Source organism: Halomonas sp. NCCP-2165 (genome assembly GCF_023708045.1).
Taxonomy (GTDB): domain Bacteria; phylum Pseudomonadota; class Gammaproteobacteria; order Pseudomonadales; family Halomonadaceae; genus Bisbaumannia; species Bisbaumannia pacifica.
On sequence record NZ_BRCY01000006.1, the window covers coordinates 1 to 57,671 of the forward strand.

General features: G+C 65.2%; 45 protein-coding genes and 1 pseudogene. 35 read left to right on the plus strand and 11 right to left on the minus strand.

Annotation, left to right across the window (positions count from 1 at the left end; genetic code table 11):
- Positions 1-378: 378 nt before the first annotated feature.
- From NFU04_RS04630 to NFU04_RS04645, 5 genes are all read left to right on the plus strand, one after another.
- Positions 379-1,191 (plus strand): hypothetical protein, encoded by an 813-nt coding sequence (locus tag NFU04_RS04630; RefSeq protein ID WP_251308333.1) that lies wholly within the window; start codon positions 379-381, stop codon positions 1,189-1,191.
- Positions 1,192-1,298: 107 nt separating this feature from the next.
- Entirely contained in the window at positions 1,299-2,546 is a 1,248-nt protein-coding gene (locus NFU04_RS04635) for a hypothetical protein (protein ID WP_251308334.1), read from the plus strand.
- A gap of 104 nt (positions 2,547-2,650) precedes the next feature.
- Positions 2,651-2,839, plus strand: a complete 189-nt coding sequence (locus tag NFU04_RS16345) for a GDCCVxC domain-containing (seleno)protein (RefSeq protein WP_285835114.1) — start codon at positions 2,651-2,653, stop codon at positions 2,837-2,839.
- A gap of 21 nt (positions 2,840-2,860) precedes the next feature.
- Complete coding sequence (merF, locus tag NFU04_RS04640; protein ID WP_251308335.1) at positions 2,861-3,076, plus strand: mercury resistance system transport protein MerF; 216 nt, start codon at positions 2,861-2,863, stop codon at positions 3,074-3,076.
- A 133-nt stretch (positions 3,077-3,209) separates the two neighbouring features.
- Complete coding sequence (locus tag NFU04_RS04645; protein WP_251308336.1) at positions 3,210-3,617, plus strand: OsmC family protein; 408 nt, start codon at positions 3,210-3,212, stop codon at positions 3,615-3,617.
- A 182-nt stretch (positions 3,618-3,799) separates the two neighbouring features.
- Here the strand turns inward: NFU04_RS04645 and NFU04_RS04650 are convergent, their stop codons facing one another.
- Positions 3,800-4,708 carry a LysR family transcriptional regulator gene (locus NFU04_RS04650; RefSeq protein ID WP_251308337.1) on the minus strand — a complete coding sequence of 303 codons (909 nt, stop codon included), beginning with the start codon at positions 4,706-4,708 and terminating at the stop codon, positions 3,800-3,802.
- A 169-nt stretch (positions 4,709-4,877) separates the two neighbouring features.
- Here NFU04_RS04650 and NFU04_RS04655 point away from each other — a divergent pair, with 169 nt between their 5' ends.
- The 13 genes from NFU04_RS04655 (at position 4,878) to NFU04_RS04715 (ending at position 20,931) form a co-directional block, all read left to right on the plus strand.
- Complete coding sequence (locus NFU04_RS04655) at positions 4,878-5,987, plus strand: S-(hydroxymethyl)glutathione dehydrogenase/class III alcohol dehydrogenase (RefSeq protein WP_146801520.1); 1,110 nt, start codon at positions 4,878-4,880, stop codon at positions 5,985-5,987.
- 54 nt (positions 5,988-6,041) lie between these two features.
- Entirely contained in the window at positions 6,042-6,899 is an 858-nt protein-coding gene (gene fghA, locus NFU04_RS04660; protein WP_251308338.1) for an S-formylglutathione hydrolase, read from the plus strand.
- A 613-nt stretch (positions 6,900-7,512) separates the two neighbouring features.
- Positions 7,513-8,634, plus strand: coding sequence for a choline metabolism transcriptional regulator GbdR (gbdR, locus tag NFU04_RS04665; protein WP_251308339.1), 1,122 nt, complete (start codon positions 7,513-7,515; stop codon positions 8,632-8,634).
- Between the two features lie 96 nt (positions 8,635-8,730).
- Positions 8,731-9,435 (plus strand): monofunctional biosynthetic peptidoglycan transglycosylase, encoded by a 705-nt coding sequence (gene mtgA / locus NFU04_RS04670; RefSeq protein ID WP_251308340.1) that lies wholly within the window; start codon positions 8,731-8,733, stop codon positions 9,433-9,435.
- A 250-nt stretch (positions 9,436-9,685) separates the two neighbouring features.
- Entirely contained in the window at positions 9,686-10,663 is a 978-nt protein-coding gene (locus NFU04_RS04675) for a dipeptidase (RefSeq protein ID WP_251308341.1), read from the plus strand.
- Positions 10,664-10,715: 52 nt separating this feature from the next.
- Entirely contained in the window at positions 10,716-11,261 is a 546-nt protein-coding gene (locus tag NFU04_RS04680; RefSeq protein ID WP_251308342.1) for a DUF5943 domain-containing protein, read from the plus strand.
- A 25-nt stretch (positions 11,262-11,286) separates the two neighbouring features.
- On the plus strand, positions 11,287-13,359 hold the full coding sequence (gene dgcA, locus NFU04_RS04685) for a dimethylglycine demethylation protein DgcA (protein WP_251308343.1): 2,073 nt from the start codon (positions 11,287-11,289) through the stop codon (positions 13,357-13,359).
- Between the two features lie 119 nt (positions 13,360-13,478).
- Positions 13,479-15,452: a (Fe-S)-binding protein gene (locus NFU04_RS04690; protein ID WP_251308344.1), complete on the plus strand. Its 1,974-nt coding sequence runs from the start codon at positions 13,479-13,481 to the stop codon at positions 15,450-15,452.
- Positions 15,452-16,744 (plus strand): electron transfer flavoprotein subunit alpha, encoded by a 1,293-nt coding sequence (gene etfA, locus NFU04_RS04695; protein ID WP_251308345.1) that lies wholly within the window; start codon positions 15,452-15,454, stop codon positions 16,742-16,744. Before NFU04_RS04690 ends, etfA begins: the two co-directional genes overlap by 1 nt.
- Positions 16,734-17,540 (plus strand): electron transfer flavoprotein subunit beta, encoded by an 807-nt coding sequence (gene etfB, locus NFU04_RS04700; protein ID WP_251308346.1) that lies wholly within the window; start codon positions 16,734-16,736, stop codon positions 17,538-17,540. Before etfA ends, etfB begins: the two co-directional genes overlap by 11 nt.
- A gap of 198 nt (positions 17,541-17,738) precedes the next feature.
- On the plus strand, positions 17,739-18,128 hold the full coding sequence (locus tag NFU04_RS04705; protein WP_251308347.1) for a DUF4168 domain-containing protein: 390 nt from the start codon (positions 17,739-17,741) through the stop codon (positions 18,126-18,128).
- 168 nt (positions 18,129-18,296) lie between these two features.
- Positions 18,297-20,207: a DUF294 nucleotidyltransferase-like domain-containing protein gene (locus tag NFU04_RS04710; protein ID WP_251308348.1), complete on the plus strand. Its 1,911-nt coding sequence runs from the start codon at positions 18,297-18,299 to the stop codon at positions 20,205-20,207.
- A gap of 1 nt (position 20,208) precedes the next feature.
- Positions 20,209-20,931: a 3'-5' exonuclease gene (locus tag NFU04_RS04715; protein ID WP_459382066.1), complete on the plus strand. Its 723-nt coding sequence runs from the start codon at positions 20,209-20,211 to the stop codon at positions 20,929-20,931.
- Positions 20,932-21,240: 309 nt separating this feature from the next.
- On the opposite strand, the gene NFU04_RS04720 is transcribed toward NFU04_RS04715, so the two are convergent.
- The 3 genes from NFU04_RS04720 to NFU04_RS04730 form a co-directional block, all read right to left on the minus strand.
- Complete coding sequence (locus NFU04_RS04720; protein WP_251308349.1) at positions 21,241-22,911, minus strand: BCCT family transporter; 1,671 nt, start codon at positions 22,909-22,911, stop codon at positions 21,241-21,243.
- Between the two features lie 30 nt (positions 22,912-22,941).
- On the minus strand, positions 22,942-23,358 hold the full coding sequence (locus NFU04_RS04725) for a universal stress protein (RefSeq protein ID WP_251308350.1): 417 nt from the start codon (positions 23,356-23,358) through the stop codon (positions 22,942-22,944).
- Between the two features lie 144 nt (positions 23,359-23,502).
- Positions 23,503-25,074 carry a BCCT family transporter gene (locus tag NFU04_RS04730; protein ID WP_251308351.1) on the minus strand — a complete coding sequence of 524 codons (1,572 nt, stop codon included), beginning with the start codon at positions 25,072-25,074 and terminating at the stop codon, positions 23,503-23,505.
- 281 nt (positions 25,075-25,355) lie between these two features.
- Here NFU04_RS04730 and NFU04_RS04735 point away from each other — a divergent pair, with 281 nt between their 5' ends.
- The 7 genes from NFU04_RS04735 to NFU04_RS04765 all read left to right on the plus strand — a co-directional run bounded on the left by NFU04_RS04735 (position 25,356) and on the right by NFU04_RS04765 (position 35,264).
- The gene (locus NFU04_RS04735; protein ID WP_251308352.1) at positions 25,356-27,074 is read left to right on the plus strand and encodes an NADH-ubiquinone oxidoreductase-F iron-sulfur binding region domain-containing protein; all 1,719 of its coding nucleotides are present in this window, start codon (positions 25,356-25,358) and stop codon (positions 27,072-27,074) included.
- 11 nt (positions 27,075-27,085) lie between these two features.
- Positions 27,086-29,935, plus strand: coding sequence for a formate dehydrogenase subunit alpha (gene fdhF, locus NFU04_RS04740; protein ID WP_251308353.1), 2,850 nt, complete (start codon positions 27,086-27,088; stop codon positions 29,933-29,935).
- 66 nt (positions 29,936-30,001) lie between these two features.
- On the plus strand, positions 30,002-30,241 hold the full coding sequence (locus NFU04_RS04745; RefSeq protein ID WP_251308354.1) for a hypothetical protein: 240 nt from the start codon (positions 30,002-30,004) through the stop codon (positions 30,239-30,241).
- Between the two features lie 461 nt (positions 30,242-30,702).
- Complete coding sequence (locus NFU04_RS04750; protein WP_251308355.1) at positions 30,703-31,827, plus strand: ABC transporter ATP-binding protein; 1,125 nt, start codon at positions 30,703-30,705, stop codon at positions 31,825-31,827.
- A gap of 127 nt (positions 31,828-31,954) precedes the next feature.
- Positions 31,955-33,073: an extracellular solute-binding protein gene (locus NFU04_RS04755; RefSeq protein ID WP_251308356.1), complete on the plus strand. Its 1,119-nt coding sequence runs from the start codon at positions 31,955-31,957 to the stop codon at positions 33,071-33,073.
- Positions 33,074-33,154: 81 nt separating this feature from the next.
- Entirely contained in the window at positions 33,155-34,408 is a 1,254-nt protein-coding gene (locus NFU04_RS04760; RefSeq protein WP_309296778.1) for an ABC transporter permease, read from the plus strand.
- A 4-nt stretch (positions 34,409-34,412) separates the two neighbouring features.
- Entirely contained in the window at positions 34,413-35,264 is an 852-nt protein-coding gene (locus NFU04_RS04765) for an ABC transporter permease (protein ID WP_251308357.1), read from the plus strand.
- A gap of 136 nt (positions 35,265-35,400) precedes the next feature.
- Here NFU04_RS04765 and NFU04_RS04770 read toward each other — a convergent pair whose 3' ends face one another.
- Entirely contained in the window at positions 35,401-36,687 is a 1,287-nt protein-coding gene (locus NFU04_RS04770) for an aromatic ring-hydroxylating oxygenase subunit alpha (RefSeq protein ID WP_251308358.1), read from the minus strand.
- A gap of 329 nt (positions 36,688-37,016) precedes the next feature.
- Between NFU04_RS04770 and NFU04_RS04775 the strand changes: the two genes are divergently transcribed.
- From NFU04_RS04775 to proX, 3 genes and pseudogenes are all read left to right on the plus strand, one after another.
- The gene (locus NFU04_RS04775; RefSeq protein WP_251308359.1) at positions 37,017-38,123 is read left to right on the plus strand and encodes a hybrid-cluster NAD(P)-dependent oxidoreductase; all 1,107 of its coding nucleotides are present in this window, start codon (positions 37,017-37,019) and stop codon (positions 38,121-38,123) included.
- Positions 38,124-38,145: 22 nt separating this feature from the next.
- Positions 38,146-38,310 (plus strand): annotated as a pseudogene (locus NFU04_RS04780) (2Fe-2S iron-sulfur cluster-binding protein); the annotation flags it as partial.
- Positions 38,311-38,537: 227 nt separating this feature from the next.
- Positions 38,538-39,548: a glycine betaine/L-proline ABC transporter substrate-binding protein ProX gene (proX, locus tag NFU04_RS04785; RefSeq protein ID WP_251308360.1), complete on the plus strand. Its 1,011-nt coding sequence runs from the start codon at positions 38,538-38,540 to the stop codon at positions 39,546-39,548.
- 71 nt (positions 39,549-39,619) lie between these two features.
- Here the strand turns inward: proX and NFU04_RS04790 are convergent, their stop codons facing one another.
- Positions 39,620-41,656, minus strand: coding sequence for an NADH:flavin oxidoreductase (locus tag NFU04_RS04790; protein ID WP_251308361.1), 2,037 nt, complete (start codon positions 41,654-41,656; stop codon positions 39,620-39,622).
- 127 nt (positions 41,657-41,783) lie between these two features.
- Here NFU04_RS04790 and NFU04_RS04795 point away from each other — a divergent pair, with 127 nt between their 5' ends.
- Entirely contained in the window at positions 41,784-42,572 is a 789-nt protein-coding gene (locus NFU04_RS04795; protein WP_251308362.1) for a pyrroline-5-carboxylate reductase family protein, read from the plus strand.
- Positions 42,573-42,600: 28 nt separating this feature from the next.
- Here the strand turns inward: NFU04_RS04795 and NFU04_RS04800 are convergent, their stop codons facing one another.
- The 5 genes from NFU04_RS04800 to NFU04_RS04820 form a co-directional block, all read right to left on the minus strand.
- The gene (locus NFU04_RS04800) at positions 42,601-43,281 is read right to left on the minus strand and encodes a TetR/AcrR family transcriptional regulator (RefSeq protein ID WP_251308363.1); all 681 of its coding nucleotides are present in this window, start codon (positions 43,279-43,281) and stop codon (positions 42,601-42,603) included.
- Between the two features lie 105 nt (positions 43,282-43,386).
- Entirely contained in the window at positions 43,387-45,003 is a 1,617-nt protein-coding gene (locus tag NFU04_RS04805) for a BCCT family transporter (protein WP_251308471.1), read from the minus strand.
- Between the two features lie 344 nt (positions 45,004-45,347).
- Positions 45,348-46,904: a BCCT family transporter gene (locus NFU04_RS04810; RefSeq protein ID WP_285835117.1), complete on the minus strand. Its 1,557-nt coding sequence runs from the start codon at positions 46,902-46,904 to the stop codon at positions 45,348-45,350.
- Between the two features lie 400 nt (positions 46,905-47,304).
- Positions 47,305-48,441, minus strand: a complete 1,137-nt coding sequence (locus tag NFU04_RS04815; RefSeq protein ID WP_251308365.1) for a PQQ-dependent sugar dehydrogenase — start codon at positions 48,439-48,441, stop codon at positions 47,305-47,307.
- Between the two features lie 31 nt (positions 48,442-48,472).
- Positions 48,473-49,357, minus strand: a complete 885-nt coding sequence (locus tag NFU04_RS04820) for an AEC family transporter (protein WP_251308366.1) — start codon at positions 49,355-49,357, stop codon at positions 48,473-48,475.
- A gap of 214 nt (positions 49,358-49,571) precedes the next feature.
- Between NFU04_RS04820 and glyA the strand changes: the two genes are divergently transcribed.
- The 6 genes from glyA (at position 49,572) to purU (ending at position 57,295) form a co-directional block, all read left to right on the plus strand.
- Positions 49,572-50,882 carry a serine hydroxymethyltransferase gene (gene glyA / locus NFU04_RS04825; RefSeq protein WP_251308367.1) on the plus strand — a complete coding sequence of 437 codons (1,311 nt, stop codon included), beginning with the start codon at positions 49,572-49,574 and terminating at the stop codon, positions 50,880-50,882.
- Between the two features lie 47 nt (positions 50,883-50,929).
- Positions 50,930-52,180 (plus strand): sarcosine oxidase subunit beta family protein, encoded by a 1,251-nt coding sequence (locus tag NFU04_RS04830; protein ID WP_146801552.1) that lies wholly within the window; start codon positions 50,930-50,932, stop codon positions 52,178-52,180.
- Positions 52,181-52,192: 12 nt separating this feature from the next.
- Positions 52,193-52,534 carry a sarcosine oxidase subunit delta gene (locus NFU04_RS04835; RefSeq protein WP_251308368.1) on the plus strand — a complete coding sequence of 114 codons (342 nt, stop codon included), beginning with the start codon at positions 52,193-52,195 and terminating at the stop codon, positions 52,532-52,534.
- Positions 52,531-55,581, plus strand: a complete 3,051-nt coding sequence (locus tag NFU04_RS04840; protein WP_251308369.1) for a sarcosine oxidase subunit alpha — start codon at positions 52,531-52,533, stop codon at positions 55,579-55,581. The genes NFU04_RS04835 and NFU04_RS04840 overlap by 4 nt, the downstream gene beginning before the upstream one ends.
- Positions 55,574-56,209: a sarcosine oxidase subunit gamma gene (locus NFU04_RS04845; RefSeq protein ID WP_251308370.1), complete on the plus strand. Its 636-nt coding sequence runs from the start codon at positions 55,574-55,576 to the stop codon at positions 56,207-56,209. Before NFU04_RS04840 ends, NFU04_RS04845 begins: the two co-directional genes overlap by 8 nt.
- A 219-nt stretch (positions 56,210-56,428) precedes the next feature.
- Positions 56,429-57,295 carry a formyltetrahydrofolate deformylase gene (gene purU, locus NFU04_RS04850; RefSeq protein WP_251308371.1) on the plus strand — a complete coding sequence of 289 codons (867 nt, stop codon included), beginning with the start codon at positions 56,429-56,431 and terminating at the stop codon, positions 57,293-57,295.
- The last annotated feature ends 376 nt before the right edge of the window (positions 57,296-57,671 follow it).

Consider the following 57,671-nt stretch of genomic DNA (forward strand, 5'->3'; position numbering starts at 1 on the left):
CCCCAACCTTTGCATCCCCCACCACCCTTGCTTACTCTGAATTACTAAGGCCGCTGAGAGGGTCAGGGACGACAACACGCACGCAGGGACTACCGCATGGATGGCGGCCGCCATCATAAGACGCAGGGTAGGGGCGGTAGCGTGCCTTGAGCCCTCGCCACCTCAGCAGCTAGCCACCGAGTATGATTGAAATCGGCAAAAGCAGCAGGCGCACGAATTCTGCTTATGACGCCAATCTATAATTAATTTATTTGAAAATCAGTGGGTTGTAGTCAATCGGCAGGCTGCATTTGTCGGACGAACGTGCCGGCACGTTGATCCAATCATAGAGCGCGCCGTCTAATACCTGTTAGGGTTGTATCAATCTACGGAGATTAAATGAGTACACAAAAAATCGAGCCAAATAAAGTAACTAAACCTATTCAGTTGGTTGCAGCTTGGCTTGTGGGGTTGATATTGGTAAATGGTGCTTTCTTGGGGACGGCTATAGGTATTGGTGAGCCGACTTGGCTAAAAGGGACTTTAGTCATTGCGTCCGTAATTAATGTTCCTGTATTTCTAGGAGCCATTTTTCTTCTTCAAACTAAATTCAGGCCTCAGTTACAAGAAGATGAGTACTGCTCTCAATATCTTGATAAAAGTACCAGTGAGTATGTGTCTGTCTCTAAGGATGAAAACATATTGTCAGAAATATCTGAGATAAAGTCAGAATTAATAACTTTGTCAGAGTTAAAGAGCTCCGATTTTAATAAAATTGAAAGCCTCGTAGAAAAGGAAAAAACATATCCTTGGCCACCTCATTACAAAATAGCACTTTGTGATTACCTGCCTGATTTTAAAGCAATAAGAAAAGAGTTAAAAGATAGCAATATATCGATAAGTAAAATATTTGGTACAACAAATACTAAAAACATCCCTAAAATTAATCATTTGTCTTTCAGTAGAGAGGTCGATTTTAATACTCTTATCGCTGTTCTTAGGATGATGTCGAAATATAATTTTGATGGTTACGCATACTCTATAACTAGTGAAGTAAATCCAGAAGAGATCTACATTGGTGGTTTTGGCTACGTGAATGGTGGTTATTATCCGATAAATTCAGAATTAATTGAGCTGTTGAGTTCTGATATTGAACCATCCGATTTAAAGTATTTTGAACAGAAAGTTGGCAAAACAACCCTAACAAGTTAATAAACAAGGACAAAAAACAGTTGGCTTTTGGCTCCTTCGTCGCTAATTTTAGCCAACTATTTTATTGCCAGTTATTAAGGCGTTAAATTCCTACCGGAGAACAGGTAATGTCTAAATGGATAGATAGGTTCAATAATCATGCTCTAATAGGTGTATGGGCTAACCTATTAGAGTTGACTCAAGATGAGACCCTTGTTGAAGGAGCTACGGAAGACATTGTTGAGGATGTTGCGAGGCTGAGAAAAGTAATATCCTATTTGAATGGGGCTTTTGAAAGTATTGACCCTGAACTAACTCCATTCAACCATTTAACAAACCTCCAAAAGACTGCACAAAATTGTATTAACGAAATCAATGCATACAAGGGGAATAAAAATTCTGGCCATCTAACAAACGCAAATAATCATGCGGATACGCTTCTTGTTCAATTTCAACAAACTCCAGCTTCAATACATGCGATTAGCCCTGAAAACATCAAAGAATCTGTAAGTGCATATTCAGAAACAATCGGGTCATACATATCAAAATATAAAAATGAGACTGAAAAATCCGTTAGTGATTTATCTGAATATATTACTAAATTAGATCGTGAGGTTGAGAAGAGGGAGGCTAATTTGGCAGAGTTGAGCGTTCAAATTGAAAATGTTGAGCAAACAATTCAAAAGCAAACGTCTGAATTTAACACTCAGTACCAATCAAGTGAAAAGTCACGATCTGAGAAGTTTGAAAAAGAGCTGGAAGAATACTCTCAACGCTCAGAAGAAAATATTGAAAAATATAAAAATAAAGTGGATGAGGAGTTTGCCAGTCTTTCCCTAAAGGCAGGTAAAATAATTGAGGTATTAACTACACTTCAGGATGATGCTTCCAAAGTTTATGGCGTTACCATTAATACACTACAGGCTGGAGCATATTCTTCTTATGCAAATAATGAAGAGAAGGTCGCTAATAGATATCGACTGTTTGCGTCGCTTTTAATGCTTTTGGGAGTTGGTTTCTTAGTTTTGCCTGAAGTAAGATTAATATTTGAAAATGGAAACTATGTTTTTGACTGGGTAAAAGTAGTTGGCAGAATCCCTCTTTCATTAGTGGTTTTCGTCCCTGCATTTTATTTTGCGAAAGAGTCTGGAAAGCATCGCGTAAACGAAATTACAAATAGGCGTCGACAGCACATACTGACAACCTTAGACCCATATGTTGAGCTTATGGATTCTAAAAACGCTGAAGACCTTAGGGTGCATGTTGCAAAAACAGTATTTTCTGAAGTCTCTTCTTCTAGTGATTCCAAGGAAAGCGAAACAGGAAATATATTATCGCAACTAGCCAATCTTGCGAAGCAGATCAAAGGTGGCTGAATTTAACAAGCGCATGTTTCGGAATGGTTTTCCGCTGCGCTCCAAACCAGCCGCAAATGCGGGCGTTATGTTTTCGGAAAATCCATTCTCGAGGAAAGTGAATTATGAAACCCAAGCTCAGGTCGGAAATAACGTGCCCAGAGTGCGGGCATCAGGAGGTGGAGACAATGCCTGAAGACGCTTGTCAGTATTTTTATGAATGTAAGAGCTGCCGAGCTCTGCTCAAACCGAAGCAAGGTGATTGTTGTGTATTTTGCTCCTACGGTGATACGCCGTGCCCCCCGTCCAACTAGATCAATCCTGTCATTAAATATATGAAGAACGGAAAGCGTTTAATAAAGGTGGGTGCCATTGGTGGAGTGATTACAGCGCTCTGTTGTTTCACTCCAGTTCTCGTTTGGTTGTTTGCGCTCTTTGGGATTTCTGCATTGGTAGGCTATTTAGACTACGTGCTGTTTCCTATGCTCGCTCTGTTTGTGGTTGTTTTGGTAATTGGGTTTGTCCAATGCGGGCGAGGCAAGTCAAAATAACAAGTGAATCAAATACGCTCCAGGCCTAAAGGCCCTCCACCGGGCGGCTGTTTCTCCGCTTCGCTGCGCACAAGCCGCCGTTTATGCAGGCGTCAAGTGTAACCAATACTAGTGATATAAAAAGTAGGAAAGTATGAGTGTCGATATAAAGTGGGATGGTGATTGTCGTTTTAAAGTGTTAAGTGAAGGCGGTTTTACGTTTAATGTTGATGCTGCAAGTGAGAAAGCTCCTTGTCCAACGGAAGTTCTATTGTCGGCTTTAGGTTCATGTAGTGCGACGGATGTGGTCTTGTTACTGAGAGAGCAAGGTTTTGAAGTTAAGGGTTTGGAAAATATGGTTACTTTCACCCTGACAGAATCAGAACCTCGTTTATATAAATCGGCAAACCTGCACTTTACAGTGCATGGCTGTGGTTTTCAAGAGTCTGACATTTTGCAAGCAGCTCAAGAAGCGGTGGAAAAGCATTGTCATGTTTGTCTTATGTTGAGTCCTTCGATCGATATCACTTGTTCAGCGGAAGTGGGGGAAATTTTTACTTAATAAAGCGTTTAGGGAGGATTTCCAATGCTCGAAATTTTCGTTTTGCTTCATCTTTAGCTTTTACGGAACAATACTTTAAGTTAAGTGGTATGCGTTGCTCACCACTTAACGCGGCGTTGAGGCTGTTGCAAAACCCCACCTGTATGTAACGGTCTTCCCCTGACACACCCCCACTGCGGGCATCACACCTCCACCCCCACCTCCCTCCGTTTCGGCAAGCTCCCCGGCAAATACGCCACCAGATGATCGACGAACTGCCGCACCTTGGGGGAGAGGTGGCGGTGGCGGGGGTAGACGACCCAGACGGCGGTGTCCCGGTGACGGAAGGTGTCCAGCACCGAGATCAGCTCGCCGCTGGCCAGGTACTCCTCCACGTAGTAGTCGGGCAGTTGGGCCAGGCCCAGCCCCTTGAGGGCGGCGTCCAGCAGGGCGGGGCCGGAGTCGGCCCGCCACTTGCCCTGCACGCGAATCTCCCGGCGCACGCCTTCCACCTCGAACAGCCAGGAGTCGCGGCTGCCGACCAGGCAGCGGTGGTTGCTGAGCTCCGCCAGGCTATGCGGGCGCGAGACCTGTTCGAAGTAGGCCCGGGAGCCCACCACATATTCGCGGCGTTCGCACAGGCGCCGGGCGATCAGCGTCGAGTCCTTGAGCACCCCCATGCGCACGGCGATATCGTAGCCCTCGTCGATCAGCTCCACCTGGCGGTTGGTGAAGTGCATCTGCACCTCCAGTTGCGGGTGCAGGCGCTGGAAGTCGTTGACCAGGGGCGCCACGAAGCGCTCGCCGAAGGTGGTGGCGGCGGTCAGCTTGAGCACCCCCTTGGGGCGGGCCTGGAAGTCGGTGATCGCCGCCTCGGCCTCGCGGAAGCCGTCGAACAGATGGCGGCAGTGCTCATAGTAGAGGGCGCCGGCATCGGTGAGGCGGATCTGGCGGGTGGTGCGGTAGAGCAACTGGGTGCCCAGCTGGTTCTCGAGCTGGCCCACCAGGCGGCTGACATGGGAGTTGGAGACTTGCAGATGGCGCGCCGCCGCCGAGAAGGTGCCCAGGCGCACCACTTCGACGAAGGCTTCGATACGGTCCCAACGTTGCATGACGGACGACCCCTTGGCTGATTGTTGCTCAGTAACAATAATCTTGTGCCGGCGACCCGATTTATCCGCCACCGACCCATCACCTAGACTGCAGGTATTCGGCGCCACCCTAGGTTCAGTACGAAAACTGGCGCCCCTTTACCGTGTCACTCGCTGTCGAGGAACCGCTATGAAATCACGTGCCGCTATTGCCCTGGAAGCCGGCAAGCCGTTGGAATTGGTCGAAATCGACGTGGAGGGCCCGAAGGCCGGCGAGGTGCTGGTTCGCATCGCGGCCACCAGCGTCTGCCATACCGATGCCTTTACCCTCTCCGGCGCCGACCCGGAAGGGCTCTTCCCCTCGGTGCTGGGCCATGAGGGCGCCGGCGTGGTCGAGGCGGTGGGCGAGGGCGTCACCAGCCTGCAGCCGGGCGACCATGTCATCCCGCTCTATACCGCCGAGTGCGGCAAGTGCAAGTTCTGCCTCTCCGGCAAGACCAACCTCTGCCAGTCGGTGCGCGCCACCCAGGGCCAGGGCCTGATGCCGGACGGCACCTCGCGCTTCTCCTTCGAGGGCAAGACCCTGCACCACTACATGGGCTGCTCCACCTTCAGCGAATACACCGTGCTGCCCGAGGTCTCCCTGGCCAAGGTCTCCAAGGAGGCGCCGCTGGACAAGATCTGCCTGCTGGGCTGCGGCGTGACCACCGGCATCGGTGCCGTGCTCAACACCGCCAAGGTCGAGCCGGGCGCCACCGTGGCGGTGTTCGGCCTGGGGGCCATCGGCCTGGCGGTGATCCAGGGCGCGCAGATGGCCAAGGCCAGCCGCATCATCGCCATCGACGTCAACCCGGACAAGTTCGAGCTGGCCCGCCAGTTCGGCGCCACCGACTTCGTCAATCCCAAGGACTACGCCGATCCTATCCAGCAGGTGATCGTCGACCTGACCGACGGCGGCGTCGACTACTCCTTCGAGTGCATCGGCAACGTCAACGTGATGCGCTCGGCCCTGGAGTGCTGCCACAAGGGCTGGGGCGAGTCGATCATCATCGGCGTGGCCGGTGCCGGCGAAGAGATCTCCACCCGTCCGTTCCAACTGGTCACCGGCCGGGTCTGGAAGGGCTCCGCCTTCGGCGGCGTCAAGGGCCGCAGCGAGCTGCCGGGCTACGTGGACCGCTACATGAACGGCGAGCTCAAGATCGACGAGTTCATCACCCACGACATGCCCTTCGAGAAGATCAACGAGGCCTTCGATCTGTTGCACGAGGGCAAGAGCATCCGTAGCGTACTCCACTACTAAGGCGACTTTATTCGAGAGGCGGCCCCGCCACGGCGGGGCCCAAGGAGAGCACGGATGACCATGTCTGAAAGCCTGGAACTGGTATCGGCCACCAAGAGCTTCGGCGGCTGGATCAAGCGCTACAAGCATCGCTCCCGGGCGCTGGATTGCGAGATGATCTTCGCCATCTACCTGCCGCCCCAGGCGGAGAGCGAGCGGGTGCCGCTGTTGTGGTGGCTGTCGGGGCTGACCTGCACCGACGAGAACTTCATGCAGAAAGCCGGCGCTCAGCGCCTGGCCGCCGAGCTGGGCATCGCCATCGTCTGCCCGGACACCAGCCCGCGGGGCACCGACCTGCCCGGCGAGCACGACAGCTACGACTTCGGCTCCGGTGCCGGCTTCTACGTCAACGCCACCCAGGCGCCGTGGAAGAGCCACTACCGCATGTACGACTATGTGGCCGAGGAGCTGCCCTCGGTGGTGCGTCAGCACTTCCCGGTCAATGGTCGCGAGTCGATCAGCGGCCACTCCATGGGCGGCCATGGCGCCCTGATCCTGGCGCTGCGCCACCCCGGGCGCTTCCGCTCGGTGTCGGCCTTCGCGCCCATCGTCAATCCCAGCGCCTGCCCCTGGGGGCAGAAGGCCTTCCAGGGTTACCTGGGCGACGACGTGGGCAACTGGACCCAGTACGACGCCTGCGAGCTGGTGGCCAAGGGCGCCTCGCGCCAGCCGCTGTTTATCGACCAGGGCGAGGCGGATAACTTCCTGGAGGAGCAGCTCAAGCCGGAGCGCCTGGAGGCGGTGTGTGCCGAGCACGACCACCCGCTGACCCTGCGTCGCCACCCGGGCTATGACCATAGCTACTTCTTTATCGCCAGCTTTATCGACGACCACCTGCGCTACCACGCGGAGCGGCTGCACAAGAACCGCTGAGTCGTTGTTGCGGGACCCAAGCTTTCCCTACGGCGTCGCCCTGTGCGGCGCTTTTTTGTGGGTGGCTGCCAAGGGGGCGCCTGCGGCGCCAATCGCCGACTGAAGTCAGCTCCTACGGGGTGGGGGCGACTGCGGCGCCAAATCGCCGGCTAAAGCCAGCTCCTACGGGGTGGGGACTGCCACTGGGGTGGTAGGAGCCTGCTTCAGCAGCGGTCCGACGTATCGGCGATGGAGGTGAGGTCATGCCTGGGGCGCCAAATCGCGCGGAATCCGCGCTCCCACAATAGCTTGAGTGGCCACTGGGGTTGTGGGAGTTCGGCTGTGCCGAACGATATCGGCCGCAGGACGATCCCAGGCCGCCTGTGGCGATAGGGTAGCTCCCGCAATGGGAGCGACGTCGGCTTATCCAGAAACGACGTTATTGTCTGAGTGCAATAACCTATTGCTTCCTGATAGCCAAATTTGTCATGTCACTGCGCGACACAGGGGGTACATTTCACGCAAGGCTTGCCTATACGCGACAACCATGGCGCTTTCGGGGCCGCCGCCGACCACGACGACACAAGCATAAAACGATCGCCATGACGATCGTCGGCTCAGAGGAGACTCGACCATGACCACCAGCACCCCCGTTGCCGCTAGCTCCCCCCAGACCCTGGGGTTCCTGCTGCTCGACAACTTCACCCTGATTTCCCTGGCCTCAACCATCGAGCCGTTGCGTATGGCCAATCAGCTGGCCGGTCGCGAGCTTTACCGCTGGTACACCCTGAGCCTGGACGGCGCCCCGGTGCGCGCCAGCGATGGCCTCCAGGTGACCCCGGACGCCGCCACCAACATGCCCCTGGCGCTGGACATGGTGATCGTCTGCGGCGGCATCGGCCCCAGCCGCAGCGTGCAGCGCGAGCATATCGCCTGGCTGCAGGGGCAGGCCCGCCAGTCCCGGCGCCTCGGCGCGGTGTGTACCGGTAGCTGGGCCCTGGCCCGCGCCGGCCTGCTCGATGGCTACGAGACCAGCATCCACTGGGAGTGCCTGGCCGCCATGCAGGAGGCCTTCCCGCGGGTGGCCCTGACCACTCGGCTGTTCTCCATCGACCGCGACCGGGCCACCGCCTCCGGCGGCACCGCGCCGCTGGATATGATGCTCAACCTGATCGGTCGCGATCATGGTCGCGAGCTCTCCGCTGGCATCTCCGAGATGTTCATCTACGACCGGGTACGCGGCGAGCAGGACCAGCAGCGGGTGCCCCTCAAGCATGTGCTGGGCACCACCCAGCCCAAGCTGCTGGAGATCGTCGCCCTGATGGAGGCCAACCTGGAGGAGCCCATCGGCCTCGACGAGCTGGCCCACTACGTGGATGTCTCGCGGCGCCAGCTGGAGCGGCTGTTCCAGAAGTACCTGCACTGCTCGCCGTCCCGCTACTACCTCAAGCTGCGCCTGACCCGGGCCCGCCAGCTGCTCAAGCAGACGCCGATGTCGATCATCGAGGTGGCCTCCGCCTGCGGCTTCGTCTCCACCCCGCACTTCTCCAAGTGCTACCGGGAGTACTTCGGTATCCCGCCCCGGGACGAGCGCCTGGGCATCGGCTCCCGGGCGCCGGTCGCCGAGCCGCTCCACACCAAGGCCCTGGCCGGCCTGGCCCAGGGCGACGACGGCCCCGATGCGCCGGTCTCCAGCGCCGTGCTGGCGTTGGCCCAGGCCAAGGGCGAGCCCACCTACGCCAGCGTGCCCCTGTAACCCATCCCCTCGCGACACCGCCAGCGTTAAGCCGCGTCCCTTATCGGGGCGCGGCTTTGCCGTATACTGGGCCCCCGTTTTTCGATGAGACCCGCCATGCTCGCCGACTGGCTTCGTCGCCTGCCCCGTATGCTGCTGCTCGCCCTGCTCGGCTTCGTCGCCGTCTCGGTGCTGCTGGTGCTGCTGTTTCGCGTGGTGCCGGTGTTCGGCTCCATGGTGATGGTCGAGCGCAAGGTGCAGTCGTGGATCGCCGGCGAACCGATCGCCATCGAACAGCAGTGGCGAGCCTGGGACGAGCTCTCCAACCACGCCAAGCTGGCGGTGATCGCCGCCGAGGATCAGCGTTTCCCCGTGCATCGCGGCTTCGACCTGGTGGAGCTACGCCGCGCCTGGGAGGCCAGCCGCAACGGCGGCCGGCTGCGCGGCGCCAGCACCCTGAGCCAGCAGACCGCCAAGAACCTCTTCCTGTGGACCGGCCGGAGCTGGGTGCGCAAGGGGCTGGAGGCCTGGTTCACCCTGCTGATCGAGGCGCTCTGGCCCAAGGAGCGCATCCTCGAGGTCTATCTCAATATCGCCGAGTGGGACAGCGGGGTGTTCGGCCTGGAGGCCGCCGCCCGGCACTACTTCGGCGTCTCCGCGGCCCGACTCAGCCCCCATCAGGCCAGCCTGCTGGCCGCCATCCTGCCCAACCCCCGGGGCCGCGACGCGGCGCGTCCCTCGGCCGAGGTCGCCCAGCGCGCCTCCTGGATTCGCCAGCAGATGCGCAACCTGGGCGGCGCCGCCTACCTGGAACGGCTTTAGCCGCGATCCGGCGTCTCGGCGATGTTTTCCGCCGGATCGCCTGCTGAAGCAGGCTCCTACCACCCCGGTGGCTATTCCAAGCGCTAAATACGACGCGATCGCGACCGGATTCCGGGGCGATCGAGGACCCTTATCGCGATTGCGACACCCCTGACGTTTTTGGAATTTTGCCGGTCGCTTCCAAGCGCCGGGGGGGAGGGGGGCGGCGCTATGCTGCCGGCAAGTCAACGACACTGCCGGAGTACCTTCCATGACCCCCCGCGAACTGCACGACGACGCCATCGTTATCGACGGCCTGATCATCGCCAAATGGAACCGTGAGCTCTTCGAGGACATGCGTCGCGGCGGCCTCACCGCCGCCAACTGCACCGTCTCGGTGTGGGAGGGCTTCCAGGCCACCGTCGACAATATCGTCAAGACCAATGCCCTGATGGCCGAGAACAGCGACCTGGTGCGCCCGGTGCGCACCACCGCGGACATCACCCGGGCCAAGGAAGAGGGCAAGGCCGGCATCATCTACGGCTTCCAGAATGCCCACGCCTTCGAGGATCAGATCGGCTACGTGGAGATCTTCAAGCAGCTGGGCGTGGGCATCGTGCAGATGTGCTACAACACCCAGAACCTGGTCGGCACCGGCTGCTACGAGCGCGACGGCGGCCTCTCCGGCTTCGGCCGCGAGATCGTCGCCGAGATGAACCGCGTCGGCATCATGTGCGACCTCTCCCACGTGGGCGCCAAGACCTCCGAGGAGGTGATCCTCGAGTCCAAGCAGCCGGTCTGCTACTCCCACTGCCTGCCCTCCGGCCTCAAGGAGCACCCGCGCAACAAGTCCGACGAGGAGCTGAAGTTTATCGCCGACCACGGCGGCTTCGTCGGCGTGACCATGTTCACCCCCTTCCTGCGCGCCGGCGTCGACGCCACCGTCGACGACTACGTCGAGGCCATCGAGTACGTGATGAATATCGTCGGCGAGGATGCCATCGGCATCGGTACCGACTTCACCCAGGGCCACGACAAGAGCTTCTTCGAGTGGCTGACCCACGACAAGGGCTACGCCCGTCGCCTGACCAGCTTCGGCAAGATCATCAATCCCGAGGGCATCCGCACCATCGGCGAGTTCCCCAACCTGACCGAGGCGCTCCTGCGTCGCGGCTTCAGCGAGGCCCAGGTGCGCAAGATCATGGGCGAGAACTGGGTGCGCGTCCTCAAGGACGTCTGGGGCGCCTGATCCCCGTTGCTTCTCTCTATCTCTGAATAACGACAACTCGAGGAATCTTCCCGTGACCAAGATGGCCCCCGAACTGCCCATCGAAGTGGATAGCGAAACCGGCGTCTGGACCACCGATGCCCTGCCCATGCTCTACGTGCCGCGCCACTTCTTTATCAACAACCATGTGGCCGTGGAGGAGGCGCTGGGCGCCGAGAAGTACGCCGAGATCCTCTACCACGCCGGCTACAAGAGCGCCTGGCACTGGTGCGAGAAGGAGGCCGAGATGCACGGCCTCGAGGGTGAGGCGGTGTTCGAACACTACATGACGCGCCTCTCCCAGCGTGGCTGGGGCCACTTCATCACCGAGGCCATCGACCTCGACGCCGGCACCTGCCGGGTGCGCCTGGAGCACAGCGCCTTCGTCTACCAGCTGGGCAAGGTGGGTCGCAAGATCGAGTACATGTTCACCGGCTGGTTCGCCGGCGCCATGGACCAGATCCTCGCCGCCCGCGGCAGCGACCTGCGCACCGTCGCCGAGCAGACCCAGAGCGCCGCCGAAGAGGGCTGCGAGGTGGGCTATTTCGAGACCCAGCCGCTGACCGGCACCGCCCGCTAAGTCCCGGGAACGAGGAGAGAGAACCATGGCATTCGACGCGATCTTCCAGCCGATCGAGATCGGCAAGCTCACCATCCGTAACCGGGTCGTCAGCACCGCCCACGCCGAGGTGCACGCCACCGACGGCGGCATGACCACCGACCGTTACGTCAAGTACTACGAAGAGAAGGCCAAGGGCGGCTGCGGCCTGTGCATCTGCGGCGGCTCCTCGGTGGTCTCCATCGACAGCCCCCAGGCCTGGTGGAGCTCGGTGAACCTCTCCACCGACCGGATCATCCCGCACTTCCAGAATCTCGCCGATGCCGTGCACAAGCACGGCGGCAAGATCATGATCCAGATCACCCATATGGGGCGCCGCTCGCGCTGGGACGGCTACGACTGGTCGACCCTGCTGTCGCCCTCCGGCATCCGCGAGCCGGTGCACCGCTCCACCTGCAAGACCATCGAGGAGGAGGAGATCTGGCGCATCATCGGTGACTTCGCCCAGGCCGCGCGCCGGGCCAAGGAGGGCGGTCTCGACGGCGTCGAGCTGTCCGCCGTGCACCAGCACCTGATCGACCAGTTCTGGAGCCCGCGGGTCAACAAGCGCGAGGACCAGTGGGGCGGCAGCTTCGAGAACCGCATGCGCTTCGGCTTGGAGGTGCTCAAGGCGGTGCGTGCCGAGGTCGGCGACGACTTCGTGGTGGGCATGCGCATCTGTGGCGACGAGTTCCACCCGGACGGCCTCTCCCATGAGGACATGAAGCAGATCGCCGCCTACTACGATGCCACCGGGCAGCTCGATTTCTTCGGCGTGATCGGCTCCGGCTGCGATACCCACAACACCCTGGCCAACGTCATTCCCAACATGTCCTACCCGCCGGAGCCCTTCCTGCACCTGGCGGCGGGTATCAAGGAAGTGGTCAGCGTGCCGGTGATCCACGCCCAGAACATCAAGGACCCCAACCAGGCCCAGCGCATCCTGGAAGGCGGTTACGTGGACCTGGTGGGCATGACCCGGGCGCATATCGCCGACCCGCACATCATCGCCAAGATCAAGATGGGCCAGATCGACCAGATCAAGCAGTGCGTGGGCGCCAACTACTGCATCGACCGCCAGTACCAGGGCCTGGACGTGCTGTGCATCCAGAATGCCGCCACCTCCCGCGAGTACATGGGCCTGCCGCATATCATCGAGAAGAGCGAAGGGCCCAAGCGCAAGGTGGTGGTGGTCGGCGGTGGCCCCGGCGGCATGGAGGCGGCCCGCGTCGCCGCCGAGCGCGGCCATGACGTCACCCTCTTCGAGGCTGCAGATAGCCTGGGCGGGCAGATCACCATCGCCGCCCAGGCCCCGCAGCGCGATCAGATCGCCGGCATCACCCGCTGGTATCAGCTGGAGCTGGCGCGTCTCAATGTCGACCTGCGCCTGGGCACCCGCGCCGACGAGGCGACCCTGCTCGACCTGCGTCCGGATATCGTGGTGCTGGCCACCGGCGGCCAGCCCTTCCTCAGCCAGTTCCCGGAGTGGGGCTACTCGAAGAATCCCGAGGAGAGCCTGGTGGTCAGCACCTGGGACGTGCTCTCCGGCAAGGTGGCCCCGGGCAAGAACGTGCTGATCTACGACGCCATCTGCGAGTTCTCCGGCGTCTCGGCGGCGGACTACCTGGCCGACAAGGGCGCCAAGGTGGAGATCGTCACCGACGACATCAAGCCGGGCGCGGCGGTGGGCGGCACCACCTTCCCGACCTACTACCGCAGCCTCTACGAGAAGGAGGTGATCATGACCTCCGACCTGATGCTGCATAAGGTCTACCGGGAGGGCGATGGCCTGGTGGCGGTGCTCGAGAACGAGTACACCGGCGCCCTGGAGGAGCGGGTGGTCGACCAGGTGGTGGTCGAGAACGGCGTGCGTCCCGACGAGGGCCTCTACTACGCCCTCAAGGAGCAGTCCCGCAACAAGGGCCAGCTGGACCTGGAGGCGCTCTACGCCATCCAGCCCCAGCCCTGCCTGAGCGAGGCGGGCGACGGCTTCCTGCTGTTCCGCCTGGGCGACTGCACCGCGCCGCGCAACACCCACGCGGCCATCTACGACGCCCTGCGGATCTGCAAGGACTTCTAACGCCAGAGTCGCCTTCGGAACGTCGGGTGCGCCTTCGGCTTATCCGACCTGCGGGAACGTAGGTCGGATAAGCGAGCCGAGGGCGAGCGCATCCGACAGGCCAAGCTGAGGTTACCAGCATGCTCGATACCCTACTGCCGATACTTATCTTCGCCGCCCTGGGCCTGGCGGTGATCGGCGCCTGGCGGCGTGTTCGCCTGTGGCGCCAGGGGCGGCCCTCCGCCGTGCCGCTGCTCAAGGGCCTGGCGGCCATGCCGCGCCGTTACCTGGTCGATCTGCACCATGTGGTGGGGCGCGACAAGGTGATGTCCAACACCCACGTGGCCACCGCCGGTGGCTTCGTGGCCGCCGCCGTGCTGATGATCCTGGTGCATGGCTTCGGGCTCGCCCAGGGCGTGCTGGGCTGGCTGCTGCTGGCGGCCAGCGCCACCATGTTCGTGGGCAGCCTGTTCGTGGCCCGGCGCCGGCGCAACCCGCCCGCGCGCCTCTCCAAGGGCCCCTGGATGCGCCTGCCGAAGAGCCTGATGGCCTTCTCCCTGAGCGTCTTCGCCATCACCCTGCCGGCGGTGGGCATCCTGCCCGCCGACTTCGGCCACTGGCTGCTGGCGCTGGCCCTGACCGCCGTGGTGGTCTGGGGCCTGGGCGAGATGGTCTTCGGCATGACCTGGGGCGGGCCCATGAAGCACGCCTTCGCCGGCGCCCTGCACCTGGCCTTCCACCGCCGCGCCGAGCGCTTCGGCGAGGGCAATCGCTCCACCGGCCTCAAGGCGCTGAACCTGGACGACGAGGCGGCGCCGCTGGGCGTCGAGAAGCCCGCCGACTTCACCTGGAACCAGCTGCTCGGCTTCGACGCCTGCGTGCAGTGCGGGCGTTGCGAGGCGGTGTGCCCGGCCTTCGCCGCCGGCCAGCCCCTCAACCCCAAGAAGCTGATCCAGGACATGGTGGTGGGCCTGGCCGGGGGCAGCGATGCCAACTACGCCGGCTCTCCCTACCCCGGCAAGCCGGTGGGCGAGCACCAGGGCACCCCCCATGGGCCCATCGTGGCGCGTGAGGGCAAGGCCCTGGTGGACGCCGAGACCCTGTGGTCCTGCACCACCTGCCGCGCCTGCGTGGAAGAGTGCCCGATGATGATCGAGCACGTGGACGCCATCGTCGACATGCGCCGCCACCTGACCCTGGAGCGGGGCCAGACCCCCAACAAGGGCGCCGAGGTGCTCGACAACCTGATCGCCACCGACAACCCCGGCGGCTTCGATCCCGGCTCGCGGCTGCACTGGGCGGCGGACCTCAACCTGCCGCTGATGGCCGACGTCAAGCAGGCCGAAGTGCTGCTGTGGCTGGGCGATGGGGCCTTCGATATGCGCAACCAGCGCACCCTGCGGGCCCTGGTCAAGGTGCTGCGTGCCGCCGAGGTGGAGTTCGCGGTGCTCGGCACCGAGGAGCGCGACAGCGGCGACGTGGCGCGGCGCCTGGGCGACGAGGCGACCTTCCAGTCGCTGGCCAAGCGCAATATCGCCACCCTCGCGAAGTACCGCTTCCAGCGCATCGTCACCTGTGACCCCCACAGCTTCCATGTGCTGGGCAACGAGTACGGCGAGCTGGGCGGACAGTACGAGGTGCGCCACCACAGCACCTTTATCGCCGAGCTCTATGACGCCGGCCGGCTGGCCTTCGCCCCCTGGAAGGGCGGCAGCGTCACCTACCACGACCCCTGCTACCTGGGCCGCTACAACGGCGAGTATGAGGCACCGCGCAACGTGCTCAAGGCGCTGGGCATCGAGGTCAAGGAGATGGAACGCTCCGGCTTCCGCTCGCGCTGCTGCGGCGGTGGCGGCGGGGCGCCGATCACCGATATTCCCGGTGAGCGGCGGATCCCCGATATGCGCATGAACGACGTCAAGGAGAGCGGCGCCGAGCTGGTGGCGGTGGGCTGTCCCCAGTGCACCGCGATGCTCGAGGGGGTGGTGGATGCCAGCGCCGAGGTCCGCGATATCGCCGAGCTGGTGGCCGATGCCCTGGTGGCGCGCCCCGCCGTCGAGGCGGTCGATGCGAGCCGCCGCAACGCCGGCAAGACCGCCGAGGAGGTGATCTGATGAGCGAGATTCGTCGTCGCGATCCACGCCGCGAGTGGATCGCCCGTAACCGCCTGCATCCCGAGCACGCCAGCGTGGTCGCCGCCCTTGGTGGCATCGGGGGCGGCGCCGCCAGCGAGTGGCTGGGCCCCCATGGGGTGATTCGCAAGAATCCCCGCGCCATCGGCTTTATCGGCCCCAATGGCATCAAGCGCATCGACCGCAGCGGCGCCCAGCAGGGCGGTCAGGCGGCGGGTGCGGCCCGCCAGGCGGCCCAGGACAGTCGCCGCAACGTCACCATCGAGGCCCCGGCCTTCCTGGTGGCGGTGGTGCCGGAGCTCTCCGGCGGACGCCTCTCCGCCCACGACAAGGACCTGCTGGGCCTGGCCCGGCGCCTGGCCGATGCCGACCCGGAACGCCCCGGCGCCGTGCTGGCCGTGGTCTTCGGCGAGCACAAGGAGGACGCCTTCGGCGAGGCGGGCATCGACCGCCTGCTGCACCTCGATGACGACGCCTACGCCGGTTTCGCCCCCGAGGCGCGGCTGGCGGCGCTGACCGCCGTGGAGCGGGAGCTGGCGCCGCGGCACTGGCTGCTGCCCGACTCGCCCCTGGGCGGGGCCGACCTGGGGCGGCGCCTGGCGCTGCGCTTGAATGAGGGGAGGGGCGAACGCCCCGCCACCGGCGTCTGGCAGATCGAGGCCGACGCCGAGACGCCGCTGGGCTGGCGCTGCACCGCCCGCGGCGCGGCGGAGAGCCTGGATATCCAGCGCCCCCTGCCCAGGGTCGCCCTGGCGCTGGCCGAGTGCGCCGAGCCGGTGGACGAGACCCGTCACGCCGCCGAGCCGCTGTACCTCACGGAGAGCATCCCCAGCGCCTTCTCGCGGATCGAGGACCTGGGCCAGGTGGCGGTGGACCCCGCCGGGGTGGCGCTCGCCGAGGCGGAGTTCATCCTCTCCGGCGGCAACGGCGTCAAGGACTGGGACGGCTTCCATCACGCCGCCAAGGTACTGGGGGCGACGGAAGGCGCTTCCCGCGTGGCGGTGGACGACGGCTTTATGGCGCGCCACCGCCAGGTGGGCGCCACCGGTACCTGGGTCACCGCCCGGGTCTACCTGGCGGTGGGCATCAGCGGGGCCATCCAGCATCTGCAGGGCATCCAGACCTGCGACAAGGTGGTGGCCATCAACCTCGACCCCGGGTGTGACATGATCAAGCGCGCCGACCTGGCGGTGATCGGCGATAGCGCCGAGATCCTCGCCGCCCTGGTGGCCATGGTGGAACAGCAGCGAGGAGGGCAGCGCGATGCGGCCTGAGCAGCAGGGAATCGAGGTGGCGGTACTGGTCTCGGTGGGGCGCCACCCCATCACCGGGCGCGCCCGTCGCGCCGATCAGGATGCCCGGGGCCTGGAGCTGGCCCTGGGCCTGGAGCGCCAGTTGCCCGGCAGCCGGGTCGGCCTGCTGCACGCCGGCCCGCGTAGCGAGGAGAGCGAGTCGGCGCTGCGGGGCTACCTGGGGATGGGGCTGGAGAGTCTGACCCTGCTGGAGCAGGCCGAGGGCAGCGATGCCATCCCGGCCCTGGCCGAGCACCTGGCCGCGGCGCCGCCGCAGCTGGTGATCACCGGCGCCCGGGCGGAGCGCGGCGAGGGCTCGGGGCTCTTGCCCTATGCCCTGGCCGAGCGCCTGGGCTGGCCGCTGGTCAATGGCCTGGCCGCGGTGGAGAAGGTCGAGAATGGCGTGGCGACCCTGCTCCAGGCCCTGCCCCGGGGTCAGCGGCGGCGCCTCAAGGTGCGCCTGCCGGCCATCGTCAGCGTGGATGCGGCGGCCCCGGCGGCGCGCCAGAGCGCCTTCGGCCCGGCCCGCCGGGCCGAGCTCGCGGCGACCCCGGTCCCCGCCGAGCCGGACCGGGAGCTGGCCGAGTGGCAGTTGGCCCCGGCCCGCAAGCGGCCCAAGCGCCTGAAGATCGTCAAGGCCGCCTCGGCCCGGGACCGCTTCAAGGCCGCCGCCGCCAAGGCGGAGGGTGGCAGCGGCCAGGTGCTCGAGGGCGTTTCGGCGGAGCAGGGCGCCGAGGCGATCCTCAAGCTGCTCAACGAGGAAGGCGTGCTGCGCTAAGCCGCGGCGAGGTTCGGCCTCCCAGGCCCCCGGCGGAGCTTCCGCCGGGGGCCTGCCGTTTTGGGGTATCGCCGAATGGCGACGGATGTAAGGTTGATATCACCTTGTGTTTCCAGGCGTTACACAAAAAGGGGAACCTCATGCGGATGATGCCGTCACACTGGGCGCATACATTGTCAGTTCCCCCGGAGGTATTGGATGAAACGCATGACCGCCCTGTTTTCCGCCGCACTGCTGAGCGCCGGCCTGATGGCCGCTACCGGGGCCATGGCCCAGGAAGACCCGGCCACCCAGGCCGCTCAGCCGCAGGCCCAGGCGGCCCAGAACTTCTCCGACGATCAGCTGCAGCAGTTCGCCGATGCCTCCCAGGAGATCGCCGCCATCTCCCAGGAGTACACCCAGCGCCTGCAGGCCGCCGAGGATGAGGCCGCCCAGCAGGAGATCCGCCTGGAGGCCAACGAGCGGATGGTCGAGGAAGTCGAGGCCACGGGGCTCGAGGTGGCTACCTTCAACGCCATCGGCCAGGCCATCCAGCAGGACCCGGAGCTGCTGGAGCGGGTGCAGGCGATGGCCGAGGCGCAATCCTGAGCCCTCGGATACGCTGACAGCCGCTGTCTGTCTCTGACGGGGCCGCCTTCGGGCGGCCCCGTCCTGCGTTGGGCGGGCGTCGTTTTCGGAATGCCGGCGGGGGTTTACAGGACGACGGGGCCAATGGAGACTGAACGGTCAAAGCGTCGGAGCCGGAGGCCTTGCCCCATGGAAGTGGAACTGCTGGAAGTCCGCGAGCATATGTCGCGCCACGCGCCCTTCGACGGGCTCTCCGACGACCTGCTCGACGAGCTGGCCGGGCAGGTGGAGGTCAGCTACTTCAAGGCCGGCACCGAGATCCTCAGCCTCGACGAGCCCCTCAACGAGCTGCTCTATATTCGCAGCGGCGCCGTGGAGATCTACCGCCGCAACGGCGACCTCTACAACTGCCTGGGCGAGGGCGATATCTTCGGCCAGTTCAGCCTGCTGCGGAATCACCGGGTGCGCTTTCCCGCCACCGCCATCGAAGACACCCTGATCTACTTCGTGCCCGACGAGATCTTCCAGCGCCTCTGCGAGGTGGACGATCACTTCGCCGACTTCGTGGAGCTGGGGCGCTCGCGGCTCAAGGCGGTGGTGGAGGAGCAGCACAAGAGCAACGACATGATGATCACCCGGGTGCGCAAGCTGCTCACCCGCAAGCCGCTGATGGTCGATGTGCATGCCAGTGTCCAGGAGGCGGCGCGGCGCATGCACGAGGAGAACGTCTCCTCGGTGCTGGTGATCGCCGATCCCGGCGAAGAGGAGGACCCGCGGCGCACCTTCGTCGACAGCCAGGGAGAGTCCCATACCCTGGTGGGCATCCTCACCGATCAGGACATGCGCAACCGGGTGCTGGCGGAAGGGCTCAGCGCCGCCACGCCGCTGGGCGAGGTGGTGACCGAGGCGCTGATCACCATCCAGTCCGACGAGTCGGTGCACGAGGCGATGCTCAGCATGCTGCGCAACAACGTGCACCACCTGCCGGTGTTGTATCGCCGCCGGCCCCTGGGGGTGCTGCACCTCTCGGATATCATTCGCTACGAGACCCACTCCAGCCTCTACCTGGTCAGCAATATCTTCAGCCAGCCCGGCCCCAAGGGGCTGGCGCGGCTGGAGCCGGATGTGCGCGCCGCCTTCGTGCGTATGGTCCACGAGGGGGCCAATTCGCAGATGGTGGGCAGCGCCCTCTCCACCATCGGCCGCAGTTTCACCCGGCGCCTGCTCGAGCTGGCCGAGGAGGAACTGGGGCCGCCGCCGGTGCCCTACTGCTTCATGGCCATGGGCTCCATGGCCCGCAATGAACAGAGTATCGTCACCGACCAGGACAATGCCCTGGTGCTCGACGACGCCTTCGACCCGGCGCAGCACGATGCCTATTTCCTGGCCCTGGCTCAGCGGGTCTCCGATGGCCTGGATGCCTGCGGCTATACCTACTGCAAGGGCGATATCATGGCCACCAACGTCAAGTGGCGACAGCCTCTGGCGGTGTGGAAGCGCTACTTCAGCGACTGGATCGACAACCCCAACCCGGAGCACCTGCTGCACAGCTCGATCTTCTTCGACCTGGACAGCGTCTACGGCGAGGAGGCCTTCGTCGAGCAGCTCCAGGACCTGGTGGCGGAGCACGCGGCGAGGAGCCCGCTGTTCCTCGCCGCCATGGCCCGCAATGCCCTGAATCGCACGCCCCCCCTGGGCTTCTTCCGCACCTTCGTGATGGAGAAGGACGGCAAGCAGAACAACTCCATTAACCTCAAGCGGCGCGGCACCGCGCCCATGGTGGACCTGATCCGGGTCCATGCCCTGGCCTGCGGCTCCCGGGCCCAGAATTCCTTCGAGCGCCTGGATGATATCGCCAGGACCCAATTGCTGCCCGCCGGCACCGGCGACAAGATCCGTTACGCCCTGGAATTCATCGCCATGGTGCGCATTCGTCACCAGGTGATCGATATCGAGGAGGAGCGCGAGCCGGACAACAATATCGAGCCGGCCAATGTCTCCGATAGCGAGCGGCATAACCTCAAGGAGGCCTTCCAGGTGCTCAGCAACGCCCAGAAGTTCATGAAGTTCCGCTATCCGATTCCGTCCCGGGGGCGCTAGGATGGTCTCGTTGCGCGGCCCCGAACCCGATCGCCAGCGCTGGCCCGAGTACCTGAAGGGGCGGGCCTCGGTGTGCAAGGAGCCGCGCCTGGCCCGCTACTTTGCCGCCGGCACCCTGGACCCCCAGACGCCCATCGGCGACGCCACCCTGGTGGCCCTGGACATGGAGACCACCGGCCTGGATGTCAGTCGCCACGCCATCGTCAGCATCGGCCTGGTGCCCTTTACCCTGAACCGCATCTGCCTGGCCGAGCGGCGTTACTGGGTGGTGCGCCCGCCGCGGCCGCTGAATCGCGAGTCGGTGGCCTTGCATCGCATCACCCACTCCGAGGTGGCCGAGGCGCCAGACCTGGAGGCGATCCTCGATGACCTGCTGGCGGAGCTCAGCGGGCGCCTGGCGGTGGTGCACTACCGGCATATCGAGCGTCCCTTCCTCAATTCCGCGATCCAGGGTCGGCTGGGGGAGGAGCTCAAGTTTCCGGTGATCGATACCATGTCACTGGAGGCGCGCATCCATCGCCAGTCGCTGTGGGCGCGCTTCCGCCGCTGGATGGGGCGCCCGCCGGTCTCCATCCGTTTGCACAACAGCCGTGAGCGCTACGGCCTGCCTCCCTATCAGGGGCACCATGCGCTGATCGATGCCCTGGCGACCGCCGAGCTGCTCCAGGCCCAGGTCGCCAATCACTACCGTCCGGAGACGCCGATCGGCAGCCTGTGGAGCTAATCCCCTTTTTTAGGCTCATCGCAGATCAGCGTGAAGCCACGACATGGTCGATCTCCAGCAAGCCATTGTAGGAGCAGGCTTTAGCCGGCGATTTTGGCCGGCTTGGCCGATTTACACCTGCTTCCCCATCGCCTGCTGAAGCAGGCTCCTACTACCCCGGCGGCCTTGTGCCAAGGCAGGAATTGGCTTTAACCGAGATCCCACCATGGTGTTCACGCCAGAATGCGTTGAACCTTTTTAATGAAGCATAAAAAACCAGGGCGGCCCGAAGGCCGCCCTGGTCATGTTGCCGTGCTCGTCGAACGGCGATCAGCCGCGAGGCTCGCTCATCAGCCCCTTGAGCAGGGCATAGCAGCCGACCAGCAGCACCAGGGTGAAGGGCAAGCCGGTGGAGACCGATGCCGTCTGCAGGGCGGTCAGGCCACCACCCAGCAGCAGGGCGATGGCGATGGCGCCTTCGATGATCGCCCAGAAGATACGCTGGGGCTTGGGCGCGTCCACCTTGCCGCCGGCGGTGATGGAGTCGATCACCAGGGAGCCGGAGTCGGAGGAGGTGACGAAGAACACGATCACCAGCACGATCCCCACGAAGGAGGTAATGGCGGAGAGCGGTAGCTGACCGAGCATCTCGAACAGCTTGATCTCCAGGGCGGCATTCTGAACGCCCTCGAAGCCATCGGTGATGACCTGGTCGATGGCGGTGCCGCCGAAGGCGGTCATCCACAGCACCGAGACCAGTGTCGGTACCAGCAGCACGGCGGTCAGGAACTCACGTACGCTGCGACCGCGGGAGACGCGGGCGATAAACATGCCGACGAACGGTGACCAGGAGATCCACCAGGCCCAGTAGAAGGCGGTCCAGCCTTGGCTGAAGTTGGCGTCCTCACGGCCGAAGGGCATGGAGAGCGCCGGCAAGTTAACCGCGTAGGCGACCAGGTTTTCGAAGAAACCGGTGGCGATCAGCAGGGTCGGGCCGACGATAATCACGAAGGCCAGCAGCAGGAAGGCCAGCACCATATTGATCTGCGACAAGCGCTGTACGCCCTTGTCGACGCCGAGCATGATCGAGCCGAGGGCAACCGCGGTGATACCGACGATCAACAGCACCATGGTGACGTTGCTATTGGGCACCTCGAACAGGTAACTCAGACCAGCCGCCGCCTGAGAGGCACCGAGGCCCAGGGAAGTGGCCAGGCCGAAGAGGGTGGCGAACACCGCCAGGATATCGATCACATGCCCCGGCCAACCCCAGACGCGCTCCCCCAGGAGCGGGTAGAAGATGGAGCGCATGGTCAGCGGCAAGCCCTTGTTGTAGGCGAAAATCGCCAGTGACAGGCCGACAATGGCGTAGGCCCCCCAGGGGTGCAGGCCCCAGTGGAAGATGGTCGCGGCCATGCCCAGGCTGATGGCGCCCTCGGGATCGCCGGCGGCGGCTCCCAAGGGGGCCCAGTCGGTGCGTACGCCATCCTCGCCCAGGCTGATGCCACCGAGGGAGGTGCCGAAATGCGAGAGGGGTTCGGAGACGCCATAGAACATCAGGCCGATGCCCATCCCCGCGGCGAAGAGCATGGCGAACCAGCCGGCGTAGGAGAAGTCGGGGGTGGCGTGGGCGCCGCCGATGCGTACCTTGCCCAGCGGCGACAGGATGATGCCGAGGCTGACCAGCACGAAGATGTTACCCCCGAGCAGGAATACCCAGCTCAGGTTGCCGGTGAGAAAAGAGAAAATGGCGTCGAAGATCGGCTCAATCTCGGCCTGCAGGGCCAGGGTCAGGATCACGAAGACCAGGATCACCAGGGACGAGACCGTGAAGACCTTGCCGTGGAGATCGAAGTTGATGCCGAACTTGGATGACGCAATATTGTCCTGGCCGATCACATAGTCGGTATCGATCAGGTTCGCCGGCCCTTCCGGGGCCGGGATGCCTTCGGAGCCTTGGCTCCGTTCCCTGGCATTGGGATCGTTGGAATGTGTAGCCACAGATATTCTCCGTCTTTAGGACTTCGAAGCTTAAGCGCGTACCAGGAAGATGGACGCTTGAGTATGGGTCGCGACCTTGCCGCCATGCGCCGGCAGAAGGGCGTCCAGGTGGCGGGGCAGGTGAGTGCCCATGACCACCAGGTCGGCGCCGACGTCCTCGATCGCCTGGACCAGGACATCGTCGAGATCGACGGCGGGGTCGTGACTGATCACCACTCGAGCGCTGACCGCTTGGCCATGCTCGGAGGTGTGCTGTTTGGCGAAGGCATCGAGTTTTTGTTGGTACTCTTCCGGGGTCCTGGCCAGGCTGCCCGGGGTCGAGGCGGTGACTCCCACATAGCAGACCTCGGCCTGGTAGAAGTTGGCGAGATCGGCGACGACCTGCAATGTTTTGGACAGCTGGTCGAGGTGAGCCAGGTCCACCGGCACCATGATCTTCTTGTACATATTGCCCTCCTGGGTCGGCATCCATTGTGATTGTTCATCAGACGCCATGACACCCTAATATTGTGACGCTTTATACAAGGAATGCCAGGGGAGTCGCCAACGCTCCTCCCCCGGCAGGGTATCCGTCATGTGGGGAAAACGGCGTCAGGTGGTGGCCAGTCGCTGGTTGCGTTGCTCCTGGCGCAGACCCAGCGCCAGGCTGAGACACATCACCAGCAGCACCAGGGTGAAGGGCAGGCCGGTGGCCACGGCGCCCGCCTGGAGGGCGCTGAGGGCGGTACTGCCGCCGCCGTAGAGCAGGACGCCGGCGATCACCCCTTCCAGGGTGGCCCAGAAGACCCGCTGGCTGCGCGGTGCATCGGTCTTGCCGCCGGCGGTGATGTTGTCGATCACCAGGGAGCCGGAGTCGGAAGAGGTGATAAAGAACACCAGCACCAGGACGATCGCCAGGCTGGACGTCAGGGTGGTCAGCGGCAGTTGCTCGAGCATATGGAACATCGCCAGGGAGACATCGCCGATGCCGTTGGCCAGCTCGCCGACGCCCTCGGCGGACTGACGCAGGGCGGTGCCGCCGAGGGCGCTCATCCAGACGATGGTGACCAGGGTGGGCACCAGCAGCACGGCGGTGAGGAATTCCCGCACGGTGCGACCGCGAGACACCCGGGCGATAAACATGCCGACGAAGGGCGACCAGGAGATCCACCAGGCCCAGTAGAAGACCGTCCAGCCGTGGTACCAGGTGGTGTCATCGCGGCCGATCCAGTTGGAGAGCGGCACGATATGCTCCAGGTAATCCAGGGTGGTGGTGACCAGGCCATTGACGAACAGCAGGGTACCGCCGGTGAACACCACGAACAGCAGCAGGACCAGGGCGATCACCATATTGATATTGGAAAACAGCTTCACCCCGCCGTCGATGCCGCGCCATACCGAGAACAGCGCCACCACGGTGACCAGCACGATAATGGCGATCTGGGTGCCCAGGGTATTGGGAATATCGAACAGATAGGCCAGGCCGCCGGCGGCCTGGGAGGCGCCGAAGCCCAGGGAGGTGGCCAGGCCGAAGATGGTGGCCAGTACCGCCACGATATCGATGGTGTGGCCGATCCAGCCCCGGGTGTGCCGGCCCAGCAGGGGCGTGAAGGCGGAGCGCAGGGTCAGCGGCAGGCCGCGGTTGTAGGCGAAGAAGGCCAGCGACAGGCCGACCACGCCGTAGATGGCCCAGGGGTGCAGGCCCCAGTGGAACATGGTGGCGCCCATGGCGGCGCTGGCCCCCTCGGCGGTGCCGGCGGCGGCATTCAGCGGCGTGCCGTACCAGTCGGTGTAGTAGGCCACCGGTTCGGCCACGCTCCAGAACATCAGGCCGATGCCCATGCCGGCGGCGAACAGCATGGCGAACCAGGAGAGCCGGGAGTACTCCGGACGCGCCTGGGCGCCACCCAGGCGGATACGGCCCACCGGGAGCAGCACCAGCGCCAGGCAGAAGATCACGAAGAAGTTGCCGGCGATCATGAACAGCCAGTCGAAATGCTCGATGGACCAGCCGCGGGCGGCGCCGAGTTGACTATTGGCGGCATCGGGGTAGATCAGGGCGTAGAGGATAAAGGCCAGGATGGCCAGGGCGGAGAGAGGGAAGACGGGGTTGTGGAAGTCCAGCCCCATGATCTGCTTGTTGTCTTGGCCGGCGGTCAAGACCGGCGCATCGTCTTGCTTCATGGAAAGCCCTCGTTGTTATTGTCACGGGTGCCCCTGTCGAGACGCGGGGAGCCCGGGGCATTCTTGGCGCTGTTCGCCGCGGGAGGTGTCGTGAAAGCGACCTCCGCATATCCACCCCGAGGGCGACGGCGAAGAAGGTGGCCCATGGTGGTGGAGGGACTAACTCAGAGCGACATCGACATATCAGCTCGCTCGCCCGGCTGGCGCAGACGATTGCCCAGTGGCGGTGGTGGTGCCACCATGCCGATAATTGAGGTACCACCGATAACAACGAGCCCATCATGACCGTCCAGACCGTGACCCCCACGCGCCGCTTCCGCGGCAAGCCCCGTGGCCGCGAGCTCGACCCCGCCGCCCTGGCCGGGCTGCGTGAGCTGCTCGGCGACGAGCGCCAGGATGCCTCGCTGCGCTGCCGCGACCTGTTGATCGAACACCTGCATGTCATCCAGGATGCCCGGGGCCATCTGTCGATGGTGGAGCTGCGTGCCCTGGCCAGCTTCATGAACCTGCCCATGGCGGCGGTCTACGAGACCGCGACCTTCTACGCCCACTTCGACGTGGTGCATGACGACCAGCAGGCCCCCCCGGCATTGACCATCCGCGTCTGCGACTCGCTCTCCTGTCAGCTGGCCGGCGCCGAGGTGCTGCGCGCCGAGCTGGAAGCGGGCCTGGACGCCGAGGCGGTGCGGGTACTGCGGGCGCCCTGCATGGGGCGCTGCGACACGGCGCCGGTGGTGGAGGTGGGCCATCGCCACCTGGGCCGGGCCGATGCGGCCCGGGTGCGGGCGGCCATCGACGCCGGCGAGACGCATCCCGAGGCCATCGACTGGCAGCGCCTCGACGCCTACCGCTGCGAGGGCGGCTTCGAGCTGCTGCAGGCCTGCCACGACGGCGCGGTGACGGTAGAGGCGCTGATGGAAGCCATGCAGCAGGCCAACCTGCGCGGCCTGGGCGGCGCCGGCTTCCCGACCTTCAAGAAGTGGCACTTCGTGCGTGCCGAGGCGGGCCCGCGCTACTGCGCCATCAACGCCGACGAGGGCGAGCCCGGCACCTTCAAGGATCGTTACTACCTGGAGCGGGCGCCGCACCGCTTCCTGGAAGGGGCCCTGGTCAGCGCCTGGGCGGTGGAGGCCGAGGCCCTCTATATCTACCTGCGCGACGAGTACCCGGGCCTGCATGCCGTGCTGCGCGAGGCCATCGCCGAACTCGAGGCCGCCGGCCTGGTGGCGTCGGGCTATATCGTGGTGCGGCGTGGCGCCGGCGCCTATATCTGCGGCGAGGAGTCGGCGATGATCGAGTCCCTGGAGGGCAAGCCGGGCAAGCCTCGCCATCGTCCGCCCTTCGTCGCCCAGAAGGGCCTCTTCGATTGCCCCACCCTGGTCAACAACGTGGAGACCGTCTACTGGATCCCGCTGATCTGGCAGCGCGGCGCCGAGGCCTTCGCGAGCCAGGGCCGCCATGGCCGGGTGGGGCTGCGCAGCTTCTCGGTCTCCGGCCGGGTCAAGCGCCCCGGGGTGCATCTGGCCCCGGCGGGCATCACCCTCAACGAGCTCATCGAGGAGTACTGCGGTGGCATGGCCGAGGGCCATCGCCTGGCCGCCTACCTGCCCGGCGGTGCCTCCGGGGGCATCCTGCCGGCCGCCAAGGCGGATATCCCCCTGGACTTCGATACCCTCCAGGAGCACGGCTGCTTTATCGGCTCGGCGGCGGTGATGGTGCTCTCCGACCGGGACGACCTGCGCGCCGTGGCCACCAACCTGCTGGCCTTCTTCGCCGACGAGTCCTGCGGCCAGTGCACCCCCTGCCGGGTGGGCACCGAGAAGATGCTGACCCTGCTCGAGGGCGACGAATGGGACGCCGAGACCCTGACCCGCTTGTCGCAGGTGATGATGGACGCCTCCATCTGCGGCCTCGGTCAGGCGGCCCCCAACCCGGTGCTGGGGCTGCTCAAGGATTTCCGCGGTGAACTCGCCGCCCAGAACGTGATCGTCAAGGGGTAAGGGAGATGAGCATGACCGAACCGAGCTCAAGCACAGGCTTTACCCTGACCCTGGATGGCGTGGAAGTGAGCGCTTACCGGGGCGAGACCCTCTGGCAGGTGGCCAAGCGCGCCGGCGAGACCATTCCGCACCTCTGCTTCAAGGACGCCAGCGGCTACCGCGCCGACGGCAACTGCCGCGCCTGCATGGTGGAGATCGAGGGCGAGCGGACCCTGGCGGCCAGCTGCCTGCGCGAGGCGGCGCCGGGCATGGTGGTCAAGAGCGCCAGCTCCGAGCGGGCGCGCACCGCCCGGGAAGGCGTCATGGAGCTGCTGCTGGTCGACCAGCCGGCGCGCGACGACAGCCCCGACCGTTCCAGCCACTTCTGGGCCATGGCCGACCAGCTGGCCATCGACGCCACGGCGGTGCGTGAGCGGCTGCCGACCCGTCGCGAGGGCGCGGTGCATCATGTGGCCCCCCGTGAGGACTCACTCACCGATGCGAAGGGCCATGCGCAGGGCCACGACGACAGCCACTCCGCCATGCGCGTCAATCTCGACGCCTGCATCGAGTGCAACCTCTGCGTGCGGGCCTGTCGCGAGGTGCAGGTCAACGACGTCATCGGCCTGGCCCACCGCGGCTCGGCCTCGAAGATCGTCTTCGACTTCGACGACCCCATGGGCGACAGCACCTGCGTGGCCTGCGGCGAATGTGTCCAGGCCTGCCCCACCGGGGCCCTGATGCCTGCCACCCTGGTCGACCAGGCGGGCCATGGCGACTCCGCGGCGGCCGACCGCCAGGTCGATTCGGTGTGTCCCTACTGCGGCGTGGGCTGTCAGCTCACCTACCATATCAAGGACGACGAGATCCTCTTCGTGGAGGGGCGCGACGGCCCCTCCAACGCGAACCGCCTGTGCGTCAAGGGGCGCTTCGGCTACGACTACCCGCGTCACCCGTCGCGGCTGACCACGCCGCTGATTCGCAAGCCCGGGGTGGCCAAGGGCATCGATCCGGACTTCGATCCGGTGAATCCCCTGACCCACTTCCGCGAGGCGAGCTGGGAGGAGGCCCTGGACCTCGCCGCCCGGGGGCTCGTCGACCTCAAGGCGGCCCACGGCCCGGCGGCGCTGGCCGGCTTCGGCAGCGCCAAGTGCTCCAACGAGGAGGCCTGGCTGTTCCAGAAGCTGGTGCGTACCGGCTTCGGCTCCAACCATGTGGATCACTGCACGAGGCTGTGCCACGCCAGCTCGGTGGCGGCGCTGATGGAGTGCATCGGCTCCGGCGCGGTGACCGCCTCCTTTATGCAGGCCAGCGAGGCCGACGTGGTGATCCTCACCGGCTGCAACCCGGCGGTGAACCACCCGGTGGCGGCGACCTTCTTCAAGCAGGCCGCCAAGCGCGGCACCAAGATCCTGATCCTCGACCCCCGTGGCCAGGCCCTGGATGCCTATGCTCACCGTAGCGTGCGCTTCTCGCCGGGGGCCGACGTGGCGCTGTTCAACGCCATGCTCAACGTGATCGTCACCGAGGGGCTCTACGACGAGGCCTATATCGCCCAGCACACCGAGGGCTTCGAGGCACTCAAGACCCATGTGGTGGACATGACCCCGGAGGCGATGAGCGGCCTGTGCGGCGTCGAGCCCGAGACCATCCGAGAAGTGGCACGACTCTACGCCACCGCCGAGCGGGCGATGATCTTCTGGGGCATGGGCATCTCTCAGCATACCCATGGCACCGACAATGCCCGCTGCCTGATCTCCCTGGCCCTGGCCTGCGGTCAGACCGGTCGCCCCGGCACCGGCCTGCACCCGCTGCGCGGCCAGAACAACGTCCAGGGCGCCTCCGATGCGGGCCTGATCCCCATGGTGATGCCGGACTACCAGCCGGTCAGCGACGCCCAGGTGCGCGCCGCCTTCGAGGAGCTGTGGAACACCGAGCTCGACCCGGAGCCGGGCCTCACCGTGGTGGAGATCATGGACGCCATCCATGCCGGCACCATCAAGGGCATGTATATCCAGGGCGAGAACCCGGCGATGTCCGACCCGGACCTGGAGCACGCCCGCCAGGCGCTCGGCGAGCTCGAGCACCTGGTGGTGCAGGACCTCTTCGTCACCGAGACCGCCCAGTTCGCCGACGTGATCCTGCCGGCCTCGGCCTGGCCGGAGAAGGACGGCAGCGTCACCAACACCAACCGCCAGGTGCAGCTGGGCCGCGCGGCCCTGCCGCTGCCGGGTCAGGCCAAGCCGGACTGGTGGATCATCCAGGAGATCGCCAAGCGCTTCGGCCTGGGCTGGGACTACCGGCACCCGCGGGACGTCTTCGCCGAGATGAAGCGCGGCATGCAGTCCCTGGATCATATCTCCTGGGAGCGCCTGGAGCGGGAGCAGTCGGTGACCTACCCCTGCCCGGCGGAGGATGCCCCGGGCGCCGACGTGGTGTTCAGCGATGCCTTCCCCACCGCCAGCGGGCGGGCGAAATTCTCGCCCACCCGGCCGTTGCCGCCGGACGAGCCGGTGGACGACGCCTTCCCCACGGTGCTGACCACCGGACGCCAACTGGAGCACTGGCATACCGGCTCCATGACCCGCCGCGCCACCGTGCTCGACGACCTGGAGCCGGAGGCGGTGGCCAGCCTGGCGCCCGGGGAACTGGAGAAGCTGGGCCTGGCCCCGGGGGATGCGCTGACCATCACCACCCGCCGGGGGGCCATCACCCTCAGGGCGCGGATCGATCCGGCGATGCCGGAGGGCATGGTCTTCGTGCCCTTCTGCTACGGGGAGGCCGCCGCCAACCTGCTGACCAACCCGGCCCTCGACCCCTATGGGAAGATTCCGGAGTTCAAATACGCGGCCTGTCGCCTGAGTCCGGCCGACGCGGCCTGAGCAACGGGCGGGGCCGGCGCCGTCCGGTCTCGCCCCTGACCCGCCCCACGACTGGAGGGCCAACCCATGATGATCGTCGACCTGATCGATGGCGAAGACTTCCGCAATCGCCTGGTGGCCCTGGGGATTCGCATCCCCGAGGGGGCCTGCCCCGAGACCTGCGCGCGCATGGCGCTGCTCAAGCACGTGGAGGTGGGGGTGCCCGGCCTCCAGGACCTGGTGCGCGAGCTCAGCGAGCAGACCGATGTGATGCTGCCCTCGGTGCGCCAGGCCCTGGAGCGCTACCTGCTGCCGGGGCTGCGTTAGGCTAATCGCCGATCTCCTGTGGGAGCTCAGCTCCGCTGAGCGATTGGCGCCGTCAGGCGCCCTGGCCTATCACTCGGCATAGCCGAGTTCCCACAACACCACCACTGCTGAGCCATCCGGCTTAGTGAGAGCGCGGCGCCCCCTGGGGCGCCGCGCCTGTTTTGGTCCTGTGGCGTGTAGCCAGCGTCTCCCCCTGATCCGGTGTCTTGTGTCGCTACTTCCATGGGGAGGTGGCCATCTGGCGAGGAGGGCGCCGAAGGGTCACGCCATAGTCGACTTTGCCGCCCTGGGGGATGCCGGCGTTCAACGCTACTTGTCCCCGGCGAGGATTGCGGTGCTTATATGCAGCTTTTATGGTCGACGCCACGCATTGAATCACAAGAATAAACCGCACAGGCCCCATGATGTGACCGGATACTGGGTCGGATCGCTCGCCCCAGGGGCCTTGCCAGGGAGTGTTCATGAACGAGACCCTCGAAGCCGACGTAGACGCGGTAGCGGCGTCGTGTTTTGCCCGCTTCGTCAATGTCCAGAAGAGCTATGACGGGGTCGAACTGGTCGTCAAGGGATTCGACCTGGATATTCGCCAGGGCGAATTCGTGACCCTGCTGGGGCCCTCGGGCTCGGGCAAGACCACCTGCCTGATGATGATGGCGGGGTTCGAGACCCCGACCCACGGCGAGATCCTGCTCAAGGGCGAACCGATCAGCGGCCTGCCGCCCCACAAGCGGGGCATCGGCATGGTCTTCCAGAACTACGCCCTCTTTCCCCATATGACGGTGGCCGAGAACCTGGCCTTTCCGCTGGAGGTGCGTCACCTCTCCAAGGAGGAGATCAAGCGCAAGGTGGCCCGCGCCCTGGCGATGGTGCGTCTCGAGGAGTTCGGTGACCGGCGCCCGGCTCAGCTTTCCGGCGGTCAACAGCAGCGGGTCGCCCTGGCCCGGGCCCTGGTCTTCGAGCCCGAGCTGGTGCTGATGGATGAGCCCCTGGGGGCGCTGGACAAGAACCTGCGCGAGGAGATGCAGTACGAGATCAAGCGCATTCACGCCAGCCTCGGGGTGACCATGATCTACGTCACCCACGACCAGACCGAGGCGTTGACCATGTCGGACCGTATCGCGGTGTTCAACGACGGCGTCGTGCAGCAGTTGGCCTCCCCCGAGACCCTCTACGAGGCGCCCGAGAATGCCTTCGTCGCCTGCTTTATTGGCGAGAACAACCGCCTCCACGGTGAGGTGGTGGAGAACAGTGGCGAGCGCTGCCGGGTGCGCCTCGACAGCGGCGACACGGTGCTGGCCAGGGCCGTGGCCTCGGGACCGCCGGGATCGCGCACCACGCTCTCGCTGCGTCCGGAACGGGTCGCGATCCTCGTCGGGGAGGCGGCCTCTGACTGTGACAACCGTTTCCAGGGCGAGGTGATGGAGGTGATCTACCTCGGCGACCACCTGCGCACGCGCCTGCGGGTCTGTGGCAACGACGAATTCATCATCAAGACGCCCAACGCCGTGGGCCACCCCACGCTGGCGCCGGGGCAGGCCATCGAGGTTGGCTGGTCCTGGGGCGATTGTCGCGCCCTGGACGCCTGATGCCTTGCGTTGCCGGGCCGAGCCATTCCGCTGTTTAGGGAAGAAGACCGGGGCCTGGCCCCGGGCCGGCAGGAGTGTCGGACGATCGACGATACCGCGAGCATGACAACAACAAGTGGAGAATTCTATGAAGCAACGGGAAGTCATCAGTCGCAAGGGCCGTCTCGGCATCGCCATCGCCGTGGCGGGTGTCACCAGCCTCGGCCTGACGGCCACGGCCCAGGCCCAGGAGACGCTCAATATCGTCTCCTGGGGTGGGGCCTACAGCATGAGTCAGCAGCAGGCCTACCACGAGCCCTGGATGGAGATGAGCGGCGACGAGATCGTCAATATCGACCGCAGCGGTAACGCCCTGGCCGGGCTGCGTGCCCAGAGCCAGGCCGGCAACGTCACCTGGGACCTGGTCGACATGCTGCCGGCGGATGCCATGATCGCCTGCGCCGAGGGCCTGATCGAGCCGCTGGACCATGACGAACTGCTGGCCGATGCCCCCGACGGCACCCCGCCCAGCGAGGATTTCGTCGACGGCGCCCTGGGCGAATGCTTCGTGGCCTCGATCGTCTACTCCAATATCGTCGCCTTCAATACCGAGATGTTCCCCGAGGACAACCAGCCGAGCACCATCGCCGACGTCTTCGACCTGGAGAACTTCCCGGGCAAGCGGACCCTGATGCGCAAGCCGATCAATAACCTCGAGTGGGCCCTGGTCGCCGATGGCGTGGCCCCGGAGGACGTCTACGACGTGCTCGAGACCGAGGAGGGCGTCCAGCGTGCCTTCGCCAAGCTCGACACCATCAAGGACGAGGTGATCTGGTGGGAGGAGGGCGCCCAGCCGCCGCAGCTGCTCGCCGACCAGGAAGTGGCCTTCGCGTCTGCCTACAACGGCCGCATCTTCAACGCCATGGTCACCGAGGACCAGCCCTTCGAGATCATCTGGGATGCCCAGGTGTTCGAGCTCGACGGCTGGGTGGTGCCCACCGGCAGGCTCGACAAGGTGCGGGATTACCTCCACTTTGCCACCGATACTCAGCGCCTCGCCGACCAGGCCCAGTACATCTCCTACGGCCCGGCGCGCCGGTCCTCCTCGGCGATGGTCTCGACCCATGCCGAGACCGGCATCGAGATGGAAGAGCATATGCCGACCTATGGCCCCAACTTCGCCACCGCGATTCCCAAGGATGACGAGTTCTGGGCCGACTACAACGACGAGCTGACCCAGCGCTTCGACGCCTGGCTGGCCCAGTAAGACCACGCCGCCACCCGCCCCGCGGGTGGCGGCCCCGGCGCTGCAACCCAGTCGCTTCCTTCGTCCGATGGAGAGGCCCGCGTGTCCGAATTGCCCTCTATGCCTCTGACCACCGCCGATGGCGTGCCGCTCAAGGTCAGTCTGCGCCGCGCCGTGCGCCGTTCCAGGGTCAAGGCCTTCCTGCTGGTGTCACCGTTGCTGCTGTTCCTGGTGGTCGCCTTCGTCATGCCGATCTTCGACATGCTGTGGCGCAGCGTCGACAATCCCGAGGTCTCCACCCACCTGTCGCGTACCGTGGTGGCCCTGGAGGGATGGGACGGCGAGTCGCTACCCGACGAAGCGGTCTTCGCCGCCCTGGCGGAGGACCTGCGCGAAGGCCAGGAGGCCCGCAACCTGGGGCTGCTGTCGAGCCGCTTGAACTACGAGAAATCGGGCATGCGCTCGACGATCAGCCGCACGGCCCGGCGCCTGGGCCGCATCGAGCCGCCCTACCGCGAGGCGCTGATCGAGATCAACGACACCTGGGGAGAGCTCGATACCTGGAAGTTGATCCGGCGTGAGGCCTCGCCCTATACGCCCTCCTATTATCTGGCGGCGGTGGATCGCCAGCTGACGCCGGACGGCGAGATCGCCAAGGTGCCGGCCCACCTCGAGATCCATGTTTCGCTGTTCTGGCGCACCTTCTGGATGAGCGCGGTGATCACCGGCCTGACCCTGTTGCTCGGTTACCCGGTGGCCTTCCTGCTCGCCAGCCTGCCGCTGCGTCACTCCAACCTGCTGATGATCCTGGTGCTGCTGCCGTTCTGGACCTCGCTGCTGGTGCGCACCACCACCTGGATCGCCATCCTGCAGTCCCAGGGGGTGCTCAACGACATGATGGTGGCCATCGGGGTGATCGCCGACGAGGCGCGCTGGCAGATGATCCACAACAAGACCGGCACCATCATCGCCATGACGCATATCCTGCTGCCGTTTATGATCCTGCCGCTCTACTCGGTGATGAAGACCATCCCGCCGAGCTATATGCGCGCGGCCCGCTCGCTGGGTGGCCGGCCCTTCCTCAGCTTCCGGCGGGTCTACTTCCCGCTGACCCTCCCGGGCATCGCCGCCGGTGCCATCCTGGTATTCATCCTGTCGATCGGCTACTACATCACCCCGGCGCTGGTGGGGGGCCAGTCGGGTCGCTTTATCACCAACTACATCGCCTACCATATGCAGACTTCGCTGAACTGGGGGCTCGCCGCGGCGATCGCCTCGATCCTGCTGTTCGTGGTGGTGGTCTTCTATCTGGTCTTCAATCGCCTGGTCGGCGTCGACAAGGTCAAGCTGGGGTAATCCGATGGCGCTTCCTTCCTACGCCACCCGTGGCGAACGCATCTGGCACTACGTCTTCCTGGGTCTCTGCGCGCTGATCTTCCTGTTCCTGGTGGGGCCGCTGTTGATCATCATCCCGCTGTCGTTCAATGCCGAGCCCTACTTCACCTTCAGCCAGGAGATGCTGTCCCTCGATCCGGCGGGCTACTCGCTGCGCTGGTACCAGGACTTCTTCACCTCCAGCGCCTGGCTGCATGCGATCAAGAACAGCTTCATCATCGGCATCGCCTCGACGCTGCTCGCCACGGTGCTCGGCACCATCGCCGCCCTGGGGCTCTCCAGCCGCCATATGCCGGCCCGGGGAGCCATCATGGCGCTGCTGATCTCGCCGATGATCGTGCCGCTGATCATCTCCGCCGCGGCGATGTTCTTCTTCTTCTCCAAGATCAACCTGGCCCAGACCTACCCGGGGGTGATCCTGGCCCACACCGCGCTGGGCATTCCCTTCGTGGTGATCACGGTCACGGCGACCCTGTCGAGCTTCGACACCACCCTGATCCGCGCCGCCCACAGCCTGGGCGCCAACCCCACCCGGACCTTCTTCAAGGTGGTGCTGCCGTTGGTCACCCCCGGCGTGGTGTCGGGGGCGCTGTTCGCCTTTATCACCTCCTTCGACGAGGTGGTGGTGGTGCTGTTTATCGCCGGCCCCGAGCAGCGCACCATGCCGATCCAGATGTGGTCGGGCATTCGCGAGCAGATCAGCCCCACCATCCTGGCCGTGGCGACCCTGCTGGTGCTGCTCTCGATGCTGCTGCTCACCACTCTCGAGCTACTGCGCCGCCGTGGCGAACGGCTGCGGGGGCTCAGCCCCGGCTAAGCCCGTCAGGGGAACCTCGCCACGACGCCGATATCCTGCGTCCCGGGGACAATCCAGCCTGGGGGCCAAACGCCACAGGCCCGCCGATGGCGGGCCTGTGGGGCCTAAGCGATGAACTCAAGCGATACGAGAGGGCTTAGCCCTGCACCACCTTGAGCTCCGGGGCGGTGCTGCCCAGGTTCTCCAGCAGGCGCTCGCCGTACCAGTCGAGGAAGTCGATCACGCCGAACTCGTAGGTCTCGGAGTAGGGGCCCGGCTCGTAGGCCTTGGAGTTGATGCCGCGCTGATTCTCCTCGGCCAGGCGACGATCCTGGTGGTTGGTGGCATCCCACACCTTGCGCATCTCGGCGGGATCGTAGTCGACCCCTTCCACGGCATCCTTGTGGACCAGCCACTTGGTGGTCACCAGGGTCTGCTGGGGCCCCAGCGGCAGCACCCGGAAGACCAGGGCGTGATCGCCCATGAAGTGGTTCCAGGAATTGGGCAGATGGAGGATACGCAACGAGCCCAGGTCGGCGCTCTGGATGCGACCCATCAGCTTCTGGCAGGCGGGCTTGCCGTCCATGGTCATGGAGACGGCGCCGTCCAGCAGCGGGGTGCGGGTCAGGCGATTGCGCTTGCCGAAGCGCTTGAGCTGCCAGGGCACCTGCTGGGCGTCCCAGTCGGCCTGCTTCTGGGCCACCAGGGCCTTGTAGGCGGGGGTGGCGCGGGGATCGTCGGTGTCGTCGAATTCCTGCAGGGAGTTGAGCAGCTCCGGGTGCGAGCCGTTGCAGTGGTAGCACTCGCGGTTGTTCTCGATCACCAGCTTCCAGTTGGCCTGCTCGACGATGGAGGACTCCACCGCCACCTTGGTGTTCTCCATGTCGTAGGGTTCGAGGTAGTGATTCAGGGTGGCCAGGAAGTCGTCGATGGCCGGCGGCTCGTCGGCCAGGCTGACGAAGATGAACCCGCCCCCGGTCTTCACCTGCACCGGCTTGAGGCCGTACTGGTTGAGATCGAAGTTATTGCCCATGTCGGAGCCGGCGAACAGCAGGCGGCCGTCCAGCTCGTAGGTCCACTGGTGGTAGGGGCAGACCAGCTTGGCGACCTTGCCCTTCTCCTTGACGCACAGCCGCGAGCCGCGGTGACGGCAGACGTTGTGGAAACCATGCACCTGACCGTCATTGCCACGCACCAGGATCACCGGGTTGTCGCCGATCTCCACGGTCATGAAGTTGCCCTTGGTGGGAATCTCGCTGGTCATGCCGGCGAACAGCCACTCCTTGCCGAAGATCTCCTGCATATCCAGGGCGAAGACACGCTCGTCATTGTAGAAGGGCTGGGGCAGGGAGAAATTGCGCTGACGACTGCGCAGCATCTCTGCGGTGGCTTCCCGGGCGGGGGCCAGCGGATCGTCCAGGCGAGCGAGGGGCTTGGATTCCATGGGGCACATCCTCATTACAGGCGGCGGGTCAGGCCGAGTCATTGTTGATTGTGAGCTTCGTCAGCGGCAGGGCGCGCTGCATCGGCGTGCCCCTGATTTGCGGCGAGTGTGGATCAGAGTCGCAAAAAGTAATTATCTGCCGACGACAGAAGGTGATACGCCGGCGACGCCGGGCGAAATTACGCTCCCGGGGCCTGGATGCCAGGGATATGCCCGTGTCGTGAACAGGCATGTGATGACGCTATCCCTTGGCGCAAAATTCGCTCAACGACAAGCGGTGGCACCGCGGTCGGAGACAGCCCCCATGGTGCAGCCCAGGCGAACCGACAATGACAATGAACTTCCTCAACCCCGTCACCACCCAGACCTGGACCAATGGCCGCCATCTGGTGCGCTGCGTCAAGGTGATCCAGGAGACCTGGGACGTGCGTACCTTCTGCTTTATGGCCGAGCAGCCGGTGATGTTCTTCTTCAAGCCGGGGCAGTTCGTGACCCTGGAGCTGGAGATCGACGGCGAGCAGGTGATGCGCTCCTACACCATCTCCAGTTCCCCCTCGGTGCCCTACAGCTTCTCGATCACCGTCAAGCGGGTGCCCGGGGGCCGCGTCTCCAACTGGCTCCACGACAACCTGCGCGTCAATGACGAGCTGGCGGTGCATGGCCCGGTGGGCAACTTCAACTGCATCGACTACTCGGCGGAGAAGATCCTGATGCTCTCCGGCGGCGTCGGCATCACCCCGCTGATGTCCATGGCGCGCTGGTTCTTCGATACCAACTCCCTGGTGGACATCGAGTTCGTGCACAGCGCGCGCTCCCCCAAGGACGTGATCTTCCACCGCGAGCTGGAGCATATCTTCTCGCGGATTCCCGAGTTCAAGCTGCATATCATCTGCGAGCGCAGCGACGAACTGGGCGAGGCCTGGGCCGGCTTCCGCGGCTACCTGAGCCAGGCGATGCTCGAGCTGATGGCCCCCGATTTCATGGATCGGGAGATCTTCTGCTGCGGCCCCACCCCCTATATGAACGCCGTCAAGAACCTGCTCCGGCAGAACGGCTTCGACATGAGCCACTACCACGAAGAATCCTTCGGAGAGACCCCGGCCGAGGTGCAGGAGGAGGCCCTGGAGCATGCCGAGCAGGCCGAGGCGGAGGCCGAAGAGCTGGATATCGCCGATATGTACAGCGTCGAGTTCGCCTCCACCGGCAAGAGCGTGCGCATCCAGCCCGGCGAGACCGTACACACCGCCGCCGCCAAGCTGGGGCTGCATATTCCCAAGGCCTGCGGCATGGGGATCTGTGGTACCTGCCGGGTGCCGCTGACCACCGGCCAGGTGGACATGGAGCACAACGGCGGCATCACCGACGAGGACGTGGCCGAGGGCTATATCCTCTCCTGCTGCAGCAAGCCGCTGGGCGACGTGGTGGTCGATTACTGAGGTACAGAAGCCGCAGGCCAGGCCTGCGGCATGGGGGCTCTTTCCTCCCGGTACCTGCCGGGCGCCGCTGACCACCGGCCAGGTGGACATGGAGCACAACGGCGGCATCACCGACGAGGACGTGGCCGAGGGCTATATCCTCTCTTGCTGCAGCAAGCCGCTGGGCGACGTGGTGGTCGATTACTGATCGCCCCTCGGTGTCTCCCAGAGTCCCCTCCCTCGATCGATAAAAGCGCCCCATGCCGTCGCAACGGCATGGGGCTTTTTTCAGGTTCATCGCACCCAACCGAGAAGCCAAGCGGGGCGAACGCCCCGGCGGCTTGTCTTGGTTGCTCACCTCGGCGCCGCTATCCGGGCCTCCTGGGGCCGGCGCCGGATCCCACGACCGTCATAACCACAACAACGAGGTAAGTCATGACGTTGATTCGCAGGAAATCCTTGCTGGCCGCCCTGGCGCTGGCCACCGCCGCCCTGACGCCGCTGCCAGTCCTGGCCGAGGCGCGGCCGGGGGAGGGCGTGAGCGTCACCCCCATCTTCCCCACGGTGGCCGAGGAACACTTCCGCGGCCAGATCGCCATCATGGGCCTGGAGGCGCTGGGCTACTCGGTGGAGGCGCCCCGGGAGACCGAATACGCCGGCATCCTGCTGGGCCTGGCCTATGGCGAGGGAGACTTCACCGTCCATGCCTGGGACAAGCTGCACCGCGACTTCTATCGGCAGGTCGGCGGCGACGAGGTCCTGGTCAAGGCCGGCGATATGGTCCCCGAAGTGCTACAGGGCTACCTGATCGATCGGGCGACCGCCGAGGCGCACGGTATCGGCTCCCTCGAGGACCTGCGTGATCCGGAGATCGCCGCACTCTTCGATGTCGACGGCGACGGCCGGGCCGACCTCACCGGCTGCAACCCCGGCTGGGGCTGCGAGCAGGTGATCGACTACCACCTGCTCTCCTACGGCCTGGCGGACACCGTCAGCCATCACCGCGGTCCCTACTTCTCGCTGATGGAAGAGACCATCGCCCGCCACGAGCAAGGCGAGCCGATCCTCTACTACACCTGGGTGCCGCAGTGGGTCTCCGGGGTGCTGGTGCCGGGTGAGGACGTGGTCTGGCTGGAGGTGCCGCATACCTCGTTGCCGGATGGCAACAACGACGTGAATACCCACTTCAATGGCCAGAACCTGGGCTTCGCGGTAGATGCCATCCAGGCGCTGCTCAATCGCGACTTCGCCGAGCAGAATCCCGCCGCCCGCGAGTTTCTCGCCCTGGTGCAGATCGCCACCGAGGACGAGAGCGCCCAGAACCTGCGCATGCAGCAGGGCGAGGCCAGCCCCGAGGACATTCGCCGTCACGCCGCCGAGTGGATAGACGCGCATCGGGAGCAATTCGATGTCTGGCTCGCCGAGGCCCGTGCCGCCGCCGACTAAGGCCTTGTCTCGGCTCGTGAAATAGCCAACGGGCGCCCCTGATGGGGCGCCCGTTGGCGTTGGACCTTGGCTTACAATGCCTTGACCAGCCGCAGGGCGTCGTAGATGGCCGCATGGGTGTTGCGGGGCTCCACGGCGTCGCCGATGCGGAAGAGCTGGAAGCCACCGTCCGGGTTGCGTGTGACGGCCTGGGGCTTGCCTTCGATCAGGGCATCGTAGTCCACCTCGCCGCCGTTGCGGGAGTGCGGCTTGAGTTCGACGTAGAGCGCTTCCATGGGCGTGATGCCGTAGTTGACCACCACCTGGTCGAGGCGTCGCTGGTGATCCAGGTCCAGGTAGTCGCTGGTGATCCTGGCCAGCAGCTCGCCGCCGTCGCGTTGCACGGACTCGAGCCGGTAGGTGGGCGTGAAGGTGACGTTGGGGCGCTGCAGGGCGCGCATATAGGGCACCAGGTTCATGGCCATGATCTCCGCCGAGAAGGTGCGATCCGGGGTCATGATCTCCAGTTCGGCGCCGCTGGCGGCGATGATCTCCGCGGCCTGCAGGGCGGCATGGTCGCCGGCCTCATCGAACAGCAGCACCCGGCTTCCCGGCGCCACATGGCCGGAGAGGATGTCCCAGCTGGTGACCACCAGGTCGTGGCCCTGCGCCGGCTGATCCTCCGCGGGGAAGCCGCCGGTGGCGACGATCACCACCTCGGGGGCTTCTGCCAGCACGTCCTCCGCCTCGGCCCAGACGTTGTAGCGGATCTCCACGCCCAGCGCCTCGCACTGGGCCAGGCGCCAGTCGATGATGCCCAGCATTTCGCGACGCCGCTCGCTCTGGGCGGTGAGGCGCACCTGGCCCCCGGCATCGCCGGCGGCCTCCAGCACCAGCACCCGATGCCCCCGCTCGGCGGCGACCCGGGCGGCCTCGAGCCCCGCGGGACCGGCGCCGATAATCACCACCCTTCGCTGTTGCGCTGCCTTGGAGAGGGTGTGGGGCATGCTGGTTTCTCGCCCGGTGGCGGCGTTGTGGATGCAGTAGGCGGCGCCGCCCTGGTAGATACGGTCCAGGCAGTAATTGGCGCCGACGCAGGGGCGAATCGTCTCTTCGCGGCCTTCGAGGATCTTGCGCACGATATGCGGGTCGGCCATATGGGCGCGGGTCATGCCGACCACGTCCACCTTGCCCGAGGCGATGGCGTGGCGGGCGGTGGCCACGTCCTGGATCTTGGCGCCGTGGAAGGTGGGGAAGTCGACCCGGCGCTTGATCTCCCCGGCGAAGTCCAGGTGCGGGGCGCTGGGCATGCCCTGGATGGGGATGACGTCGGTGAGGCCCGGGTCGGTATCGATATGGCCGCGCACCACGTTGAGGAAATCGACCAGGCCGCTGGCCTTCAGGCGGTGCGATATCTCCAGTCCTTCCTCGGCGGTCAAGCCGCCCTCCAGCATCTCATCGCCGGTGTAGCGCACGCCGACGATAAAGTCGTCGCCGACTCGCCGGCGAATGGCTCGCAGCACGTCGAAGGTGAAACGCAGCCGGTTATCGAGGCTGCCCCCGTAGGGTGCCTCCAGGGTATTGGTCAGCGGCGACCAGAACTGATCCAGCAGGTGGCCGTAGGCCTGCAGCTCGATGCCGTCGAGGCCCGCGGCGTGCATGCGCTCGGCGGCGTCGGCGTAATCCTTGATCAGGCGCTCGATATCCCAGTCCTCGACCCGCTTGGGAAAGGCCCGATGGGCCGCCTCGCGGCGGTGCGAGGCCGACACCGCCGGCAGCCAGTCGCCCTTGTCCCAGCGGGTGCGCCGGCCCAGGTGGGTGAGCTGGATCATCACCGCGGTGCCGTGCTCGTGGCAGGCGTCGGTGAGCTCGCGCAGCCAGGGCACCACCTCGTCCTTGTAGGCGAGGATATTGTTGAACACCGGTGGGCTGTCCTTGGCCACCGCCGCGGATCCGGCGGTCATGGTCAGGCCGATGCCGGCACGAGCGCGTTCCTCGTGATAGGCCCGGTAGCGTGCCTTGGGCATGCCGTCTTCCGGGTAGGCGGGCTCGTGAGAGGTCATCATCAGCCGGTTCTTCAGGGTCAGGTGCTTGAGCCGGAAGGGTTGCAGCAGCGGATCGTTCGCCATGGTCGGGCCTCGTGCTGGTTAGGGGCCAGGATGTTCACGGTTGTTGACTGAATGTACATGGATGTACATTCTTGGGCGAGACAGGGCCGGGCCGATTTCACCGCCTGACCTCCAGGAGGACGCAACCATGCATAACGATGTCGTTTTGGGAATTATCGGCGGCCAGGGCTGGATGGGGCGCTCCCTGGGGAGGGCCTGGCTGGCGCAGGGGCTAGTGCCTGCCGAACGGCTGGTGGTCTCCTCGCGCTCCCTGGGCGACGCCTACCACGACTGGCCCGGGGTACGCTGCGTCACGGACAACCAGGAACTGGTCGCCCTGGCGGACGTGATCCTGCTGGCGGTGCGCCCCCAGGACCTGGCCGCGATCGAGGTCGAGGCGCGGGGCAAGTTGGTGATCTCGCTGCTGGCGATGACCTCGCTGGAGGCGGTCGCCCATCGGCTGGGCAGCCAGCGGGTGGTACGCGCCATGCCCAATGCGGCGGCGGAGATCGGCCGCGGCTACTTTCCCTGGGTCGCCGGGGAGGGCGTCGATGATGCCGACAAGCGGCTGGTCCAGGCGTTGCTGATGAGCGGTGGCAAGGCCCGGGAACTGCCCGAAGAGAGCGACCTCGACTATCTGACCGCCCTGAGCGGCGCCGGGCCCGCCTATCCCGCCCTGCTGGCCCGGGCGCTGCTGGAGGATGCCAGGCGCCAGGGGCTGCCCGAGGCGATCGCCTTCGAGGCGGTGATGGAGACCCTGGTGGGGGGCAGCCTGCTGCTGGAGCACCTGGGGGACGACCCCGGGGCCATGGTGAGGCGGTTGATCGATTACCAGGGCACCACGGCCCGGGGGCTGGAGACGATGATCGACGGCGGCTTCGAAGCCGTGGTGACGGAGGGGCTGGCGGCGGCACATCGGGCGGCTCGCGGCCTATAGGTTCTGCTCTCCGGCTGGCGGGGCCCGCTCATGTCCGGCTATAGCCATGCCGGGCATAGCCATGCCGGGCATAGCCATGCCGGGCATAGCCATGCCGGGCATGGAAACGTTGCAGCTCCCGTTCCGTGGGGGACTGGCCGGTGAAGATCTCCACATAGGCGGGAATACGCGCCATGCGCACCTCCAGCGACTCTCGTGTCTTCATGGAGATATAGCCGATCTGGGTCAGGTAGATGGTGCGCCCGCGCACATTGGCCGCCAGCTCCTCATGGCCGTGGGCGATGAACATCCTGGTCAGGGCCTCGATGCGTGCCGCGTCGGCGGCGTCGATCTCCCGGGCCACGGCTGCGGACTGAAGTGCCCAGCTGCGCATGGCGAACTCCAGTTGGGCGTCGAAGAGGCGGGGATCCAGCCAGCAGTCGAAGACATTCAGCATCGCCTCGACGATGCTCTCGGCGTAGGCCTCGCTCTGGCGCACCAGGCCCCGGGTATTCTTCTCACGCCAGCGTTCGATCAGCGCCTCCAGCAACGCCTCGCGATCCTTGAAGAACCAGTAGAAGCTGGTCCGCGAGAGCCTGAGGCGCTTGGCCAGTGACAGGATGCGCACGCTGTCCACGCCGGATTCCAGCAGCAGCTCGAAAGCCGCATCGAGCCAGGCCTCACGGGAGCCCTTGGCGGGGGTATCGATGGCGCGATCGGGGGGGGACATATCGGCGCTCTCGCTGGGGAAGGAGCGAGAAGTGTACAGCAGTGTCAGGTTTATGGGCATTAAATGGCCCGGCGTACGCCGGGCCAGGTAAAGGGGCGCCTCGTTTCAGACCGCTTCGCTGCGCAGCCCCTGGTAAATGCAGTAACACATGGCCACGGTGACGATGGTGAAGGGGAAGCCGGTGGCGATGGCCAGCGCCTGAAGCGAGGCCAGGCCGCCGCCCACCAGCAGGGCGATGGCGATCAATCCCTCGAAGCTGCACCAGAACACCCGCTGTGGCATGGGGGCATCCACCTTGCCGCCGGCACAGATGGTATCGACCACCAGCGAGCCGGAGTCCGAGGAGGTGACGAAGAACACCAGCACCAGGATGATACCAACCATGGATGTCAGGGCGGGGAGAGGCAGTAGCTCGAGCATGGCGAAGAGCGACAGCTCCGGCGTCCAGTTGGCGATGGTCTGCTGTACGCCGGTGTAACCGTCGTTGACCAGTTGGCTGATGGCGGTGCCGCCGAAGACCGCCATCCAGGCCACGCAGACCAGGGTGGGTACCAGCAGCACGGTAATGATGAACTCGCGCACCGTCCGCCCCTTGGAGACCCGGGCGATAAACATGCCGACGAAGGGGGACCAGGCGATCCACCAGGCCCAGTAGAAGGTGGTCCAGCCATGGAAGTAGCCGGTGTCCTCGCGGCCGACCCAGTTGGAGAGTGCCGGCAGGTTGACCGCGTAGCTGGCCAGGCCACCAAGAAAGGTCTGGAAGATATCAGTCGTGGCGCCGAACACCAGGATAAACAGGAAGAGCAGGGCGGCCAGGCCCATGTTCAGCTCGGAAAGCAGCTTGACGCCGCCATCCAGCCCACGCATCACCGAGACCACCGCCATGGCCGTCACCGCGATGATGATCACCACCTGGAGCTCGATGCTGGCCTCGATGCCGAACAGGTAATTGAGGCCCGCCGCCGCCTGGGAGGCGCCATAGCCCAAGGAGGTGGCCAGGCCGGCCAGGGTGGCCAGGGCCGCCAGGGAGTCGATCAGGTGCCCCGGCCAGCCCCAGACCCGCTCACCGAGGATCGGGTAGAAGGCCGAGCGGATGCTCATTGGCAGCCCCTTGTTATAGGAGAAGATACCCAGTGCCAGGGCCACCACGCTGTAGGCGGCCCAGGGGTGCAGGCCCCAGTGGAAGATGGTGCCGGCCATACCTAGGAGAACCGCTCGCTCCGCGGCGGCGGCATCCACCAGATTGCCATCGGCGTCCAGTACCCCCGGGGCGCCGAAGGGCGGGGTCAGGGTATGGTTCAGCGGCTCCAGCACGCCGTAGAACACCAGGCCGATGCCCATGCCGGCGGCGAAGAGCATCGAGAACCAGGCCGGATAGGAGTACTCCGGCCTGGCGTCCTTGCCACCGATGCGCACCTTGCCCAAGGGCGAGACGACCAGGAACAGGCAGAACAGCACGAAGATGTTCATGCCGATAGTGAAGACCCAGTCGAACTGAGTCGTCAGCCAGGGGCGCAGGGCGCCGAAGACCGAGGCCGCGGTTTCCTGAAAGATCAGGCAGAAGAGTACCAGGGCGATCACGGAAAGGGCGGAGATGGGAAAGACGGGGCTGTGGATATCCAGCTGGAGTGGGCCCAGGCTGGGCTGAATATTGTCCTGGCCGATCTGATAGTCGGTCTGGACCTCGCCTCGGTTTTTTATTTTCTCGAACATGGTCGGCATCTCGAGGGTCGGGGTGGGAAGCGATGCCTTCATTCTAGTCGCGTGGTGGCGGGGAAAGGCATGGCCTGGAGGGCGTCGAGTCAACGTCGCCAGGCCTCCCAGGATAACGGGTGGGGGCGGATTGACAACTTGGCCGACGTTTATCGCGCCATATGGACGGCCCGGGAGGCGTTGCCGAACCACAGGCCGTGGCACGGGGGAGGGGCGCCGACTCGCCCCTCGCGTTCGGGATGCGCCTGGAGGAAGCGCTGGCCGGGGGTAAGCGTCAGGCGACGATAGAGACGCCAGGCGATGCTTCCTGGGGGGCGTCGCCTGGTCGTCGATAGCGGACTGCCATCTTGCGATCAGGCGCGGGTCAGCTCGGCCGCTCCTTCGTCTCCTTTGGGCCGCCCGCTGCCATGATCGATGTCGTCGGCATCGGGCCGCACCTGGGGAGGCAGCATGGCGGCAGCGATAGGCTCCCGGCGCAGGGTGCGGTACAGGCTGATCGTCATCAGCAGGATAAAGATGGCGATGGGGAAGCCGGCGATGATCGAGGCCGTCTGGATCGTCTGCAGGCCACCGGCATAGAGCAGGGCGCCGGCGATGCAGGCGATGATGATGCCCCACAGGACGCGGATGGCCTGGGGCGGTTCGTCATGGCCAGCGCTGTCGAGGATGCACAGCACCAGGGTGCCGGAATCCGCCGAGGTGATGAAGTAGGTGGCCAGCAGCAGCACGGCGAGGATCGACAGGATGCTGCCCAGGGTGCCTGGATCGAGGGCGTCGAACAAGGCGAACAGGGCCAGGGTGGTGTCTTCCTGGGTGGCCTGCAGGATGGGGCCGCCGGCGAAGTCGGCCTCGGCACCAAGGCTGCCCTCGGCGACCGCCTGTTCGTGGGCGTGGCGGGCCTCGCGCTCCTCGAAGAGGGCGCTACCGCCGAACACCGACATCCATACGAAGGTGACCAGGGTGGGCACGATCAGGGCGCCTCCGACCAGCTCGCGGATGGTACGCCCCCGAGAAATGCGAGCGATGAACATGCCGACGAAGGGCGCCCAGAGCATCCACCAGGGCCAGTAGAAATCGGTCCACCAGTTCTGCCAGCCGCTGTCGTCATTGGCATCGCTCCACAGGCTCATGCCGATCAGGTTATCACCATAGCTGCCGGTGCTTTCCAGGAGGGTGTTGAGGATATAGCGGGTCGGTCCGATGGCGAGGATGATGGCCAGGATAACGATCGACAGCAGCATGTTCCATTCGGAGAGTCGGCGAATACCTCGGCCGACCCCGGACATCACCGAGGCGATGGCGAAGAACATGATCAGGGCGATCATGGTCAACTGTACGCCGATGCCGATATCGAGACCGAAGACACTATTGAGCCCGCTGTTCATCTGGATGACCCCCATGCCCAGGGAGTTGGAGACACCCAGGGCGGTGATCGCCACCGCGAGAATATCCACCACATGACCGATGGGGCCATAGATACGATGGCCGATAAAGGGGTAGAGAATGGAGCGCAGGGTGAGGGGGAGCCCCTTGCGATAGGCGAAGTAGGCCAGGGCCAGGGCGACGATGATAAAGGTCGCCCAGGGGTGCAGGCCCCAGTGGAAGAAGGAGATCAGCATGGCCATGGAGGCCGATTCGTCACTCAACCCTGAGGTGAAGGGGTTGTCGGCATAGTGAAACATCGGTTCTGCCACCGACCAGAAGATCAAGCCGATGCCCATGCCGCCGGAGAAGAGCATGCTGATCCAGGAAAAGAGGCTGAAATCGGGGCTTTCGTCGTCGCGACCCAGGCGGATATGCCCGAAGCGACTGACCATTAAATATAGTAGAAAGAAGAGTACCGAAGTGACCAGGCCAAGATAGAACCACTTGGCATTATTGAGCACTGCTGTCGAGATATCCTGGAAGATGGCGCCTGCCTGTTACGCCAGTATGGCACAGAAGATCACGAATCCGATGACCAGTACCTTGGAGGCGACAGTCACGGTCGGGTTAAGGCCATTTAATAGGCCAGCATTCGAGCGCATGAGGGAATAGTCTCTCTATTATTGATTGTATCGAGTCAGAGGAGTGTCCTGGCATTAGCCGCAGGCCAGAAGAGTATGGGGCGTAATAGAATGCGGCAATGAACTTTTATTTATCGTTATTAATAACGTTTTGTTATCGATAATTTCGCGTGAGACCTCGAGGAATGCCCCGTCAGGCTCGCCGGACATTCTGCTGCAACCGCCGGGGCCTCTGAGGATCGGGGGGCTCGGCGGAGCCGGGGAGCGAGCGTTAATCGCGTGCTACGCCCGTGCTACGCCCGTGCTATTCCCGCGGTTCCAGTCGGTAGAGGCCGCCGTCGCTCGCGTCGCTGAGCAGGTAGATGCGGCCGTCGGGGCCGACGCGCACGTCGCGGATACGGCCGATCTCCCCCTCCAGCACTACCTCGCGCTCCACCACCCGGTCGCCGTCGACCACCAGGCGCACCAGACGCTCGCTGCGCAACCCGCCGGCCAGCAGGTGGCCCCGCCAGCCGGGGAAGGCGTCGCCGCTCACCCAGGCCAGCCCCGAGGGGGCGAAGCGCCCCTCGAAGACGTGCACCGGGTCGCGCATCCCGGGGCGGCTGTCGTCGCCGATGGGCAGGAAGGTCACATAGTCCCGGCCCCGGCTCACCTCCGGCCAGCCGTAGTTCGCGCCGGCCTCGATGCGGTTGAGCTCGTCGCCGCCCCGGGGGCCGTGTTCGCTGGCCCAGAGGCGGCCCTCGCCGTCCACCGTCAGGCCCTGGATATTGCGGTTGCCGAGGCTGTAGAGCTCGTCGAGCACGGCGGGATCATCGACGAAGGGGTTATCCGCCGGCACGCCGCCCTCTGGGGTCAGGCGCAGCACGCCGCCGGCATGGTCGCCGCCGTCCTGGGCGCGATCCGGGTCGCGGCCGCGGTCGCCGATGCTTATCACCAGGCTGCCGTCGGGGAGGAAGGCCAGGCGGCCGCCGTAGTGGCGTCCCGGCTCGGAGTCGCGGTCCTGGACGAAGAGGGTGGTTAGCTCGGTGAGGCCGGCATCGCCGAGCCGCGCCCGGGCCAGGGCAGTGGCGCTGCCGCCGGGGCCGGGACGCGAGTAGCTGAAGTAGAGCCAGTCGTTGTCGCCGTCGCCACTGCCGTAGTCGGGATGCAGGGCCAGATCGAGCAGGCCGCCCTGGCCGCGGGCCGAGACCGCCGGCAGGCCGTCGAGGGCGCGACGTGTGTCGCCCTCCAGCAGCCAGAGGCGGCCGCCGCGCTCGCTGACCAGCATCCGGCCGTCGGGCAGGAAGGCCAGGGACCAGGGGTGACTCAGGCCCTCGGCCAGGCGCACCAGGCGGAAGTCATGGTGGTCGCTGGTCAGGCGCGCCTCGATCACCTCGGCGGCCGGGGCAGGGGCGGCGACCAGGGCCGCCAGCAGCGGGGGCAGGGCGCGTATCGGTCGCATCGTGACTCCTTATCGGCGCGGTACGTTACCCCTAGAGTAGGCCCTTCAGCAGCGCCAGCAGCAGCGGCAGGTAGAGGAAGGCCAGCAGGGTGGAGCAGAACACCAGGCTGGCCACATAGGCGGGCTCGCGGCCGGCGCGCTGGGCGAAGAGGTAGTTGAAGACGGCGATCGGCATGCTCATCTGCAGCACCAGGATGCCGTGGGCCAGGGGCGGCAGCCCCAGCAGCCACCCCACCAGGTAGGCGAGGGTCGCCGCCGCCAGGGTGCGGATCAGGCTGAAGCCGACCCCGGAACGCAGGCTCCTGACCTGGATGCTGGCCAGCGAGACCCCCAGGGTGATCAGCATCAGCGGCACCGTGAAGCCGGAGATCAGCTCCAGGGTGTTGTCGAGCCATAGCGGCAGGTCGGTGTCGGTGAGCAGGATGGCCAGGGCGATGGCGATGGCATAGACGGTGGGGGTGCGGGCCAGGGTGCGCAGCGGATTGCCTTGGCTGGCCATGATGGTGCCGAAGGTGAACTGCACCAGGGAGACGGTGACCATCACCGCGATACCGAAGGCGAAGCCGGCGCTGCCGAAGGCGTAGAGCACCACCGGCAGGCCCATGTTGCCGGTGTTGGGGTACATCATCGGCGAGATCACCACCCGCCAGGGTTTGCCGAGCAGCGGCGCCACCAGGAAGCTGGCCAGGCCCATGGCGGTGAGCACCAGCAGGGTGCCTAACATGGTCAGCCCGAAGCTTGCGGCATCCACCTCGGCCCCGGAGAGGGAGGCGAGGATCAGCGCCGGGGTGCCGATATTGAAGACCAGCTTGGTGACGAACTCCACCGGGTAGGGGTGGCCCAGGCGGATCCACAGGAAGCCCAGGCTGGCGCCGATAAATACCGGGGCCATGACGGCAAAGAGTTCGACAAGCATGGGCGTTCCTCGCTGGCGGTCAGGGGACGCCCATTGTCGTGAATCGGATGCTTAGAGGGCAAACGAATTCATGCAACACCGGCGTTCGGGAATAAAGTTTGTCAGTCGCGACACCCGTGTCGCAAACGCGCCGGGTCGTGACGCCGCCAAGCATCTTGGCCCCCAGGCCCAGGGATACCATCGCCGCAAACCACAACAATCTCTGGAGGCCGACATGACCCTGCGCAACGAGAGCCTGGCGCAATACGACACCCCCCTGGCCGCGGCCATCGCCGAAGAAGTGGCCCGTCAGGAGGCCCATATCGAGCTGATCGCGTCGGAGAACTACACCAGCCGCGCGGTGATGGAGGCCCAGGGCTCCCAGCTCACCAACAAGTATGCCGAGGGCTACCCGGGCAAGCGCTACTACGGTGGTTGCGAGTTCGTCGACAAGGTCGAGGCGCTGGCCATCGAGCGGGCCTGCGACCTGTTCGGTGCCGACTACGCCAACGTCCAGCCCCACTCCGGCGCCCAGGCCAACGCCGCCGTCTTCATGGCGCTGGTCCAGCCCGGCGACACCGTGCTGGGCATGAGCCTGGCCCACGGCGGTCACCTGACCCACGGCGCCGCGCCGAACTTCTCCGGCAAGCACTACAACGCCGTGCAGTACGGCCTCAACCCGGAGACCGGCGAGATCGACTACGAGGAAGTCGAGCGCCTGGCCCGCGAGCATCGGCCGAAGATGATCATCGCCGGCTTCTCCGCCTACTCCCGGGTGGTCGACTGGCGTCGTTTCCGCACCATCGCCGACGAGGTGGGTGCCTACCTGATGGTCGACATGGCCCACGTCGCGGGGCTCGTCGCCGCCGGCCTCTACCCGAGCCCGCTGCCCCACGCCCATGTGGTCACCACCACCACCCACAAGACCCTGCGCGGCCCCCGTGGCGGCCTGATCCTCTCCGCCCACGGCGACGAGGCCCTCCACAAGAAGCTCAACGGCGCGGTCTTCCCGGGTCAGCAGGGCGGCCCGCTGATGCATGTGATCGCCGCCAAGGCGGTGGCCTTCAAGGAGGCCATGAGCCAGGACTTCGTGCGCTACCAGCAGCAGGTGATCACCAATGCCCGGGCCATGGCCGAGGTCTTCGTCGAGCGTGGCTATGACGTGGTCTCCGGCGGCACCGACGACCACCTCTTCCTGGTCTCGCTGATCAAGCAGGGGGTCACTGGCAAGGACGCAGACGCCGCCCTGGGTCGCGCCCATATCACCGTCAACAAGAACTCGGTGCCCAACGACCCGCAGAGCCCCTTCGTCACCTCCGGGCTGCGTCTCGGCACCCCGGCGGTCACCGCCCGCGGCTTCGATGCCGCCGAGTGCACCGAGCTGGCCGGCTGGATCTGCGACATCCTGGATGCCCTGGCCGAGGGCGGCGACACCGCCGGCGTGGAGGCCGAGGTGCAGGCCAAGGTCGCCGAGGTATGTGCCCGGCATCCGGTCTATGGCGCGGCCGTCGCCGAAGCCGAAACCGCCGTCGAAACCATCGCTTGAACCGGCCGCCGGGCGCCGCCCGGCGAGGCCGAACTGAGGAGACCCCTATGCAACGCTATTCTGGCTTCGGGCTGGTCAAGCACGCGCTGAGCCACCACGAGAACTGGCAGCGCCAGTGGCGCAACCCCACGCCGAAGAAACAGTACGACGTGATCATCGTCGGCGGCGGCGGCCACGGCCTGGCGACCGCCTACTACCTGGCCAAGGAGTTCGGCGTCACCAACGTGGCGGTGATCGAGAAGGGCTGGCTGGGCGGCGGGAATACCGCGCGCAACACCACCATCGTGCGTTCCAACTACCTGTGGGACGAGGCGGCTGCCCTCTACGAGCATGCCATGAAGCTGTGGGAGGGGCTCTCCCAGGACCTGAACTACAACGTCATGTTCTCCCAGCGGGGCGTGCTCAACCTGGGCCACACCCTGCAGGACATGCGCGATATCCAGCGCCGGGTCAACGCCAACCGCCTGAACGGCATCGACGGCGAGGTGCTGGACGCCAAGGGCGTGCAGGAGCTGGTGCCGATCATGGACTGCTCCAAGAATGCCCGCTACCCGGTGCTGGGCGCCTCCTGGCAGCCCCGCGCCGGGGTGGCCCGCCACGACGCTGTGGCCTGGGGCTATGCCCGCGGCGCCGACGCCCTGGGCGTGGATATCCTCCAGCAGACCGAGGTCACCGGCTTCAAGATCCGCGACGGCCAGATCTATGGCGTGCACACCAACCGTGGCGATATCGAGGCCAAGACCGTGGGCTGCGTGGCCGCCGGTAACTCCGGGGTGCTGGCCAAGATGGCTGGCTTCAAGCTGCCGCTGGAGTCGCATCCGCTGCAGGCCCTGGTCTCCGAGCCGATCAAGCCGATCCTCGACACCGTGGTGATGTCCAACCACGTGCACGGCTATGTGAGCCAGTCCGACAAGGGCGACCTGGTGATCGGCGCCGGCATCGACGGCTACAACGGCTATGGCCAGCGCGGCAGCTACCCCACCGTGGAGCACACCCTGCAGGCCATCGTCGAGATGTTCCCGATCTTCTCCCGGGTGCGCATGAACCGCCAGTGGGGCGGCATCGTCGACACCTGCCCGGATGCCTGCCCGATCCTCTCCAAGACCCCGGTGAAGGGCCTGTTCTTCAACTGTGGCTGGGGCACCGGGGGCTTCAAGGCCACCCCGGGCTCGGGTCATGTGTTCGCCGCCAGCCTGGCCAAGGGCGAGATGCACCCCATCGCCGAGCCCTTCTCCATGTTCCGCTTCCACAGCGGGGCCCTGATCGACGAGCACGGCGCCGCCGGCGTGGCCCACTAAGGAGAATTCGCCATGTTCACTATCTATTGCCCCTACTGCGGCGAACACCGCGAGGAAGAAGAGTTTCACCCCAAGGGCCAGGCGCATATCGAGCGACCCAAGGACCCCGAGGCGTGCAGCGACGAGGTGTGGGGCGACTACCTGTTCTTCCGTGACAACCCCCGTGGCGTGCACCACGAGCTGTGGGTGCATGCGGTGGGTTGCCGCAAGTTCTTCAATGTCACCCGTCACACCGTGACCTACGAGATCCTCGAGACCTACAAGATGGGCGAGCAGCCGTCGATCACCGCCGATGCCCAGGGCCAGCCCCGCGAGGCCGTGGCGGCCAGCCGTCAAGAAGGAGTGCGCGCATGAGCCAGTCCAAGAAACAAGTGCACCGCCTGGCCAAGGGCGGTCGGATCGATCGCTCCCGCACCCTGAGCTTCACCTTCAATGGTCAGAGCTACCAGGGCCACCCGGGGGATACCCTGGCCTCGGCGCTGCTGGCCAATGGCGTGGATATCGTCAACCGCAGCTTCAAGTACTCGCGGCCCCGGGGCATCGTCGCCGCCGGTGCCGAGGAGCCCAATGCCATCGTTCAGCTGGGCAGCACCGAGGCGGCCCAGGTGCCCAACGTGCGCGCCACCCAGCAGGCGCTGTTCGCCGGCCTCACCGCCCGCAGCACCAACGGCTGGCCCAATGTGCAGCGCGATCTGATGGGGTTGTTCGGCAAGCTGGGTGGCAAGTTCATGCCCCCGGGCTTCTACTACAAGACCTTCATGGCCCCGGCCTCGCTGTGGATGACCTACGAGAAGTACATCCGCAAGGCCGCCGGCCTGGGGCGCAGCCCCATGGAAGCCGATCCGGACACCTACGATCACCTGAACCAGCACTGCGACGTCCTGGTGGTGGGGGCCGGTGCCGCCGGCCTGGCCGCGGCCCTGGCCGCCGCACGCAGCGGCGCCCGGGTGATCGTCGCCGACGAGCAGGAAGAGATGGGCGGCTCGCTGCTGGATAGCCGCGAGACCCTGGATGGCAAGCCGGCGGACCAGTGGGTTGCCCAGGTGGTCAAGGAGCTGGCCGGGTACGACAACGTCACCCTGCTGCCGCGCACCACCGCCAACGGCTACCACGATCACCACTTCGTCACCCTGCACGAGCGGCGCACCGAGCACCTCGGCGAGACCGCCCCCCTGGTGAAGGGACGCCGTCAGGTGCGCGCCCGCATGCACCGGGTGCGTGCCGGCCAGGTGATCCTGGCCACCGGCGCCCACGAGCGGCCGCTGGTCTACGCCGGCAACGACGTGCCGGGCAATATGCTGGCCGGCGCCGTCTCCACCTATATCCGCCGCTACGGCGTGGCGCCGGGCCACAAGCTGGTGCTTACCACCAGCAACGACTACGGCTATCGCGCCGCCCTCGACTGGAAGGAGGCGGGGCGCGAGGTGGTGGCCATCGTCGACGCCCGCCAGTCGCCCGCCGGCGACTGGGTGGAAGCCGCCCGCGCCCAGGGCATCAAGATCATCACCGGCAGCGCCGTGATCGAGGCCAAGGGCGGGAGCCGCGTCAGCGCGGCGCGGGTCGCCAAGATCGATATCGATGCCTTCCAGGTCAGCGGCCCGGCCCAGGAGCTGGCCTGCGACACCATCGCCAGCTCCGGCGGCTATAGCCCGGTGATTCACCTGGCGTCCCACACCGGCGCCCGGCCCACCTGGCGCGACGACCTCCTCGGCTTCGTGCCGAGCCTGGTCAAGGGCGTCCACGCCTGCGGCGGTGCCAACGGTACCTATGCCCTGGGCGAGGTGCTCGCCGAGGGCGTGGAGGCCGGCATCAAGGCCGCCGCCGTCACCGGCCACGCCGCCCCGGCGGTGAGCCTGCCCCAGGTCCAGGCCCTCAAGCAGGGGCCGGCGGCGCCGCTCTTCCAGGTGCCCCACGAGAAGCCGACCCTGCGCGCGCCCAAGCAGTTCGTCGACCTGCAGAACGACGTCACCGCGGCGGGCATCGAGCTGGCCACCCGGGAGGGCTTCGAGTCCATCGAGCACGTCAAGCGCTACACCGCCATGGGCTTCGGTACCGACCAGGGCAAGCTGGGCAACATCAATGGCATGGCCATCGCCGCCCGCTGCCTGGGTCGTCCCATCCCCGAGGTGGGCACCACGGTGTTCCGTCCCAACTACACCCCGGTGACCTTCGGCGCCATCGTCGGCCGTCACTGCCGCGACCTCTTCGATCCGGAGCGCTACACCGCCCTGCATCAGTGGCATGTGGAGCACGGCGCCGAGTTCGAGGACGTGGGCCAGTGGAAGCGCCCCTGGTACTACCCGCAGACCGTCAACGGCAAGGTCGAGACCCTGCACGAGGCGGTGGCCCGGGAGTGCCGCGCGGTGCGCGAGAAGGTCGGCATCCTCGACGCCTCGACCCTGGGCAAGATCGATATCCAGGGCCCCGACGCCCGGGAATTCCTGGCCCGGGTCTACACCAACAAGTGGGAGAAGCTGGCGGTCGGCAAGTGCCGCTACGGCCTGATGTGCAAGGACGACGGCATGGTCACCGACGACGGCGTGACCAGCTGCCTGGCCGACAACCACTTCCTGATGACCACCACCACCGGCGGCGCCGCGGCGATCCTCGAGTGGCTGGAACTGTGGCACCAGACCGAGTGGCCGGAGCTGGATGTCTACTTCAGCTCGGTGACCGACCACTGGGCCACCATGACCATCACCGGCCCCGAGGCGCGCAAGCTGCTGGCCGAGATCACCGATATCGATCTCGACAAGGACAGCTTCAAGTTTATGGAGTGGCGTGCCGGCAAGGTGGCGGGCGTGCCGGCGCGGGTCTATCGCATCTCCTTCACCGGCGAGCTGACCTTCGAGATCAACGTCCAGGCCAACTACGCCATGCATGTGTGGCAGACCCTGTTCAAGCACGGCGAGAAGTACGGCCTGACCCCCTACGGCACCGAGACCATGCACGTCTTGCGCGCCGAGAAGGGCTTTATCATCGTCGGCCAGGACACCGATGGCTCGGTGACTCCGGAAGACCTGGGGATGCAGTGGTGCGTGGGCTACGACAAGCCCTTCTCGTGGATCGGCAAGCGGGCCCTGACCCGTTCCGACACCAAGCGCGAGAACCGCAAGCAGCTGGTGGGCCTCAAGCCCAAGGACCCCAAGGTGGTGCTGGAGGAGGGTGCGCAGATCGTCTTCGATCCCAAGCACGCCATCCCCATGCCGATGGCCGGGCACGTGACCTCCAGCTACTACAGCCCGACCCTGGACTCCGGCTTCGCCCTGGCGGTGGTCAAGGGTGGCCATCACAAGATGGGCGAGACCGTCTACCTGCCCATGGCGGACGGCCAGACCCATGAAGCCGAAATCGTCAGCCCGATCTTCTACGACCCCAAGGGAGAGCGCCAGCATGTCTAACGCGGCTACCTTCGATACCCGTACCGATAGCGCCATCCCGGTGGAGTCGCCGCTGGCCTACAGCTACCGCCGCAGCGGGGCGCCGGCGGCCGGCCCCGAGAGCCGCGTCACCCTGCGCGAGCGGGCCCTGCTGGGCCAGCTGGTGCTGCGCGGCGGCGCCATCGTCCTCGACGAGGCGGTGCGCGAGGTGCTGGGGCTGGGCCTGCCCGGCGAGCCCCAGGGGCTGGTCCAGGACGAGCGCGGCGAGCGCTCGGTCCAGTGGCTCTCCCCGGACGAGTGGCTGGTGATCGTCCCCGGCGGCGAGGAGTTCGAGCTGGAGACCCGGCTGCGCGAGCGGCTGGGTGACGCCCACTACGCCATCAGCGACGTCAGCGGTGGCCAGACCCTGCTGGAACTGGAAGGCGAGGCGGCCCGCGAGCTGTTGATGAAGACGGTGATCTACGACGTCCATCCCAGCCACTTCCCGGTGGGCCGGGGCGTGACCACGGTCTTCGCCAAGGCCACCGCCATCGTCCGCCGCCCCGCCGAGGAGCGCTGGGAACTGGTGGTACGCCGCAGCTTCGCCGACTACTGTTATCGCTGGCTGCTCGACGCTGGCGAGGAGTACGCCATCGGCGTGGTACGCTGAACGCAGTGATCAAGGCCGGGGGCGGGGCGTACCTGCTCCCGGCTTGGTCATCCCCTGATTCTTGGTGCTTCGCACCTTGGCGTGAGTACTCTTGTGGGAGCACGGCTTTGCCGCGCGATATCGCCCGAAGGGCGATCCTGACTGGCAGCAGCTGTCAGCCAGGCCATGGTGTCATGCACGATCCGCGAAGCACCGGCCTTTTCGAGTGAGGCGCCAATTATGAGCCAAGCATCTTCCACCTGGATCCTGGCCGCCCAGTGTCCCAGCCGTCTGGGCACCGTGGACGTGGTCACCCGCTTCCTCAAGGAGAACCGCTGCTATATCACCGAGCAGCACTCCTTCGATGACCGGCTCAGCGAGCGGTTCTTCATCCGTACCGAATTCCGTCCCCTGGACGATGACTTCTCCGCGGAGGCCTTCCAGGCCGCCTTCGCCGAGCGCGCCGACGAGTTCGCCATGAGCTTCGAGCTGACCCCACCGGGCACCCGCATGCCGGTGGTGATCATGGTCTCCAAGGCCGACCACTGCCTGAACGACCTGCTCTATCGCTACCGCACCGGGCAACTGCCCATCGAGATTCGCGCCATCGTCTCCAACCACCCGGACCTGGCCCCCCTGGCCGAGTGGCACGACATTCCCTATCACCACTTCCCCATCACGGCCGAGACCAAGGCCGAGCAGGAGGCGAAGGTGTGGGAGGTGATCGAGTCCAGCGGCGCCGAACTGGTGGTCCTGGCGCGCTATATGCAGGTGCTCTCCAGCGATCTTTGTACCAAGCTCAGCGGCCGGGCGATCAATATCCATCACTCATTGCTGCCCGGCTTCAAGGGCGCCAAGCCCTACCACCAGGCCTACGACAAGGGCGTCAAGCTGGTCGGGGCCACCGCCCACTACATCAACGACGATCTGGACGAAGGGCCGATCATCACCCAGGGCGTCGAGCCGGTCAGCCACGCCGACTACCCGGAAGACCTGGTGGCCAAGGGCCGCGATATCGAATGCATGACCCTGGCCCGCGCCGTGGGCTACCACGTCCAGCGTCGCGCCTTCCTCCACGCCCGCCGCACCGTGGTCTTCGACCGGTAAAGAATGGTTCATCGCAGATCAGCGTGAAGCCACGACATCGATGATTCCGGCTTGCTATCGTGGGAGTTTGGCTATGCCGAACGATTGGGCGACGAAGTCGCCCCTGGTGGCAGCCAGGATCGCACTTCGGGCGATATCGCCGAAGCGTCGGACCGGCGGAATCCGCGCGATTGGCGCCGTCAGGCGCCTTGGTCGCCCGCAGGGCGATCCTGACCAGCACCAATAGGCTCCTTAGCCACCCTCCCGCAACGCCTTGTCCCACCCCGGGACAGCGCCCAGCGAGAGGGTGATTTTTTGCTGTACTGGGCCAAGCCCCGCGCGGCTTACCCCGTGAGCTCCCCATTACCTGCTGAATCGCTACCCGAGCCCTGACGAG

Coding starts and splice junctions, on each gene's coding strand:
- etfA (WP_251308345.1), top strand. CDS start 15,452: ATGAGCGAGATTCGTCGTCGCGATCCACGCCGCGAGTGGATCGCCCGT.
- NFU04_RS04790 (WP_251308361.1), bottom strand. CDS start 41,656: ATGGCGAACGATCCGCTGCTGCAACCCTTCCGGCTCAAGCACCTGACC.
- NFU04_RS04635 (WP_251308334.1), top strand. CDS start 1,299: ATGTCTAAATGGATAGATAGGTTCAATAATCATGCTCTAATAGGTGTA.
- etfB (WP_251308346.1), top strand. CDS start 16,734: ATGCGGCCTGAGCAGCAGGGAATCGAGGTGGCGGTACTGGTCTCGGTG.
- NFU04_RS16345 (WP_285835114.1), top strand. CDS start 2,651: ATGAAACCCAAGCTCAGGTCGGAAATAACGTGCCCAGAGTGCGGGCAT.
- NFU04_RS04745 (WP_251308354.1), top strand. CDS start 30,002: ATGATGATCGTCGACCTGATCGATGGCGAAGACTTCCGCAATCGCCTG.
- NFU04_RS04770 (WP_251308358.1), bottom strand. CDS start 36,687: ATGGAATCCAAGCCCCTCGCTCGCCTGGACGATCCGCTGGCCCCCGCC.
- NFU04_RS04645 (WP_251308336.1), top strand. CDS start 3,210: ATGAGTGTCGATATAAAGTGGGATGGTGATTGTCGTTTTAAAGTGTTA.
- NFU04_RS04820 (WP_251308366.1), bottom strand. CDS start 49,357: ATGCTTGTCGAACTCTTTGCCGTCATGGCCCCGGTATTTATCGGCGCC.
- merF (WP_251308335.1), top strand. CDS start 2,861: ATGAAGAACGGAAAGCGTTTAATAAAGGTGGGTGCCATTGGTGGAGTG.
- NFU04_RS04725 (WP_251308350.1), bottom strand. CDS start 23,358: ATGTACAAGAAGATCATGGTGCCGGTGGACCTGGCTCACCTCGACCAG.
- mtgA (WP_251308340.1), top strand. CDS start 8,731: ATGCTCGCCGACTGGCTTCGTCGCCTGCCCCGTATGCTGCTGCTCGCC.
- NFU04_RS04775 (WP_251308359.1), top strand. CDS start 37,017: ATGACAATGAACTTCCTCAACCCCGTCACCACCCAGACCTGGACCAAT.
- purU (WP_251308371.1), top strand. CDS start 56,429: ATGAGCCAAGCATCTTCCACCTGGATCCTGGCCGCCCAGTGTCCCAGC.
- gbdR (WP_251308339.1), top strand. CDS start 7,513: ATGACCACCAGCACCCCCGTTGCCGCTAGCTCCCCCCAGACCCTGGGG.
- NFU04_RS04690 (WP_251308344.1), top strand. CDS start 13,479: ATGCTCGATACCCTACTGCCGATACTTATCTTCGCCGCCCTGGGCCTG.
- NFU04_RS04675 (WP_251308341.1), top strand. CDS start 9,686: ATGACCCCCCGCGAACTGCACGACGACGCCATCGTTATCGACGGCCTG.
- NFU04_RS04800 (WP_251308363.1), bottom strand. CDS start 43,281: ATGTCCCCCCCCGATCGCGCCATCGATACCCCCGCCAAGGGCTCCCGT.
- NFU04_RS04750 (WP_251308355.1), top strand. CDS start 30,703: ATGAACGAGACCCTCGAAGCCGACGTAGACGCGGTAGCGGCGTCGTGT.
- dgcA (WP_251308343.1), top strand. CDS start 11,287: ATGGCATTCGACGCGATCTTCCAGCCGATCGAGATCGGCAAGCTCACC.
- NFU04_RS04650 (WP_251308337.1), bottom strand. CDS start 4,708: ATGCAACGTTGGGACCGTATCGAAGCCTTCGTCGAAGTGGTGCGCCTG.
- NFU04_RS04655 (WP_146801520.1), top strand. CDS start 4,878: ATGAAATCACGTGCCGCTATTGCCCTGGAAGCCGGCAAGCCGTTGGAA.
- NFU04_RS04710 (WP_251308348.1), top strand. CDS start 18,297: ATGGAAGTGGAACTGCTGGAAGTCCGCGAGCATATGTCGCGCCACGCG.
- NFU04_RS04735 (WP_251308352.1), top strand. CDS start 25,356: ATGACCGTCCAGACCGTGACCCCCACGCGCCGCTTCCGCGGCAAGCCC.
- NFU04_RS04815 (WP_251308365.1), bottom strand. CDS start 48,441: ATGCGACCGATACGCGCCCTGCCCCCGCTGCTGGCGGCCCTGGTCGCC.
- NFU04_RS04730 (WP_251308351.1), bottom strand. CDS start 25,074: ATGAAGCAAGACGATGCGCCGGTCTTGACCGCCGGCCAAGACAACAAG.
- glyA (WP_251308367.1), top strand. CDS start 49,572: ATGACCCTGCGCAACGAGAGCCTGGCGCAATACGACACCCCCCTGGCC.
- NFU04_RS04795 (WP_251308362.1), top strand. CDS start 41,784: ATGCATAACGATGTCGTTTTGGGAATTATCGGCGGCCAGGGCTGGATG.
- NFU04_RS04715 (WP_459382066.1), top strand. CDS start 20,209: ATGGTCTCGTTGCGCGGCCCCGAACCCGATCGCCAGCGCTGGCCCGAG.
- NFU04_RS04765 (WP_251308357.1), top strand. CDS start 34,413: ATGGCGCTTCCTTCCTACGCCACCCGTGGCGAACGCATCTGGCACTAC.
- NFU04_RS04630 (WP_251308333.1), top strand. CDS start 379: ATGAGTACACAAAAAATCGAGCCAAATAAAGTAACTAAACCTATTCAG.
- NFU04_RS04840 (WP_251308369.1), top strand. CDS start 52,531: ATGAGCCAGTCCAAGAAACAAGTGCACCGCCTGGCCAAGGGCGGTCGG.
- fghA (WP_251308338.1), top strand. CDS start 6,042: ATGACCATGTCTGAAAGCCTGGAACTGGTATCGGCCACCAAGAGCTTC.
- NFU04_RS04805 (WP_251308471.1), bottom strand. CDS start 45,003: ATGCCGACCATGTTCGAGAAAATAAAAAACCGAGGCGAGGTCCAGACC.
- NFU04_RS04845 (WP_251308370.1), top strand. CDS start 55,574: ATGTCTAACGCGGCTACCTTCGATACCCGTACCGATAGCGCCATCCCG.
- NFU04_RS04705 (WP_251308347.1), top strand. CDS start 17,739: ATGAAACGCATGACCGCCCTGTTTTCCGCCGCACTGCTGAGCGCCGGC.
- NFU04_RS04835 (WP_251308368.1), top strand. CDS start 52,193: ATGTTCACTATCTATTGCCCCTACTGCGGCGAACACCGCGAGGAAGAA.
- NFU04_RS04830 (WP_146801552.1), top strand. CDS start 50,930: ATGCAACGCTATTCTGGCTTCGGGCTGGTCAAGCACGCGCTGAGCCAC.
- fdhF (WP_251308353.1), top strand. CDS start 27,086: ATGACCGAACCGAGCTCAAGCACAGGCTTTACCCTGACCCTGGATGGC.
- proX (WP_251308360.1), top strand. CDS start 38,538: ATGACGTTGATTCGCAGGAAATCCTTGCTGGCCGCCCTGGCGCTGGCC.
- NFU04_RS04755 (WP_251308356.1), top strand. CDS start 31,955: ATGAAGCAACGGGAAGTCATCAGTCGCAAGGGCCGTCTCGGCATCGCC.